Annotated in this window: 52 protein-coding genes and 3 pseudogenes (2 of these 55 only partly in view); 21 read left to right on the top strand and 34 right to left on the bottom strand. The window is 59.5% G+C overall.

All coding sequences use genetic code 11. From position 1 onward, the window contains the following. On the top strand, nucleotides 1-889 hold the 3' portion of the coding sequence (locus tag ABTV22_RS12195; protein WP_433740427.1) for an AraC family transcriptional regulator. The gene continues 152 nt to the left of window position 1, outside the view; only the last 889 of its 1041 coding nucleotides appear in the window; the start codon falls outside the window, past its left edge; it ends in the stop codon at nucleotides 887-889. A gap of 13 nt (nucleotides 890-902) precedes the next feature. Here ABTV22_RS12195 and ABTV22_RS12190 read toward each other — a convergent pair whose 3' ends face one another. The 6 genes from ABTV22_RS12190 to ABTV22_RS12165 all read right to left on the bottom strand — a co-directional run bounded on the left by ABTV22_RS12190 (nucleotide 903) and on the right by ABTV22_RS12165 (nucleotide 8028). Continuing rightward, complete coding sequence (locus ABTV22_RS12190) at nucleotides 903-1982, bottom strand: zinc-binding dehydrogenase (protein WP_433740425.1); 1080 nt, start codon at nucleotides 1980-1982, stop codon at nucleotides 903-905. A gap of 51 nt (nucleotides 1983-2033) precedes the next feature. Beyond that, nucleotides 2034-3056: an NAD-dependent epimerase/dehydratase family protein gene (locus tag ABTV22_RS12185; RefSeq protein WP_433740423.1), complete on the bottom strand. Its 1023-nt coding sequence runs from the start codon at nucleotides 3054-3056 to the stop codon at nucleotides 2034-2036. 58 nt (nucleotides 3057-3114) lie between these two features. Then, entirely contained in the window at nucleotides 3115-3633 is a 519-nt protein-coding gene (locus tag ABTV22_RS12180) for a 2,4'-dihydroxyacetophenone dioxygenase family protein (protein WP_433740421.1), read from the bottom strand. Nucleotides 3634-4409: 776 nt separating this feature from the next. After that, nucleotides 4410-4844, bottom strand: coding sequence for a glycine zipper domain-containing protein (locus ABTV22_RS12175; RefSeq protein ID WP_433740419.1), 435 nt, complete (start codon nucleotides 4842-4844; stop codon nucleotides 4410-4412). 158 nt (nucleotides 4845-5002) lie between these two features. Continuing rightward, complete coding sequence (locus ABTV22_RS12170; protein WP_433740417.1) at nucleotides 5003-6862, bottom strand: ABC transporter ATP-binding protein; 1860 nt, start codon at nucleotides 6860-6862, stop codon at nucleotides 5003-5005. 227 nt (nucleotides 6863-7089) lie between these two features. Beyond that, the gene (locus tag ABTV22_RS12165) at nucleotides 7090-8028 is read right to left on the bottom strand and encodes a LysR substrate-binding domain-containing protein (protein ID WP_433740415.1); all 939 of its coding nucleotides are present in this window, start codon (nucleotides 8026-8028) and stop codon (nucleotides 7090-7092) included. A 135-nt stretch (nucleotides 8029-8163) separates the two neighbouring features. Between ABTV22_RS12165 and ABTV22_RS12160 the strand changes: the two genes are divergently transcribed. The 3 genes and pseudogenes from ABTV22_RS12160 to ABTV22_RS12150 all read left to right on the top strand — a co-directional run. Then, nucleotides 8164-8646 carry a nuclear transport factor 2 family protein gene (locus ABTV22_RS12160; RefSeq protein WP_433740413.1) on the top strand — a complete coding sequence of 161 codons (483 nt, stop codon included), beginning with the start codon at nucleotides 8164-8166 and terminating at the stop codon, nucleotides 8644-8646. A gap of 34 nt (nucleotides 8647-8680) precedes the next feature. Continuing rightward, nucleotides 8681-9796 (top strand): alkene reductase, encoded by a 1116-nt coding sequence (locus ABTV22_RS12155; RefSeq protein ID WP_433741375.1) that lies wholly within the window; start codon nucleotides 8681-8683, stop codon nucleotides 9794-9796. A gap of 58 nt (nucleotides 9797-9854) precedes the next feature. Then, a pseudogene (locus ABTV22_RS12150) lies at nucleotides 9855-9941 on the top strand (DUF6124 family protein); the annotation flags it as partial. Nucleotides 9942-10138: 197 nt separating this feature from the next. Here ABTV22_RS12150 and ABTV22_RS12145 read toward each other — a convergent pair. Both ABTV22_RS12145 and ABTV22_RS12140 read right to left on the bottom strand, forming a co-directional pair. After that, the gene (locus ABTV22_RS12145; RefSeq protein WP_433740411.1) at nucleotides 10139-10714 is read right to left on the bottom strand and encodes a hypothetical protein; all 576 of its coding nucleotides are present in this window, start codon (nucleotides 10712-10714) and stop codon (nucleotides 10139-10141) included. After that, nucleotides 10711-10917 (bottom strand): hypothetical protein, encoded by a 207-nt coding sequence (locus ABTV22_RS12140; protein ID WP_433740410.1) that lies wholly within the window; start codon nucleotides 10915-10917, stop codon nucleotides 10711-10713. Before ABTV22_RS12140 ends, ABTV22_RS12145 begins: the two co-directional genes overlap by 4 nt. Before the next feature lie 92 nt (nucleotides 10918-11009). Here ABTV22_RS12140 and ABTV22_RS12135 point away from each other — a divergent pair, with 92 nt between their 5' ends. From ABTV22_RS12135 to ABTV22_RS12120, 4 genes are all read left to right on the top strand, one after another. Further along, entirely contained in the window at nucleotides 11010-11261 is a 252-nt protein-coding gene (locus tag ABTV22_RS12135; protein ID WP_433740408.1) for a hypothetical protein, read from the top strand. 273 nt (nucleotides 11262-11534) lie between these two features. Then, nucleotides 11535-12335, top strand: a complete 801-nt coding sequence (locus ABTV22_RS12130) for a lytic transglycosylase domain-containing protein (RefSeq protein ID WP_433740406.1) — start codon at nucleotides 11535-11537, stop codon at nucleotides 12333-12335. 369 nt (nucleotides 12336-12704) lie between these two features. Further along, nucleotides 12705-13385, top strand: a complete 681-nt coding sequence (locus ABTV22_RS12125; RefSeq protein ID WP_433740404.1) for a cytochrome b — start codon at nucleotides 12705-12707, stop codon at nucleotides 13383-13385. Between the two features lie 179 nt (nucleotides 13386-13564). Further along, the gene (locus tag ABTV22_RS12120) at nucleotides 13565-14548 is read left to right on the top strand and encodes a transporter (protein WP_433740402.1); all 984 of its coding nucleotides are present in this window, start codon (nucleotides 13565-13567) and stop codon (nucleotides 14546-14548) included. Between the two features lie 47 nt (nucleotides 14549-14595). Here ABTV22_RS12120 and ABTV22_RS12115 read toward each other — a convergent pair whose 3' ends face one another. From ABTV22_RS12115 to ABTV22_RS12085, 7 genes are all read right to left on the bottom strand, one after another. Next, nucleotides 14596-14775 (bottom strand): DUF1289 domain-containing protein, encoded by a 180-nt coding sequence (locus ABTV22_RS12115; protein WP_433740400.1) that lies wholly within the window; start codon nucleotides 14773-14775, stop codon nucleotides 14596-14598. A 2-nt stretch (nucleotides 14776-14777) separates the two neighbouring features. Further along, nucleotides 14778-15134, bottom strand: coding sequence for a hypothetical protein (locus ABTV22_RS12110; RefSeq protein WP_433740399.1), 357 nt, complete (start codon nucleotides 15132-15134; stop codon nucleotides 14778-14780). 38 nt (nucleotides 15135-15172) lie between these two features. Beyond that, nucleotides 15173-16087 carry a CDF family Co(II)/Ni(II) efflux transporter DmeF gene (gene dmeF, locus ABTV22_RS12105; RefSeq protein WP_433740397.1) on the bottom strand — a complete coding sequence of 305 codons (915 nt, stop codon included), beginning with the start codon at nucleotides 16085-16087 and terminating at the stop codon, nucleotides 15173-15175. Between the two features lie 20 nt (nucleotides 16088-16107). After that, a complete protein-coding gene (locus tag ABTV22_RS12100; protein ID WP_433740395.1) occupies nucleotides 16108-16383 on the bottom strand; it encodes a metal/formaldehyde-sensitive transcriptional repressor in 276 nt (91 codons plus the stop codon). A gap of 375 nt (nucleotides 16384-16758) precedes the next feature. Then, entirely contained in the window at nucleotides 16759-17523 is a 765-nt protein-coding gene (locus tag ABTV22_RS12095; RefSeq protein WP_433740393.1) for a tetratricopeptide repeat protein, read from the bottom strand. A 193-nt stretch (nucleotides 17524-17716) separates the two neighbouring features. Further along, complete coding sequence (locus ABTV22_RS12090) at nucleotides 17717-20614, bottom strand: sensor domain-containing phosphodiesterase (RefSeq protein ID WP_433740391.1); 2898 nt, start codon at nucleotides 20612-20614, stop codon at nucleotides 17717-17719. Between the two features lie 192 nt (nucleotides 20615-20806). After that, the gene (locus tag ABTV22_RS12085) at nucleotides 20807-21679 is read right to left on the bottom strand and encodes a DNA/RNA non-specific endonuclease (protein WP_433740389.1); all 873 of its coding nucleotides are present in this window, start codon (nucleotides 21677-21679) and stop codon (nucleotides 20807-20809) included. Between the two features lie 644 nt (nucleotides 21680-22323). On the opposite strand from ABTV22_RS12085, the gene ABTV22_RS12080 reads away from it, so the two are divergent. The 4 genes from ABTV22_RS12080 (at nucleotide 22324) to ABTV22_RS12065 (ending at nucleotide 25940) form a co-directional block, all read left to right on the top strand. Continuing rightward, nucleotides 22324-22884 (top strand): YSC84-related protein, encoded by a 561-nt coding sequence (locus tag ABTV22_RS12080; protein ID WP_433740388.1) that lies wholly within the window; start codon nucleotides 22324-22326, stop codon nucleotides 22882-22884. A gap of 216 nt (nucleotides 22885-23100) precedes the next feature. Continuing rightward, nucleotides 23101-23847 (top strand): DUF1254 domain-containing protein, encoded by a 747-nt coding sequence (locus tag ABTV22_RS12075; protein WP_433740386.1) that lies wholly within the window; start codon nucleotides 23101-23103, stop codon nucleotides 23845-23847. Between the two features lie 33 nt (nucleotides 23848-23880). Beyond that, nucleotides 23881-24594 (top strand): DUF1214 domain-containing protein, encoded by a 714-nt coding sequence (locus ABTV22_RS12070; protein WP_433740384.1) that lies wholly within the window; start codon nucleotides 23881-23883, stop codon nucleotides 24592-24594. Nucleotides 24595-24644: 50 nt separating this feature from the next. After that, nucleotides 24645-25940 carry a DUF1254 domain-containing protein gene (locus ABTV22_RS12065; RefSeq protein ID WP_433740382.1) on the top strand — a complete coding sequence of 432 codons (1296 nt, stop codon included), beginning with the start codon at nucleotides 24645-24647 and terminating at the stop codon, nucleotides 25938-25940. Nucleotides 25941-26132: 192 nt separating this feature from the next. Here ABTV22_RS12065 and ABTV22_RS12060 read toward each other — a convergent pair whose 3' ends face one another. Further along, nucleotides 26133-26942: a hypothetical protein gene (locus ABTV22_RS12060; RefSeq protein WP_433740380.1), complete on the bottom strand. Its 810-nt coding sequence runs from the start codon at nucleotides 26940-26942 to the stop codon at nucleotides 26133-26135. Between the two features lie 288 nt (nucleotides 26943-27230). Here ABTV22_RS12060 and ABTV22_RS12055 point away from each other — a divergent pair, with 288 nt between their 5' ends. Both ABTV22_RS12055 and ABTV22_RS12050 read left to right on the top strand, forming a co-directional pair. Then, nucleotides 27231-27449: a DUF4287 domain-containing protein gene (locus ABTV22_RS12055; protein WP_433740378.1), complete on the top strand. Its 219-nt coding sequence runs from the start codon at nucleotides 27231-27233 to the stop codon at nucleotides 27447-27449. 58 nt (nucleotides 27450-27507) lie between these two features. After that, complete coding sequence (locus ABTV22_RS12050; protein WP_433740376.1) at nucleotides 27508-28230, top strand: haloacid dehalogenase type II; 723 nt, start codon at nucleotides 27508-27510, stop codon at nucleotides 28228-28230. Nucleotides 28231-28498: 268 nt separating this feature from the next. Here ABTV22_RS12050 and ABTV22_RS12045 read toward each other — a convergent pair whose 3' ends face one another. The 6 genes from ABTV22_RS12045 to mexE all read right to left on the bottom strand — a co-directional run bounded on the left by ABTV22_RS12045 (nucleotide 28499) and on the right by mexE (nucleotide 36157). Further along, the gene (locus ABTV22_RS12045) at nucleotides 28499-28729 is read right to left on the bottom strand and encodes a hypothetical protein (protein ID WP_433740374.1); all 231 of its coding nucleotides are present in this window, start codon (nucleotides 28727-28729) and stop codon (nucleotides 28499-28501) included. Then, nucleotides 28714-28899: a PAAR domain-containing protein gene (locus tag ABTV22_RS12040; RefSeq protein WP_433740372.1), complete on the bottom strand. Its 186-nt coding sequence runs from the start codon at nucleotides 28897-28899 to the stop codon at nucleotides 28714-28716. The genes ABTV22_RS12045 and ABTV22_RS12040 overlap by 16 nt, the downstream gene beginning before the upstream one ends. Before the next feature lie 302 nt (nucleotides 28900-29201). Then, nucleotides 29202-29510 carry a DUF6124 family protein gene (locus tag ABTV22_RS12035; protein WP_433740370.1) on the bottom strand — a complete coding sequence of 103 codons (309 nt, stop codon included), beginning with the start codon at nucleotides 29508-29510 and terminating at the stop codon, nucleotides 29202-29204. Nucleotides 29511-30290: 780 nt separating this feature from the next. Continuing rightward, on the bottom strand, nucleotides 30291-31709 hold the full coding sequence (locus ABTV22_RS12030) for an efflux transporter outer membrane subunit (protein WP_433740368.1): 1419 nt from the start codon (nucleotides 31707-31709) through the stop codon (nucleotides 30291-30293). Then, nucleotides 31706-34885: an efflux RND transporter permease subunit gene (locus tag ABTV22_RS12025; RefSeq protein WP_433740366.1), complete on the bottom strand. Its 3180-nt coding sequence runs from the start codon at nucleotides 34883-34885 to the stop codon at nucleotides 31706-31708. The genes ABTV22_RS12030 and ABTV22_RS12025 overlap by 4 nt, the downstream gene beginning before the upstream one ends. Nucleotides 34886-34897: 12 nt before the next feature. Continuing rightward, a complete protein-coding gene (gene mexE / locus ABTV22_RS12020; RefSeq protein WP_433740364.1) occupies nucleotides 34898-36157 on the bottom strand; it encodes a multidrug efflux RND transporter periplasmic adaptor subunit MexE in 1260 nt (419 codons plus the stop codon). A 203-nt stretch (nucleotides 36158-36360) separates the two neighbouring features. Here mexE and ABTV22_RS12015 point away from each other — a divergent pair, with 203 nt between their 5' ends. Continuing rightward, the gene (locus ABTV22_RS12015) at nucleotides 36361-36912 is read left to right on the top strand and encodes a TetR/AcrR family transcriptional regulator (protein ID WP_433740362.1); all 552 of its coding nucleotides are present in this window, start codon (nucleotides 36361-36363) and stop codon (nucleotides 36910-36912) included. 198 nt (nucleotides 36913-37110) lie between these two features. Here ABTV22_RS12015 and ABTV22_RS12010 read toward each other — a convergent pair. The 4 genes and pseudogenes from ABTV22_RS12010 to ABTV22_RS11995 all read right to left on the bottom strand — a co-directional run. Next, nucleotides 37111-37647 (bottom strand): annotated as a pseudogene (locus ABTV22_RS12010) (methyl-accepting chemotaxis protein); the annotation flags it as partial. A gap of 372 nt (nucleotides 37648-38019) precedes the next feature. After that, nucleotides 38020-39030 (bottom strand): annotated as a pseudogene (locus ABTV22_RS12005) (PDC sensor domain-containing protein); the annotation flags it as partial. 423 nt (nucleotides 39031-39453) lie between these two features. After that, complete coding sequence (locus ABTV22_RS12000) at nucleotides 39454-39792, bottom strand: hypothetical protein (RefSeq protein ID WP_433740360.1); 339 nt, start codon at nucleotides 39790-39792, stop codon at nucleotides 39454-39456. Between the two features lie 190 nt (nucleotides 39793-39982). Continuing rightward, nucleotides 39983-40483: a winged helix-turn-helix transcriptional regulator gene (locus ABTV22_RS11995; RefSeq protein ID WP_433740358.1), complete on the bottom strand. Its 501-nt coding sequence runs from the start codon at nucleotides 40481-40483 to the stop codon at nucleotides 39983-39985. A gap of 99 nt (nucleotides 40484-40582) precedes the next feature. Here ABTV22_RS11995 and ABTV22_RS11990 point away from each other — a divergent pair, with 99 nt between their 5' ends. Together ABTV22_RS11990 and ABTV22_RS11985 are read left to right on the top strand one after the other, a co-directional pair. Then, nucleotides 40583-41218, top strand: a complete 636-nt coding sequence (locus tag ABTV22_RS11990) for an isochorismatase family cysteine hydrolase (RefSeq protein ID WP_433740356.1) — start codon at nucleotides 40583-40585, stop codon at nucleotides 41216-41218. Next, a complete protein-coding gene (locus tag ABTV22_RS11985) occupies nucleotides 41215-42801 on the top strand; it encodes an aldehyde dehydrogenase (NADP(+)) (protein ID WP_433740354.1) in 1587 nt (528 codons plus the stop codon). Before ABTV22_RS11990 ends, ABTV22_RS11985 begins: the two co-directional genes overlap by 4 nt. An 81-nt stretch (nucleotides 42802-42882) precedes the next feature. Here ABTV22_RS11985 and ABTV22_RS11980 read toward each other — a convergent pair whose 3' ends face one another. Beyond that, entirely contained in the window at nucleotides 42883-43950 is a 1068-nt protein-coding gene (locus ABTV22_RS11980) for a GGDEF domain-containing protein (protein ID WP_433740352.1), read from the bottom strand. 365 nt (nucleotides 43951-44315) lie between these two features. On the opposite strand from ABTV22_RS11980, the gene ABTV22_RS11975 reads away from it, so the two are divergent. Further along, the gene (locus tag ABTV22_RS11975) at nucleotides 44316-44489 is read left to right on the top strand and encodes a hypothetical protein (RefSeq protein ID WP_433740350.1); all 174 of its coding nucleotides are present in this window, start codon (nucleotides 44316-44318) and stop codon (nucleotides 44487-44489) included. Nucleotides 44490-44572: 83 nt separating this feature from the next. Here ABTV22_RS11975 and ABTV22_RS11970 read toward each other — a convergent pair whose 3' ends face one another. Both ABTV22_RS11970 and ABTV22_RS11965 read right to left on the bottom strand, forming a co-directional pair. Then, nucleotides 44573-44770: a YbdD/YjiX family protein gene (locus tag ABTV22_RS11970; protein ID WP_247254983.1), complete on the bottom strand. Its 198-nt coding sequence runs from the start codon at nucleotides 44768-44770 to the stop codon at nucleotides 44573-44575. 15 nt (nucleotides 44771-44785) lie between these two features. Next, entirely contained in the window at nucleotides 44786-46843 is a 2058-nt protein-coding gene (locus tag ABTV22_RS11965; RefSeq protein ID WP_433740349.1) for a carbon starvation CstA family protein, read from the bottom strand. Between the two features lie 471 nt (nucleotides 46844-47314). Here ABTV22_RS11965 and ABTV22_RS11960 point away from each other — a divergent pair, with 471 nt between their 5' ends. Then, nucleotides 47315-48688, top strand: coding sequence for a cache domain-containing protein (locus tag ABTV22_RS11960; protein ID WP_433740347.1), 1374 nt, complete (start codon nucleotides 47315-47317; stop codon nucleotides 48686-48688). Nucleotides 48689-48721: 33 nt separating this feature from the next. Then, complete coding sequence (locus ABTV22_RS11955) at nucleotides 48722-49354, top strand: response regulator (protein WP_433740345.1); 633 nt, start codon at nucleotides 48722-48724, stop codon at nucleotides 49352-49354. 425 nt (nucleotides 49355-49779) lie between these two features. On the opposite strand, the gene ABTV22_RS11950 is transcribed toward ABTV22_RS11955, so the two are convergent. From ABTV22_RS11950 to ABTV22_RS11930, 5 genes are all read right to left on the bottom strand, one after another. Continuing rightward, nucleotides 49780-50337, bottom strand: a complete 558-nt coding sequence (locus ABTV22_RS11950; RefSeq protein ID WP_433740343.1) for a hypothetical protein — start codon at nucleotides 50335-50337, stop codon at nucleotides 49780-49782. A 143-nt stretch (nucleotides 50338-50480) separates the two neighbouring features. Continuing rightward, a complete protein-coding gene (locus tag ABTV22_RS11945) occupies nucleotides 50481-50885 on the bottom strand; it encodes a hypothetical protein (RefSeq protein ID WP_433740341.1) in 405 nt (134 codons plus the stop codon). A gap of 608 nt (nucleotides 50886-51493) precedes the next feature. Then, nucleotides 51494-52840 (bottom strand): glutamine synthetase family protein, encoded by a 1347-nt coding sequence (locus ABTV22_RS11940; protein WP_433740339.1) that lies wholly within the window; start codon nucleotides 52838-52840, stop codon nucleotides 51494-51496. Nucleotides 52841-52861: 21 nt separating this feature from the next. Then, complete coding sequence (locus ABTV22_RS11935; protein ID WP_433740337.1) at nucleotides 52862-53416, bottom strand: helix-turn-helix domain-containing protein; 555 nt, start codon at nucleotides 53414-53416, stop codon at nucleotides 52862-52864. Nucleotides 53417-53441: 25 nt separating this feature from the next. Next, entirely contained in the window at nucleotides 53442-54731 is a 1290-nt protein-coding gene (locus ABTV22_RS11930) for an NAD(P)/FAD-dependent oxidoreductase (RefSeq protein ID WP_433740335.1), read from the bottom strand. Between the two features lie 335 nt (nucleotides 54732-55066). On the opposite strand from ABTV22_RS11930, the gene ABTV22_RS11925 reads away from it, so the two are divergent. Beyond that, nucleotides 55067-56204, top strand: partial view of a DUF3772 domain-containing protein gene (locus ABTV22_RS11925; RefSeq protein WP_433740334.1) — the 5' end (the start) only. The gene runs 1247 nt beyond the window's last position; only the first 1138 of its 2385 coding nucleotides appear in the window; it begins with the start codon at nucleotides 55067-55069; its stop codon lies off the right edge, out of view.

Below are 56204 nucleotides of genomic sequence, written 5' to 3'. Positions count from 1 at the left end.
CAACCTGCTGGAGTTGAGCGCCGAACAGCTGCAATGCATCGACTTCGGCCTGCGCCTGGCCGAGCGGCAAAGCATCATGATCCTCGGGCCGCTGGCAGTGGTGGCGCAAAGTGCGCGCAGCTTGGGTGAGGCGCTGGGCGAGATCGTCCGCTTCCTGCACATCTACAGCCCCGGCGTGCTGGTGCACCTGGATACCGACATCGACCCGGTGCACCCCTATCTGATTTACGAGTGCCGCCTGCGCCCGGCACCGCGCCAAAGGCAAATCATCGAGCTGTCCCTGGGGGTGATGTTCAAGACGCTGCAGATGCTCTACGGGCCGGGGTTCCGCCCGCACTCGGTGCTGTCGCGAACCGAATCCAGCCTGCCGCAGAGCCGCTATCAACGTTTTTTCGGTGCCCGTACCTATTTCGGTCAGGCCCACACCGCACTGGTGCTGATGCCCGATTGCCTGAGCAAACCCATCGATCAGCACAACCACCAGCTGCACGAAACGATGATGGATTACATCAGCAACATCGGTGCGGCGAACCCACTGGACATTGGCAGCCAGGTCGAGGATTCGATCCGCCGCCTGCTGCCGACCCAGCGCTGCGCCTTGCCGCTGATCGCCGAACGGCTGGGTATGCGTGAGCGCTCGCTGCAGCGACGTCTGGCGGAAAACGATCGGGTATTCGAGGACATGGTCGAAGAGGTGCGCCGGGAGCTGGCCGAGCTGTACTTGAGCGAAGCGACCATGCCCATGGCACAGATCGCCGGCCTGCTCGGCTACGCTGAACAAAGCTCATTCAACCGCGCTTGCAAGCGTTGGTACGGTGTGACACCGCGAACGCGGCGCACACAGCTGCGCGCCGACCAGCACAGTGTTGGCCGGCGCGCAGGCGGCTGAGGCAGGCGCTGTATCAGGGGTAGGTGATGATGATTTTCGCGTGCTGATCCGGCTGCGCCAGACTGTCGAACGCACCGGCCACCTCATCCAATGACACCTTGCCTGTGATCATCGGGGCACCGTCGAGTTTGCCGTCGGCCAGGGCATGCAACGTGTGCGCGAACTCTTCGCCGGTATAGCCGAAGGAGAAATGCACGTTCATTTCCTTGCCGATGCCGATCAGTGGCTCGATCCGATCACTCTCCATGCACACCCCCACCACGATCAGACGCGAGCGCGGCGCGGCATGCTGGATCACTTGCTGGATCAGCCCCGGAACGCCCACGCACTCAAACACCACGCAGGGCTTGGGTTGCGGGCCCAGCCCGAGCAGTGCCATCGGGCCATTGATGTCGTAACCCTCGGGCGCCGCCACCTGCAACCAGGACTGATACGGCGATTGTTCGGCGGGATTGACCACCACGTCCGCGCCCATTTTTTCCGCCAGCGCACGGCGACCAGCGGAGAAGTCCGACGCCACCACCGGGCCGATGCCACGGGATTTCAGTATCGCAATCACGGCCAGGCCGATCGGACCGCAACCGATCACCACCGGCACTTCGCTGCCGTCCAGGCGGGCGCGGTTCACCGCGTGGGCCGCCACGGTCAAAGGTTCGGTCAGGGCCGCGATGTCCGCCGGCAGATCCCCCGGCACCGGCATCAACATCTGCTCGGCCAGGACCATCTGCTCACCGTAACCACCGGGATAGCGGTTGGAAAAACCGATGTGGTGGAAATGCTGCGGGGTGATCACGAACGGCAGCGAACACACCCGCGTACCGACCTTGAGTTTTTTATCGCTGCCCGGCCCATGGTCGAGGATCTCGGCGCAGTATTCGTGGCCGAACACCACGTCCTGCTTATCGTCGAAGGCAATCGGGATGTGACCACGCTTGAAGTTGGCCAGCACATGCTCGCAGTGATGGAACATGTGCAGATCCGAACCGCAGATCCCGCAGGCCAGTGTCTTGACCAGCACCTCGCCCTGCCCCGGCTCCGGCGAGGCGATCGAATCGACCCGCAATTGCTTGTCGCGCATGACAACCGCTTTCATGGCATTTCTCCGTATCAGGTTGAGCCGCCGGCAGCCGGCGGCTTGCAGGGTTCAGCTCAATTGGCCGACTTCGCGAAGCCAGGCTTCGGAGCGGCGCAGACCTTCGTCGAGGCTGACCTTGGGCGCGTAACCCAACAGGCGCCGGGCCTTGTCGATGGAAATGCCACCGGTGCGCGAGAACATGTACATGGTGTCGGGCGTCACCTCATCGGCGCGCTTGATCAGGCGATTGAAGTTCCAGATCCCCCGCGTCAGCAGCACGGCCAGCCCCAGTGGCAAGCTGCGCGGCGCACCACTGCGTCCGGCCCAGCGCCAATGGTTGCTGAAGAACTCCCGGCAACTGACCGACTCGCTGGCACTGATGTGAAAGATCTGCCCGCTGGCCTGGGGCAAGCCGGCGGCCAGCATCACGCCATCGAGCAGGTCTTCGATGTACACCGGTGTCCAGCGTCCCTTTCCGGCATTGGGCAGGATCAGTGCGCCGGCTTTGGCCATCTTCAGCGGCTCGCTGAGCCAGGCGCGCGAGCCAGGGCCATAGACATCGCCTGGGCGGACGATGGTGCAGTCGATCTCGCCAGCGGCATGGGCCGCCAACACCACGTGCTCGCTCGCGCCCTTGGCCACGCCATAGCGATAGTGATCGCCGATCACCACGTCGCTGCGCTCATCCGCCTGCTCGGCGTACTCCCAGCCCAATGCAGCGATGGAGGAAAACTGCACGAAACGCCGAGCACCACCGGCGATGGCAACGTCCAGGCAATGGCGCACGCCACGCACCGAAACTTCCCGGTACTGCTTCCACGGCGCGGCCAGGGACACCACCGCCGCCGTATTGATAAACAACTCGCAGCCTTGGGCATGCTGCGCCCACGCTTGCGGACGGGTCAGGTCACCGGCAACGACGTTATTGGCCGGGTCGGCACGCAGATCCATGCCGCGCACCTCGACACCCAACGCGCGATAACGACGCGCCAGGGCCTGGCCGATGAAACCGCTGGCACCGGTAATGAACACCGAACGCGGCACGTCAGGCGTCTGCCCCTGAGCGCCGACCGGCATGAGGGAATGGCTCATCGAGCACTCTCCAAAAAATGAAGGATCTGACGGGCAGCACGGTGCCCGTCACGCGTACTCAACCGACGGTGTAGCCGGCGTGGCCCGGACGGATGTAACGGGCCGGTTCCAGGCCGCGTTCCTTCACCAGGCGCTCGATGATTTGCATGATGTCGGTGGCGTCCATGACGTTCACGAAGTTGCCGTCCTGGTCGAAGTTGATGTTGGCACCGTAGACCACCATGAAGGTGTCGGTCGGCTCGGTGTTATCTTCGGGAACCATGAAGGTGTGAATCGAACCGCCCGGCTCGTAGAGGTAGCTGCCCGCGGTCTGCGGCTGGTCCGGGTACTCGACGTAATGCCAGCGACCGGACATGGTGAACAGGTGCACGGGACCGGTGTGGTAGTGGCAAGGCAGACGCACGCCCGGCTGGAAAATAACCCGCAACGTCCAGATACCCAGGTTCGGGTCAAGGTACAAAGGCTGTACGTCAACGCCGGGAAAATAAGGCGCCAGCGCGTCCTCATAGATCGGCAGTTCGTTGGTGTTGATCGTCAGCAGTTCTTTGTGATCGAACATCGGCGTGGGCATCGGCATTGTTATTTTCCTCATTTAGGCAATGGTCGGGACGTGTACTCCGTCCTGCCGCCATATTGAGGTGCCGCCCGCCTGAAAAATTGTCATTTGCGGTCAGGCGTTTGGCATTTCCCGACACAGTCAAAGGCTACGATCCCTTGTAGGAGCTGCCGAGTGAAACGAGGCTGCGATCTTTAGATCTTGTTTTTCTGCAGAGCAAGATCTAAAGATCGCAGCCTTCGGCAGCTCCTACAGGAAATGGTGTGATGCTCGGGTGCAAAACCGGACCACGCAACCTGTAGGAGCTGTCGAGTGAAACGAGGCTGCGATCTTTTGATCTTGTTCTTCTGCAGAGCAAGATCAAGAGATCGCAGCCTTCGGCAGCGCCTACGGGGAATGGTGTGATGCTCGGGTGCAAAACCGGACCGCTGTAGGAGCTGTCGAGTGAAACGAGGCTGCGATCTTTTGATCTTGTTTTTCTGCAGAGCAAGATCAAAAGATCGCAGCCTTCGGCAGCTCCTACAGGGAATGGTGTGATGCTCGGGTGCAAAGCCGGACCACGCAACCTGTAGGAGCTGTCGAGTGAAACGAGGCTGCGATCTTTTGATCTTCAAGATCAAGAGATCGCAGCCTTCGGCAGCGCCTACAGGGAATGGTGTGATGCTCGGGGGCAAAGCCGGACCACGCAACCTGTAGGAGCTGTCGAGTGAAACGAGGCTGCGATCTTTTGATCTTGTTTTTCTGCAGAGCAAGATCAAAAGATCGCAGCCTTCGGCAGCGCCTACGGGGTTTGGGTGTCAGTCGTGATGCTTGTGTTTGTGGTTGTGGTGTTTGTTTTTATGCTTGTGGTCGGAATGATTGTCGTGATTATCGTCATTGTCAGCCAGGCTGTTGCCGACCGCACCGCCTGCCGCGCCTCCCAGACCTGCGCCGATCACGCCGCCTGTAGAACCACCCACGCTGTTGCCAATCACTTGACCACCCACGGCCCCCAGACCTCCGCCAATGGCGGATTCAGTCTTCTTGCCGCTCTTGGCCGTCATCGCTCCCCCGGCGGCACCGCCTACACCGGCTCCGATCGCCGCGCCGGTGCTACCCCCGACGGCCTGACCGACAACACTGCCCAGGGCACCACCGATACCGCCACCGACGGCGGTGTTCGTGGTTTCACCGGCGAAGGCGTAATGAGAAACAAGAACGCTAAGCGCAACGACAGACAATGATTTACGCATCTGACAAACCTCAAGCCATTCAAAAGAGCCGGAAATTTTGTCGGTCCGGCTGAGTCAGGTCAATGCGCATTTAGCCGCACATTAATCTGGATCAATCAATGGCCGGGCAGGATCACCGTTTATCGAGTAATCACTCTATTTTTTGCTGCATAGTGCGCTCACACCTGATCCATGGCCTCGACCACGCCCTCGTCCTCACCCAGGAACCCGCCGCTTTGATGCTGCCACAGCCGCGCATAGACGCCGTTCTTCGCAAGCAATTGGAGGTGGGTGCCTTGTTCGATGATGTGCCCTTGATCCATGACGATGAGCCGATCCATGGCCGCAATCGTGGACAGCCGATGGGCGATGGCGATCACGGTCTTGCCCTGCATCATTTCATCGAGGCTTTCCTGAATGGCCACTTCGACTTCCGAATCCAGCGCGCTGGTGGCTTCGTCAAGCAGCAGGATCGGGGCGTTCTTGAGCATCACCCGGGCAATCGCGACACGTTGGCGCTGGCCGCCCGACAGCTTGATGCCCCGCTCTCCCACCAGGGTGTCGTAGCCGGTATGACCTTGCCGGTCGCTCAGTTGGCTGATGAACTCATGGGCCTGGGCATTGGCCGCGGCACTGCGGATTTGTGCGTCGGTCGCATCGGGACGGCCATAGGCGATGTTGTCGCCAATGGAACGGTGCAGCAGGGAGGTATCCTGCGTGACCATGCCGATGGCACCGCGCAGGCTGTCTTGCGTCACGTGTGCGATGTTTTGGCCGTCGATGCGAATCTCCCCACTGTCGATGTCATAGAAGCGCAGCAGCAAGTTGATCAGCGTGGATTTGCCGGCGCCGGAGCGGCCAACCAGGCCGATTTTTTCGCCCGGGCGAATGTTCAGGCTCAGGCCGTCGAGCACCTGGCGTTCGCCGTTGTAGTTGAAGCTCACCTTGTCGAAGGTGACCGCGCCGCCGGAGGTCACCAGCTGGCCCGCACCGGGCGCATCCTTCACCTTGGGGGCACGGGTAAAGGTGGCCATGCCATCCTGCACGGTGCCGATGCTCTCGAACAGCGAGGTCATCTGCCACATGATCCAGTGCGACATGCCATTGATACGCAACGCCATGGCGGTGATGGCCGCCACGGCACCCGCCCCGACCTCCCCCTGGTGCCATAGCCACAGGGCATACCCCCCTGCTGACATGATCAATGCCACCACCAACGCCTGGTTGACGATCTCGAACTGGCTGACCAGGCGCATCTGGCGAAAGCCGGTTTGCTTGAAATCCTCCATCGCGGCACGGGCGAAGTGCGCCTCACGATTGGAGTGGGAGAACAGCTTCACCGTCGTGATGTTGGTGTAGGCGTCCGAGATACGCCCGGTCATCATCGACCGCGCATTGGCCTGTTCCTGCCCGACTTTCCCCAGGCGGGGCACGAAGTACCGCATGGCCAGCCCGAACAGCACGACCCAGGCAACGAAAGGCAGCATCAGTTTCAGGGCGAAGCCGCCAGCCAGTGCAATGATGGCGATGAAATACACGCCGATCCCGGGTGCGATCTCGATCAGGGTGAACAACATGTCGCGCACCGCGAGCGCCGTCTGCATCACCTTGGTCGTGACCCGGCCGGAAAACTCATCGGAAAAAAACGAAAGGCTTTGCCGCAGCATCAGGCGATGGAAGTCCCAGCGCAGCCGCAACGGCAAGTTAATCGCCAAGATCTGGTGCTGCACCATGGTGCGCAACGCCACCAGCCCGACACTGGTCACCATGACGATGCCCATGCCCCACAACACGCGGCTTTCCTGCGCAGCCGCTTCACCGCCTGCCTGCCAGGTCGAGAGCAAATCCACGACCTGGCCGAGGAAGGAAAACAGCCAGGCTTCGTAAATCGACACGGCGGCACTGAGCAACGCCAGCGCCAGAATGTAACCGCGGGCACCCCGCGTACAGGCCCACAGGAAGCGCGCCAAACCGTCGGGTGGCGGTGGCACCTCGTCAGGAGGAAAAGGGTCGAGCCTTCGTTCAAACGCACGAAGCATGGTGTTCTCCAAAACGATCAAATTGAGGCGATTCTGCCATTGAACGGTAGCCTTGAGGGTTTTGCTACATCAGACGACGCGGCGAGATTCACTGTAGGAGCTGCCGAAGGCTGCGATCTTTTGATCTTAAAAAACAAAATCAAAAGATCGCAGCCTCGTTGCACTCGACAGCTCCTACAGGTCGTACGGGTCGTACAGATCCATGCATGAAGACTGTGGGGGTGTAACTATGACTGGCGCAGGGGATTGGTGGCGTCGAACAGGTCTGCTTTCTCTTCGGCCATGTTGAGCAATGCGTCGACGACAATTCTCACTTTCGGCTGGATGTAACGCGTACGCGGCCAAATGACGTGTATGGGCATTGTTGCGCCTGCGTAGTTATCCAAGACAGTGACCAATGCCCCACTACTCAGGTGTTCGGCCACCAGCCAGGTCGGCAACTGACAAAGCCCACACCCCTCCAACGTCGCACGCAGCATCATTTCACCGTCGCCAAACTCATGTCGCACTCGGACCTCCTGTTCTTGTATCCCGCCTTTTGAGCTCTTCAGCAACCATGCCATGCGCAGCCCCTTGCGCCAGGCAATGATGCAGTCACGCTCCAGCAAATCGGACTTGTGCAAAATCGGTGGGCATTGACTCAGGTAATCGGGCGCCGCACAGATCACCAGATGCTGCTCACCGAGTCGGCGCGCCACCAACTCTGGATCATCCTTCAGGTCACCGATGCGAACCGCCAGATCAATACCATCGTTGATCATGTCGACCGTCCGCTCACCGAAGGTCAACGTCAGATCGAGCTGCGAATATTTGCGCGCCAGGGAAATCAGCATCGGGGCGATATGTCGTCGACCAAAAGCGGCAGGAAGATCGATTCGCAAGCGTCCCCTTGGCTCGCTACGCCCTGAAGAAAGACTGTTTTCAATGTCCGCCAGCTCCTCCATCACCCGCAGACAACTGGCCAGATACGCCTCCCCTTCACGGGTCAGGCTCAGCTTGCGCGTCGTGCGATGCAGCAGCTTGATGCCCAGGCGCTTTTCCAGTCGGGTCACACTCTTGCCCACTGCCGAACTGGTGACACCCAGTTGCAATGCCGCCGCCGTGAAACTCCCGTGTTGAGCCGCGAGCGTGAACTCCGGGATGCCATCAAATTGAAGGGAATCCATGACCGGCTCCGCTGAGATAGAACGCCCATTCTATCCCCAGAGGATTAACTGATTGAATTTTTCACCGGTTTTTAGAGTTATTCGACTTGATTAGAGTGGGCCTCACTCCCAAATGACCTTCCCCTTGAGGCCACCATGAACACCGACTTGAACCGATTGCTCACGCTTGAAGCAATCAGAAACCTGCGCTTGCGCTATTGCCACCACCTCGACGCCAACCGTATGGATGCGCTCGCCCTGTTGTTTACCGAAGATGCCATTTGCCAAGTCGATCGCGGTCGCTGGAAAGGTCGCGAAGCCATCCAAGAGGGATTGACCCAAGCCTTTTCGGTATTCGATGGGCAACAACGCGGGGTGTATCCGTTCATCCACGCCGTGTCGAATCACTGGATCGAGATCCTCGATGAGAACCGGGCCGAAGGTCGCTGCTACCTGATCGATTTCGCCACCCAAAGGGCTGCGGGCGAGAACCCGTTGCTGCTGCTCGGCCTATATGCCGACGAGTATCGGCGTGTGGACGGCCAATGGCTGATCAGCCGCACGCGCCTCGATGTCGTTTGGCCTGAACACGATGTCGGGGGCGGCGATCCTGGTAACGGCCTGGTTCTGCCCTGCTGATCGTTTTTCTTCTCCATCACCCACAGAGTTTCTGATGAATACATTATTCAAATCCTACGATCTGGCCGGCACCCCGTTGGCCAACCGCGTCGTCATGGCCCCCATGACTCGGGCAAGAGCCCTTAACGATATTGCGGATGAACACACTGTTCTTTACTACGCCCAACGAGCCTCGGCCGGCCTGATCATCAGTGAAGGCATACCCATTTCCCGCGAGGGGTGCGGCTACTTGTTCAACCCAGGTCTGTATACCGATGAACAAGCTCAAGCCTGGCGCCCTGTGACGGATGCCGTCCACGCCAAAGGCGGACGAATCTTCGCGCAGCTGTGGCATGTCGGGCGCGTGTCCCATGTATCACTTCAACCGGACAATGGCGCTCCAGTGTCATCGGTCGCGAGCGTAGCCGCACACTCAAACGCCTACGCGTGGGTTGCAAAAGGCAAGCCCGGCCCTGTGCAAGCCAGCATCCCCAGAGCATTGAGCACGGCCGAGGTACCTCGAATCATTGCTGACTTTGTAAGCGCCGCGCGCCGAGCAATAGACGCAGGTTTTGATGGCATCGAATTGCACGGCGCCAATGGCTATCTCTTCGAGCAATTCCTTAACGGTGCATTGAACATTCGCCAGGACGCCTACGGTGGCTCCATCGCCAATCGCCAACGCTTGCTGCTCGAGACACTGGATGCCTTGGCCGCGGAAATCGGCAGTGTCCGGGTAGGTGTGCGCCTGTCGCCATTTGGTCGCCTGTTCGACATGCACCCCTATGCCGAAGAAACCGACACCTGGCTGAGCCTGGCGTCGGCACTCAATGACCGGGACCTGGCGTACGTACATTTGAGTGACCAACTCACCCTTGGCGCAGAAGCTATTCCGCAAGGGTTCGCCATTCGATTTCGCCAAGCGTATCAAGGCACCCTGATCGCTGCGGGGGGCTTTAATCGGGAGCTGGCAGACGCTGCGCTGGAGGCCGGCGACCTGGATCTGATTGCGTTTGGTCGCCCATTCATTGCCAACCCCGACCTTGTCGAACGGATGCAAAACGGCTGGCCGATTGCTGAGGGGGATCGAACTACTTTTTACGGCATCGACGGTAGCCCAACCCAAGGCTATACCGACTATCGCGCCTACCGCGCGACGGTGGCGAACTAAGCAGTCCGGATGTCGGGGCGACTCGACTTCCCGGTCTGCTAGCCTGCGTGTAGCAGATCGTCATGCGCTGCTGGGGATTTCCAACAGCGTGATGCTGGCGCAGATCACGGCAAATCGGGTGCTGGATCAGATTGATCCGCCCTGAAATATCTGAACTGAGACCTGTAGGAGCGAGCATGCTCGCGAAGAACGTTTGAATAACACGGTCATTCAGACAGCCAGCGTTATCGTTGACGTCCATCGCGAGCATGCTCGCTCCTACAGGGTTGATATCGCGCGCCCTACTCCGAGAGCTCGAATCTCGCGACAGACGCAATGTGCCCATCCCGATTGAAAAGCCTTTTAGCGTGATGTCTCCACTTTCAACACTTCAGTGTGAATGGCGTCGACCGTCTGCCCCACCTGAAAGTCATTAATGTGCGCCTGAATTTTGGGATCGGTTATCGTCACGACGTAATCTTTGCCGTCCGGACTCAGCAGATTCACCTGGTGTTTTTTCGCGTCGATGCCAGTGATCTTCGAAGTGATCTTGACGGTGTGATACGCCTCACCACCTGGAAGGCTGTCGGGGGCGGCGCGGTTGACCCAGGCATCGTTGCTGACATTCGGCTCGCCACCGACCTTGTTGTCGAGGATGAAATCAATCGAGCGGGTGACGCGTATCTCGACCTTGTCGCCGACTTTCAGGTTGCGCAGGGCCTTGGCCTTGTCGGTGAGCTGGATGGTAACCGGGCGTTTATCAAGGCCTTCGATGGTGACCTGGTGGTTCGCCGGGTCGACGGCCAGCACCTGCGTTGCGAAGCGTTCGCTAGAGACCTCGCTACTCAACGGTAAGTCGTTCGCAGGGGCGGCAAAACTGGCAGTCGTCACCAGCGACATAAAGGCTAAAGCCGGAATAAGGGAGCGAATTGGTTTCATAGGCCAGTTGTCCAGGGTATGGATGACTGGGCTGCGCGCAGGAAACCTGCCCTGAGGAACACGCGGCCCGTGCGCCAAAGCATAGTCATCAATGACCGATTTGCCCGCGCAACGCGCCAATCGTCGCAGGTCAGGATGATCGCTCGTTCGATCGACCGCTTGGCATCGGCTTCATGCTGCGCCGCAATGCGATCTACAATCATGGGGCATTCCCTCACCTGTTCCGCTCCCATTCAAGCGAAAGGAAAATCAGCTACCGAACAATCTCGGTACCTTGTCCATAGGAGATCATTTGATGCCCACTCTTCGACTTTGCGCTTTGATCGCGGCGACCTTCCTGGTGTGCTCGGCGGGAACCACCTGGGCTACAGAACAAGGTCAACAGCGCCGTGCCGCACGAGATGTTCGCCAGGAAACGCGCCAGGATGCGCGCCAGACCAAACAGAACTGCCGCGCAGCCAACCAGCAAAGCAACTCCAAATGCCGGCAGGAAAAACGCCAGACAAAACAGCAAGGGCGGGAGAGAGCCCGGGATATCAAATACTGAGTCACGCGTTAATCCGCGAACAGCCTGTACCGGTAAACGCCCAGCGAATCAGGCGTTTATAGGACTTGCGCCCGCATTTGCCTGAAACAATGGCAACGGGTGATAAGCAGATGCGGCTCCTTAAAGCGCTCAAAGGCAATCGAAAGGTATAGATTGCCTATATCCGTCACTTAACCACCTCACCTGACCTTGCGCAGAAACCGCGCAATTGCAGCGCAATAGATCGCCTGCTTGGCGCAAGCCGGATCGGCGCCTGCGGCGCGGAGCGATGTGATGAGTTCCAGAGCTTGGCGATGGGCTCGCAAGAGCCTTGTTGGCTGCATCGAGCTGGCCTTGTTGGTCACTCCACTGTGCGCCAGCGCCATGTTCAAGTGCCAAGCCAGGGACGGAGCCATCAGCTACACCCGCCAGGTCATCGCCGGCGCCCACTGCACCCGCCTGAGTGGCATGGCCGACGCCAGTGTCAGCGCCAAGGCCCTGCCACGCCTTGTGCGGGACGACGACCCAGGCGTGATGCGGATTCGGGTGTGGACCTTCATCCACAAGGGAGTCCGTCAATATGTGAGCCGGCGCCCCGAAGGGATCTCTGCACGGGTCGATGTCCTTGAGCTCTATTACATCAAGGATTGCTACCTGTGCATGGCGCCGAAGGATTTCAAGGTCACCTCTCTGCGCCTGGACACCCATGCCTATCGGCGGGAGATCGAAGCCGCGTCGGGTCATTATGGTGTCGACAAGGCGCTGGTCCGCGCCGTGATCCATGCTGAGTCGGCGTTTCGCCCCAACGCCATTTCCGAAGCCGGCGCCCAGGGACTGATGCAGTTGATGCCCGCCACCGCCGAGCGCTTCGCCGTGGACGACCCGTTCGACGCACAACAGAACATTCGTGGCGGTGTGCGCTACCTGGCCTGGCTGCTCAAGCGCTTCAACGGCAACCAGGCGCTGGCATTGGCCGGTTACAACGCGGGCGAAGCGTCCGTGGACGAATACAACGGCGTGCCGCCCTACGCCGAGACGCAATCCTACGTCACCCTCGTGCAGTCCTTGACCGAACGCTATCGCAACCATCGCTAGGTTCAGTCCGGAATAGGTAATACGCCGGACGGGGCTCAAACAAACCTCCACGCTCACCGGTTGCTATCGCCCCAAGCGCACATTCAACAGCGGATCGGTCCACCCAAATTCGGCGTTAACCCGTCCCAACATTGGGGCCATCCCCACCCTGGCGCCCACCTCAACCACAAGCAGTTACAGCTAAAGCTCGTCATTACAAGGGCTGTGGGGCATCAAGTCTGCCCGCTCAAGAATTGGCGTACTAATTGCCAAGTTAGTTAGCGAGTCTAAAAAGTTCGGAAATAGGAAAGTTGGATATGCCCAACATGGACATTGATCACAGGAAGGTATGAATAACAATCTATCTCAATCGAGTTCGAGGAAACCGTCATGACTCACAGTAAATACACAACGGCACAAATAGCACTGCATTGGTTGTCGGCGTTCATTATCCTCTGGTCGTTATGTATGGGCTCTTACGTAGCGCTGTTCAACGCTTCGCCTGACATTAAGTCAATGATAACGGCTCTCAATATTTCGATGACAACCTTGTTCATCCCCTTCTTCCTGCTACGCACAATTTTGCGCATCAATCATCTACACAAACACCCCGCCGGACCGGGTGAGTTATTGGCAACTTTTGTCCATAACCTGATTTACCTGATAACAGCGATAGTGCTGCTGACGGGCGTATTGATGATGGATCGACCCATTACGGTGTTTGGGTTACTGAGCATGCCGCAACTGATCACCGACCCGCAGTTGCTGCACAGCTTCCATGCCGCGCATCAAGACAGTACCGGCATGCTGGGTGGACTGCTGCTGTTACATCTACTGGCGGTGGCCAAACATGAACTCAGTGGCAACCATATTCTTAGGAATATGAGCTTTCAGACATCGACCTATGAGCCGCCGCTACACGCCAGCGAAGAAACCAGCCGCCCACTCGCCAACAACCACAACCCAATGTGGACGCCTCCCGCCGCAGCGTCAGTACCGGCTGCCCTGCAACAGCCAATACCCATGTTCGGCGGTAGCCTTCACGATCGTCGCCGCTTTCCCAGGGACTAGTGGTTTACAGTCGCAACGATTGCCAGCAACTACACTAAAGCTCCTACAGAACAACACAGCATTTTGTAGGAGCTTGGTACCCCCTTTACACTTAGCCACTGATCGAAAGAACACCCGATCAAACAGTCAGTGCAGTCACATAATGTGTGTCGGCAATGGCTAGTGCCAAACGAATGCCGATGCGCTACTACACTACTTGGAACCTTGAGGTCCTGACAGGAAGCGAGCGAATGTGGATCAAACGCACCCCCTGCGTCGTCGGGCTGGCTCGGTTCGCATCCGCTTCACTCATCTTAATAACCCCCTGTGCAGTGGCAGAGGATCTGGAACCCAGGTCCTACGCCAATACACCGGTCGGTATCAATTTCCTGCTCTTGGGCTACAGCGATCTGCAGGGGAACGTGACCGCCAACCCGTCTGTCCCACTCCAGGATGCCAAGCTCGACATCAAGACTGTCGTGGCTGCCTATGCCAGGTCTCTGGACGTTTGGGGCCGCTCCGGGAAGTTCGATATCGTCGTGCCTGAAGCCAGGTTGTCGGGCTCGGCGCTGTTTGCCGGTGAGCCCAGGGAGCGCAATGTGACGGGGTTGATAGACCCCAGATTCCGATTCTCGGTCAACTTGTATGGCGCTCCGGCGATGTCCCTGGCGGAGTTTCCCAGCTATCAGCAGGATGTGATTATCGGCGCCAGCCTGGCTATTACGGCGCCACTTGGCCAATACGACTCCAGCAAACTGGTCAATCTCGGCAACAACCGCTGGTCATTCAAGCCCGAACTGGGGATTTCCAAGCGCCTGGGACAAGTGACCCTGGAATTATCCGGTGCGGCGACCTTCTACACCGACAACAACCAGTACCTGGGCGACCATACCTTTTCTCAGAACCCGACCTACCAAACACAGGTGCACTTTATCTATGCCTTCAGTAACGGTGTCTGGGCCTCGCTGGATGGCACCTACTTCGCTGGCGGGAGCACCTCGGTCGATGGGCTCGGCAACCACGACTTTCAGGAAAATACTCGCTATGGGGGCACACTCTCGCTGCCCTTGGACCGAACTAACTCGCTAAAGCTATTTGCGAGTGAGGGTGCGCATACCCGTACCGGCAGTGAATACGATGCTTTTGGTATCGTCTGGCAGTATCGCTTCGGCGGAGGGCTTTGAAACTCTGGATATAGAAAAGGGGACAACGATGAGTCTGTCCCCTTTTGTCATTGCGCCTTCTTCAACCCTTTCAAGCGCACTTTCGCCCGTTGCACAGCGGCCATTTTTTCTGGCCGCTTCATGCGTTTCCACTTTCTGATGTCTTCCTTGCTTCGTCCGCAACTCACACACAAGTCACCACTGAGCTGACAAACCGAGATGCAGGGGTTTTCGATTTCCTTGGCCATCGTCAGTAACCTGTGGCCAGGCGCTTGTGCCAATCGCCACCGTGAGAGCGCTGACACTCTTGCTCGGAGTCGAAACGGACAGTGCGGTCGGATGGATTGAAGTCGATGTCGGCTTCATTCAATGCGATGGCCGTCAGCTCAAAGATGCGTGCCTTTGCATTGGCCTGGGCGAGTTGTTTGTCGGCCAGGGTTTCGAACACCCAGATGACCTTTAGCGATTGAGTCAACGCGTTCAGGTCAGCGGTATGGGTGAGCCAGGTAAAGCCTTTGATTTCACCTTTTGCGGTTTCGCACGCGTCAGTGAGCGTGGCGATCAACCGGCGTTCGATCCGCGCCAGTTCACGTTTGCCTGGGGGCATTGCGAGTTCCTTTGATGATAAGGGTGGGAAGCGCCGAATCAGACCGGTCGAAACTCAACCGTCAGATGGCTGATTTCGTGCACGGGCTTGAGACGTTCTCGAATGCTGTCGGCACTCGCCGTGGACTCACCAAGGACGCTGACGATGGCCGCATGGGCTTGCGGTCCGACTCGCCAGACGTGCAAGTCGGTGATGGTGGCATCCCCCGGTTTCTCAACCAATTCACGGATTTCCTCGGCAACGTGCGCATCGGTCTGATCCAGCAGCACACCCGCGGTCACGCCCATCAAGGTCCATGCCCAGCGCGCGATCACCATGGCGCCGACGATGCCCATGACCGGGTCCAGCCACACCCAACCCAGATACCGCCCGGCGAGCAGTGCAGCAATGGCCAGGACCGAGGTCAATGCGTCTGCGAGGACGTGGACGTAGGCCGATTTCAGGTTGTTGTCGTGTCCGTGATGGACATGGTCATGATCGTGATCGTGTCCATGGCTGTGTCCATGGCCCAACAGCAGGGCACTGACAATGTTGACGATCAAACCGACAATCGCGATGAGTGTAGCGGTGCCGAATTGAACGTCCGTAGGCTGCAAGAGGCGCATGACAGACTCAACGCCAATGCCCAGGGAAACCATGCCGAGAATCAGCGCCGAGGCGAATCCACCCAAATCTCCAACTTTTCCGGTCCCGAAACTGTAGCGCTGGCTGCGAGCGTGGCGTTTAGCGTAGCCATAAGCGGCCGCCGCAATGCCCAGTGCGCCCGCATGGGTTGCCATGTGAAAGCCATCGGCCAGCAACGCCATCGAGCCAGTGATATACCCGGCCGCGATCTCACCAACCATCATCACAACGGTCAGTGCCACAACCCAAAGCGTGCGCTTGGCATTTTCGTCGTGCGCCGAGCCAAGGAATTGGTGGTCGTGTGTGTAATTGGGGTGGGTGCTGTTCATGAGCGTGTACCTCGATGTGCTCACTTGGAGTAACGGCGAATGGCTTCAAGAAGCTCTTCGACGCCCTGGTTACGCTCCTCTTCGCTAAGCGCCGGGTTGGCGACATGCTCGCGCGCGTGGTCCTCGATGATTTCTTCCATCAAGCCGTTAATGGCTCCGCGAGTGGCGGCGACAAGGTGCAGCGTTTTGGCGCAATCGAGATCCGACTCCAATGCCCGTTCAACGGCCTGGATTTGTCCGGCGATACGTTTAACGCGTTTAAGAAGATCGTCTTTGTTTGCTGCGATATGACCCATGGGATACCCCCCCTACCTATGCCTTGCGTATGATAGGCATACCCCCTATACCTATACAAGATTGGTAGGTGAAAAGAAAACGGGCGGCGATCCGACTTGCCCGCGAAGAACGATGACGCGGTTTGACAGATACACCACAGCGTCTGGTTCGCCCGTAGGAGCGAGGCTCGCCCGCGAAGAACGATGACGCGGTTTGACAGACACACCGCAGCGCCCCGGTTCGCCGGCAAGCCTGGCTCCTACAACGCGAAGAACGATAACGCAGTACAACAGACACACCACAGCGTCTGGAGGGACTGCTGCGCAGTCCAACGGGGATAATTCCCCTTGCCACGTTGCTGGGTAAAGGGACGGGACAAAGGAGACACACAAACCTCACCCTCGCACCAGATAAGCCCCCGCCGGCACCCGATCTCGCAGTTTCTTGCACTTCCCAGGTTTGGGTTGATGCCCAGGCGGGCGGTCGGGGAACCAGATTCGGCATTTTCCCGGCGGCGGCCAATGGCCGCGGGGAATGTTCACTTCATCGTAGGCGGGGCCTGGCTGGACGGCGACCGCTTGCAGGTACTGCTCAGGTGGCGGGTTGTCGCGGGTGGACAGGGCCGCGTCCTGCTGTGCGGGTTCGGGTGTGAGGGCGCCCGTCTCACGCACAGTGTTCGGGGTGGGCTGCTCGGCAGCCGCCACTTGAGCTTCGCGCCCCCTTCTAGCCTCTTCTTCCAACCCCTGCTGCACACCGACAAGACGTTCGTCAGCATTGGGAGGGGTATTCGATACCTGGGCTTTCTGCGCCGCCTCGATCAATTGAAGGTTGCGATTGCGCAACGCAACGTTTTGCCCGACCCGCATGTTGGAGCGCACGGCCAGGGTTTCAGCCTGTTGGTACTGCCCCTGTTGAAGACGCAGCACGCCGAGATAATGCAGGGTCGCGGGGTTGTTCGGCTGGATATGCAGGGCTCGCTCGAGCGTGGCGGCGGCTTGGTCCAACTGACCGTTGGCATACTGCTGCGAGGCCGATTCGATCAGGGCGGTCGATGCGTTGTTGCTGTGCGGGGTGGCTTTGCGTTCGGCGGCGAGCGCGGAAGTCGACGCGGCGGCGTAGCACGCCAGGAAGAAACCCAGCAGAAAACTCTTGGTTGGCATCGATGACGGACTCGGAAGGTCTCGGGACAGCACCTTCGTCACTCACGCGCCTGCGGCTGGAATGAGTTGAAGGGGCCACTATCGACCGGGCCTTTGCGTCGTAGTTCCCAAGTGATCTACCCTGCTCCACGGCATGCGACGAAATGCCTGGACCGACCGATTCATCGAATGGCCCCGGCCTTTCGATGCTCCCCTAGCGCGCCACCAGCGAACTCGCCAACAACGCCTCCAACCCCATCGGCCTGGCAAAGTAATAACCCTGGGCCTGCCCTGCCCCCATTTCCCGCAGCAGCTCCAGCGTCGCTTGGTCCTCGACCCCTTCGGCGACCACGCTCAGGTCCAGGGATTCGGCCATGCGCACAATCGCCCGCACGATGGCGCGGCTGCGGGGGCTGCTGGTCAGTTCGAGGATGAACGATTTGTCGATCTTCAAGCCGCTGAACCGGTATTGATGCACATAGCTTAAGGATGAGAAGCCTGCGCCGAAGTCGTCGAGCACCACGGACATGCCGTTGTCAGCCAGTTGCTGCATGGTCTGCCGAGCAATCGCCGGCTCAGCGACCAATGCGCCTTCGGTCAATTCCAGGCAGATGCGCGACGGCGCAACCCGGTGCCGCGCCAACAATGCCAGCACCTCACCGGCGAATTCCGGACGCGCCATGCTGTAGCTGGAGCAATTGACGTGCACCGGCGGCCAGTTGGCGTGCTCGGGTTGGGCGAGGATCAGTGCGATGCTGTTGAGCATGTACAGGTCGAGTCGACCGATCAGGCGCAAGCCTTCGACATCCGGCAGAAACTCGCCCGGCGTGATCACTCGGCCGCCCGGCTGGTGCCAGCGGATCAGCGCTTCAAGGGCCACCAGCTCACCGCTGTCGACGCTGACAATCGGCTGGAAGTACGGCAGCAGCTCGTCCGTACGCTTGAGTGCGTTGCGCAGGGCGCCTTCACGTTCAACCTGGTCCGAGACCTCGCGGCGCACTTCCTGATTGAACACCGCGTAGCTGTCGCGCCCGGCGCTCTTGACCCGGTACATCGCCGCGTCGGCATCACGCAGCAAATCGGCGGGCTCTTGGTGGAACTGGGTATCGGCGCTGACGATGCCGATGCTGCACGACGAAAACACCTCATGGCCGTTGATGAAAAACGGCAGGTCGAACGCCACCAGGATCCGCTCGGCGATTTCGACCAGCACCTCCAGCGGCGCCTCGGGGGCGAGCACCGAAAACTCATCGCCCCCCAGGCGTGCCAGCATGTCGGTTTCCCGCAGGCAGCCGCGCAGACGGTGGGCAGCCTGCATTAACAGCAGGTCGCCAAAATGGTGGCCAAGGCTATCGTTGACCATCTTGAAGCGGTCGAGGTCGATGAACATCACCGCCAGGTGCCCGCCTTCGCTGCCGAACAGCGTCCAGGCCTGGTTAAGGCGCTGTTGCAGGTAGGTGCGATTGGGCAGCCCGGTCAGGGCATCGTGGGCGTTTTCGTGCTGCAACTTGGCATTGGCGTGATCGAGCTCGCGGGTGCGGCTCTGCACACGGGCTTCGAGCTTGAGGTTGGCGGCGTGGATCGCTTCGGCTGCGGTGCGGCGCGACAAGGCGGTGTCGATGTGCCGCGACACGAACGTCAGCAGTTCCTGATCACGCTGGGTATAGCGTACCCGCGAGGTGTAGCTCTGCACCGCCAGCACGCCACGCACCACGTCGCCATCGAATAACGGAATGCCCAGCCAGGAGTAGGAGCGGAAATACTCCTCGGCGATTTCGATCTCACCCTGCGCCGACAATCGCTCAGCCTCGGCCACATCAATCAGGCATGGTCGACGCTGACGGATGACGTACTCGGTCAAACCTCGACGCCCACGTCGTGCCGCGGGACAGATGGTCTGGCGCTCATCGACGTAATACGGGAAGGTCACTTCACTGGTCGCGTCGTCGAACAGTGCGATGTAGAAGTTCTGCGCGAACAGCAAATCGCCGACGATGCCGTGCAAGGATTGAAACAACTCGGCCATGTCGCCGGGCTGACTCGACAGCTCGGCAATCTGGAACAGCGCGCTCTGCAGATGTTCGGCGCGCTCACGGTCTGCCACCTCCTGGCGCAACGCATCGTTGAGCGCCGACAGCTCAAGGGTGCGACGCATCACGGTTTCTTCCAGATCTGCCCGATGCAGAAGTCGGTCCAGTGCCATGGCCACATGGCGCGACACCACCAGAAACAGCGCGCGGTCTTCAGCGCTGTAGGTACGCGACACGTCGTAGACCTGCATCGCCAGCATGCCAAACACCTCATCCGAGGCGTTTTTCAGCGGCGCGCCCATCCAGAACTCGGGACGATCGCCTATGCAGTGGAAACGGCCCTGGGCCTGAGCCGCGAGAATGCCGGCGGCGTCGATCAACAGCGGCTGGCCACTGACCAGCACCTGGCCGGTCAACGACAGGTGCGAGGGGTCGAGGTATTCGTAGTGCGAGGATTCCACCGCCTCAACGTCGATAATGTCGACGTAATAGGGGTAATCGATCTTGCCCGTGCGCGGGTCATACAGCGCGAGGTAGAAGTTCTCGGCGTCGATCAGACTGGCCAGCAGCCGGTGAACCCCCACCAAAAACACTGACCGGTCGCGGGTGGAACTGGCCAGGTAGGTAATTTCATACAGCACACGCTGGGTGATCTGCGCACGGGCAAGGGTGTTGGTTTGCACCTCGATGCCCAGGCGCTGGGCAAATTCAGCGAGCACCGGCTGCGCGGCCTCGTCGATGGGCGCGAGCAGCCAGCCCAGCACACTTTCGCCTCGGCCGGTCGGCCAGCGGTGCAGATTGCGCTGTCGGCAAAAGGCGTCGAACTCTTCATTGGCCACGCTTGCGGGCCACTGCGCCTGGGGATCGCCCTGCCCGACCCAATGCATCTGTTCACCGGCACGGTAAACCGCCCACGCAGTGGTATGGGCCCAGTTGCGCGCCGAGTCCAGCAATTGCTCGATCGTGTCCTGATTGCCCGCGTAGGCCATACCAACGGTATCCCGATTCCCTTTGGGTTGAGATGCGACAACGTCGCAATCGTTCGATTGCCCTGGAAAGTCGGTCAATGGACGAACACTCATCAGCGCTCCCTGTGCCAAGAATGGCGATAGTCACTTAGCTTTTTTTGTTAATTGCCAGCATTGTGCCAGTGACCTTTCCGTTTAAAGCTTATAGCGTTTTTTTTCAATGGTTTTATGTCGGATGTGCGATTGCGATCGCATCCCGTGCAGTGCACCCCGCCATTGGGGTGCATCGCTTTCAAGCAAAAGCCATCAAGTGCGGCCCACAGAACCGGTCACCGGCAGGTTGCCCAGCAGCTTGAGCCCTGTGGTTTTCACGAACGTCTCATAGTCCATCGGGCGCTCGACACGGGTTTCTGCGTTGGGCAAGACGTAAGCCCAGGCGCGCTTGGAGGACGCGTCGTACACCAGCTTGAACAGGCGAGTCGGCACCCAGACCTTGTTGTCGCCGACGGTGGCGTGGCCCTGGTCAAAGAGCGGGCCGGTAAAGACAAACACGTTGCCGTTGGCGCGCTGGGCAAACTTTCGGACGTCGGACTCGACCTTGCTCCAGACCTTGCGGTTGTTGGTCGGGTCTTGCGGCACCATGTTCGACAGCGCAAAGGACTGGGCCATCGCATTGGGGTTGGGCGCATCGGCCGCCGGGGATTGATGACCACGGTCCACCGCCGGATGCTGGCTTCGGTAGTCACTCAACTCTGCCCGCCCACCCTTGGGAATGCGTGGGTCCGGATAGAACTGGTTGGTGCGTTCTTCCCCTTTGGCATCCTGAAGCTGCGCGGCGTTCAGGCGCTCGACCACCACCAGGGGCGTCTTGCTGGTTTGTGAGTACAGCACCGCAAAATTATCGGAGCACAGGGCCATGGGGTTCATGGTGGCCGGCACGGTGCCCAGGTTGATCGGCTTGGCTGCCGGGAACAGATCCGCGCAACCGTCGAACGATGCCTGCTTTTGCTTGTTTGAATAGAGATCCAGCGCCGCGCTCTGACTGATCGAGCCCGAGCGGGAGGTGTGTTCCTGATGCTGTGCTGGCGGCTTGATGAAGTCCAGCAGACTGCGGGCTTGCGCCCCGGTAGAGAGCAAAACAAGGGCCGAGAGCCCGACTGCAATTTTGCGTAGGTGCATGCTTTAAATCTTCGAATGGGATTGAGGGTATCTGTGGGGTGAAGCTTGATTCACGCAGCGGTGTTTGACGCAGCCATGCGGCGTGGCGCTACGTGTTGGTGGATGTAGATTATGTGGCGAGGAGCATGCTTTCACTGTCCTTGGTCAAACGTAGTGATGCGCAAAGGCTTGGTTTAGTGCGGGTGGTGCGGGATTCATTGACCGCCTTGCAGCCCATTAGTGCAGAGGCGTGTTTGAATAAAATCGTTAACGATGACGTGGGCAGTTTGAATGTCCGTGTCGCTCTCGGGTTTATCGCGAGCGAGCTCGCTCCTACAGGTCTTAAACGATAGCGAGATCCCAACCGGCAAATAAATCCGACCCATTTTTTCAGGCAAGCAATAAGGACATCCATGCCAACAAGCAGGATTGGTGACATCCATTAGACTGATTTGAGACCGAGCCATGGGCGTCCGTGTTTAAGTTGACGCTGACAGCGAACCCGGCTCACGCGCTATGGTCACAATCATTGATGGCATCGTGCTGTTCTCCAACGCGAAGCTTTCAATTCATACCTTTCAGGGTGCGCCGGATTGCCTTCAGTGGGTTCCGTCTGTCCAGGGAACCACTGCACTCATCCACTGCTCCCTTACCGGAGTACGCAAATGACTCAATCCATGCGGTTCTTCCTTTCGTTCCTCCTGGCGATCGCCACACTGGCCTCGGCGAGCCTTTTGAACACTGCCGGTGCGGCCACCGCCGAAGACCTCAATGCCGACTCTCGGCAAGCGTTGCAAGCGCTCTATAAGACCCATCCTTTAGCCGAAACCATCTCGCACAAAGCCAAGGCCGTGCTGGTCTTCCCGAATATCGTCAAGGCCGGCCTGGTGTTCGGTGGCAGCTATGGCGAAGGCGTACTGATGAAGGGCACGAAGGTTGAGGACTATTACAACTCCGTCAGCGGCTCGTGGGGGCTGCAGGCCGGCGCCCAATCCTATGGCTATGCGGTTTTTCTGATGACCGACAAGGCGCTCAAATACCTGGCTGAATCCAAAGGCTGGGAAATCGGTGTGGGACCAACGGTGGTGGTGGTTGATGAGGGGGCAGCGAAAAACCTGTCCAGCTCCACGCTGAAGGATGACGCCTACGCGTTCATTTTTGATCAGCAAGGGTTGATGGCGGGTATCAGCATCGAAGGGACGAAGATTTCCAAGATCAAGCGCTGAAGCCGGGCTGCTTTGCTGACCTTAAAGATCGCAGCCTTCGGCAGCTCCTACAGGTTCACGCCATCACCTGTAGGAGCTGCCGAAGGCTGCGATCTTTTAATGACCCGCACTGATACAGACGTCTGTCCATCTGAAATTTTCGACTACGCTTTGCAAGCAATCATTCTCATCCGTTGAAAACGGTTGCCCCACTGTTGTGTTTTGCAGGAGCCTCCCATGAGAGCCGTAAAAGGATCGATGACTCGCGTGCGCACGCGCCCCCTCTTGCCCCGCCTGCTGGTGGTCGCGCTCGCCGTTGCCAGCGGTGCCAGCGCCCAGGCCGCCACCGACCCGTTGGGAGGCCAGCCGCCGCCGGGGTCTAGCGCCTCGGTCAAGGACTTCGACTATCAGATCAAGTATCAGCGTGCGTTCGAAGCCGTGCTGTGGAACATGCCGGCGATTTCCATCTATTCCTTCCGCCGTGCCGCCTTCGAGAACCTTGGCTACAAGGACAACGACATCATTGCCTATTCGGCAACGGCCACCCCTCAACTTGAGGCCTTGACGGCCAACAGCACCACGCCTTACATCGCCGCCTACACCGACTTGCGCAAGGGCCCCGTGGTCCTGGAAATACCCCAGGCGGGTGCTGACGGCAGCCTTTACGGTCAGGTGGTGGATGCCTGGCAATTCACCATCGCCGACGTAGGGCCTGCCGGGCTCGACAAAGGCAAGGGTGGCAAATACCTGTTTACGGCCCCTGACTATAAGGGTGCGATCCCCAAAGGTTATTTCCACGTCACCTCGCCGAACTATCGCATTGCCTTGGCGTTCCGCTCGGTGCCACCGGCGGGGAAAACCGCCGCCGACGCCTACCAGTATGCCAAGCGGCTGCGCATGTATTACCTGTCAGAAGCCAAGAACCCGCCGCAACAGAAGTTCATCGATCCCAGCCATGAACGCTACCCAACGCTGCCGTTCTAGGATGAGCGGCATTTCCAGGACATGTACGAGATCATGAGCGTCGAGCCGGTCCACGAGCACGACAAAGTGATGATGGGCATGCTCAAGTCCCTGGGCATCGAAAAAGGCAAGCCTTTCGCGCCGGACGAAACCGCCAAGCGCGCTATGCATCAGGCGGCGATCGACGCCTGGTTTTACTTGCAGGAATGGTTCGACAGGGAAATGGTCAAGCGTGTGTACTGGCCGGATCGTCATTACGTCTCGCTGTTGCAGACCGATGCCAATCGCGAATTCAAATTCATCTATGACGACAAGATCGATCTGCTGGAGCGCGCCGCCGAGTACTACTGGTGCACCTACATGCCAAAAGCGTTGAGCGCTTCGCCCGCCACGTCCTATCAAATGGCGATGGCGGACAAGGATGGCAAACCGCTGGAAGCTGGCAAGCTCTACAAGATCGATGTGCCAGCCAACATGCCGGTCAAGCAGTTCTGGGCGCTGACAGTCTACGACCGCGCCACCTTCTCCTTCATTTACAGCGACAGCAATCGCACCACGCTCTCATCGTTCGACGTCGACAAGATGAAGAAAAACGCCGATGGCGGTGTCACGATTTATGTCGGCCCAACCGCGCCCCAAGGGCAGGAATCCAACTGGATTCCAACGTCGGGCAAGCGCCCCCTGCCGGCCATGCGCTTGTATGGGCCGACCGAGGCATTCAACAACAAGACCTTCAAATTACCTGACTTCGAACAAGTCAATCCTTGAGAACTGCCAGCTACCCGTTCGACGCTTTCCAATGGACTACCGGAGTGTTTATGAAACGACTGCTTCTTGCCGCGACACTGCTGTCCTGCACAGTACCGGCCTTCGCGCAAATACCGGACAAGCTCGCCGAGGATGCCTACATCTACGGTTATTCCATTGACGAAGCCTACAAATTCTTCTATGAAACGGCGGTCAAGACCCATACGCCGATGAACCGCTTCCAGAACATTCGCCACCTGGCTGACGACACCTACACCGACCACCCCACCATCAACAACGACACCCTGCACCTGCAAGGTTGGCTCGATGTGGCCGCAGAACCTGTGATCATCAGCGTCCCGGACATGGACAAGGGCCGTTACTGGATCCTGCACACCATGGACATGGGCCACTACACGACGTCCATGATCGGTTCGCGTACCCGCGGAACCAAGGGCGGCCACTTCATGTTTGCCTCGCAGGACTGGAAAGGCGAAGTGCCGGCCAGCGTCACCGAAGTGATTCGCCTCGACTCCAACCTGGTGAAGTTGATGGGCCGGATCATGGCCACCGACCCCGAAGACCAGAAGACCGCGCTCAAGTACATGGATGACTGGAACGTCCGGACCCTCTCCGCCTACCTGGGCGAGCCCGGCCCCAAGGCCAAGGAACGCACCTACCCGGACCCGGCGAAGACCAACTGGTTGCAACGGGTCGATTTCGTCCTGTGCGACGGCACGATGGGCAAGGCAGACAAGAAATGGCTGGATCAATACAAAGCGATCGGGCTGGAACCCTGCAAGAAAGATTTCACCAAGGAGCAACTGGCTGCCGCCAAGAAAGGTGAAGCACTGGGCAAGAAGCACATCGAGGAGCTGGCACCCAACCTGCTGACCTCCGCCAAGTCATTGGGCACCCGCGAGCAATTGGGTGACGGGCAGCGTGACCTGTTTGCCGTAGGCACCTATGTGGGGCAATGGGGTCTGCCGCCGGATGAAAGTGTCTACCTCAAGGAAGGCACCGCCAGTGATGGGAAAAACATCAACGGTGCCAACGGCAAGTCGTACCGCATCACCTTCAAGGCGCCGGATGTCAGTCAGTTCTGGTCCTTCACGGTGTACGCCTCGGACAACCGTTTCATGGCCCACAACGCAATCAATCGTCACAGCCGTGGTGACCGTACGCTCAAGCCCGATGCCAACGGCAACTACACCATCGAGTTGAGCGCCAAAGGTGAAGAGAGCAACCCCAACTACCTGCCCATTCCGGAAAAGGACGCGTACATCGTGATGCGCCTGTATGGCCCGAGCAAAGAAGTGCAAGAAGGCAGCTACAAGTTCCCGCCCATCGAAGTGGTCAAGCCCTGAGCCCTTCTGCTGCCCGGTCACTTGCGGTTTCATTGCGTGAGTGACTGGGCGCAGAGCCCGGAAAATCAATCCGTGTCCCAGACAACGCGGGCATCCAGAATGCCCGCGTTATCGTTCATCGCAGCCTGCAGCAGCTCCTACAGGGGTTGAGTCATCCTGAGCAGGCGCCATTACATTGCTGAACAGACAGACTTAGTTACGTGCCTCGACCGCGTCCCTATCGGCAGCGTCCACCGCATTTCTGGCGGCGTTCGCCTGAGCCTTGGCGGCATCTCGGGTCGCATCAGCCGCAGCTCTGGCCGCATCCCGGGTGGCATCGGCGTCTCTGCGGGCGGCGTCCCTGGCTGCATCGGCCGCGGCCCTGGCAGCCTCTCGATTGGCGTCTGCATTCGGATCGCCAGCCGCTCTTGCCGCTGCCCTGGCGGCGTCCGCATCGGCTCGGGCGGCCTCTCTGGCTGCATTTGCCGCTGCCTTGGCAGCATCGCGATTTGCGTCCGCATCAGCGCGGGCTGCGTCTCGGGCTGCATCAGCATCGTTTCTGGCGGCGCCTCTGTCGCGACCGTTGTCATCATTGGCATCGTTGTCACGGGCATTGCCCGGGCCTCTGTTGCCGGCCACGCCGCCATGGTCAGCATCACCGTGGCCCGGACCTGCATGATCGCCACCCTCTCCATGGCCACTATTGCCAGCGCCGGCGCCACCATTGCCGTTACCGCCATCACCACCGTGACCACTACCACTGCCGCCACCGTTACCGGAGCCGCCATCCCCGCCGTGACCACTACCGCCGCCACCGTTACCGGAGCCGCCATCACCGCCGTGACCGCTACCGCCGCCACCGTTACCGGAACCACCGCCATGACCACCACCGCCTCCCCCGCCGCTACCACCGTCTCTGGCGTACGCGCTGGAGAAACCGCTGATGTAATCCGGTACCAGCACTGTCGATGCTGACAACACGCCGCCAATGGCCAGCGCCAATAAACACTTGTTGATATGCATGATGCACCTCCGCTTGGCGCTGCGTAGTCATCTCCTTATGGACGCAACATCCAGTGAGTTTCCAGCCGCTCATCGTGCGACCAGCCAACCGGCACGGTCATTAATCCGCAGCACTGAAACGCCACTGCGATTTGCCCACGACCCTTCCAAGCCCGTTGACATCTTCATGCGGGAAATTTTCCCACATTTCCTTTAGAGCAGTGACTTTCAGTCGGAGTTCAATGGATGAATGGCATCGCTACACACCATTAATCTGCTTCACTGAACCGAAAAAATGGAGTTTGAATCATGACCGAAGACGCAAAAGTCAAAGGCCCCGCATCGTATTTCCCCTCGATTGAAAAGAAGTACGGACACCCTGTCAGTCACTGGCTGGACCTTCTCAAAACCCTGGATGGCAAGAAACACATGGAGTTAGTGGCCATTCTCAAAACCGAGCACGGCATGGGCCATGGACATGCCAACGCCCTGGTCGCGCACCATTTGGCGACCACAGCAAAAAAATGATGATGAGGATTCACGTTCACACCCGTGGCAGAAGCCGTTGCTGCGCAGGAGTCCGAACATGACCAGTATTGAAAAGGCTGGATTTCTTGGCTTCGATGTCTTTGGCACCGTGGTTGACTGGAGAACGAGCATTGCCCGGCAATCCGCGCCGTATTTGCAGCGACTGGCCGTGCAGATCGAACCATTAGCCTTTGCCGATCAATGGCGCTCGCTCTACCAACCCTCGATGCAACGTGTGCGCAGCGGCGAGCGTCCCTTTGTGACACTGGACGTTTTGAACCGGGAGAATCTTGAAGCCTTATTGATCAGGCACGGCGTCGAGGCCGGACGGCTCGAAGCGTCGGATATCGCCACCTGGAGCGCCGCCTGGGAAAAGCTCGACCCATGGCCGGACTCCGTCGAAGGCCTCACCCGCTTGAAACGACGCTTCGCCATTGGCCCGATCTCCAACGGCCACATCGCCGGGATGATGAACCTTGCTCGCTACGGCGGCTTGCCCTGGGACGTCATTACCGGTGCGGGCTTGGCCCGCGCTTACAAGCCGCAGCCAGAGGTGTATTTAAGGTCAGCCGAAGCCGTCGGTCTGCCACCCCATCGTATGGCCATGGTCGCGGCACACAATGACGACCTGGTCGCGGCAAGAGCTTGCGGCTTTCACACAGTGTTCATCCGCCGGCCTACGGAATATGGTCCTGAACAGACATCGGATCTGCGGCCAACTCAAGACTGGGACATGGTCGCGGACTCGCTGAGCGAGTTGGCCTCAATGCTCGACTGCTGACTGGATCGCACCGCAGCCCCAAAAGATCGCAGCCTGCGGCAGCTCCTACATTTAGAACGCGATCCCCTGTAGGAGCTGCCGCAGGCTGCGATCTTTTTTCAGGCCTCAGTTTACCGCCGCAATCTTGTTACCGCCTGAAACGGGACAGATTCGTTTATGGGAAAAAATGCGCGTTTGAAGAGAGCCCCATCAATGAAAAAAAAATCCATGCCATTTTCGGTCATGGCTATGTAGCTTCAAAAAAATATCTCACCCTTCACTCCAAGTATCACTCCAACTTCATCAACCCATATGCAATAAATCCCCAAACAGCAATGCCAACTAGCATCACTGCTTTGATTTTCAAAAGATGCTTTAGGTGAGGGGGGAAGTTTTTAATATCCTCAAGATCCAGTTCACCAATGCGGATTGAAGCCCTTGGCATCATTACCATCCCTGCTTTCGCAATCCACCCCCCCCAGATAAAGGTATATCGACTGTTCTTCAAGGCTTCCAGCATGGCGAAATCCCACCGACAATCCTGTAAGTCTTGCCATCCTTGCCACAGGTGACCCGATCACCTTCGCGGGCATGGAGGACGCCGAACATGTTGATTCCTTCATGACCATCCAGGACCGTGCCGCCACAGCTGGTCTTGTCATGCAGACCAATGAAATGTCCTTCGTTCATTGATGTTTCTCCTTGTCGGTATTGAGTTGCGTCCACCTTTCACGTGGGCAATAGCGTTGGCCCCGATGAATATCGGGGCGACAAGGAATAGAACGTCGGGGCGCTTTAAGGGGCAATGCCAATAGCGCGCCCCTCAAGAGCGATTAGGAAATTTCTGCAAGTGAACGAACCCAATTCCTACAGCAGTCTGGCCGGTCAGCTGAAATACCCAACAAACGCCGCTCTTTGTCTGCTGTTTTCAGGAATGCAAAGGGAACATCCCTTGGCAATCTCAAACCAAGCCAATGGATGTCCCCATTCTCCTACTCAGGCGGATCAATCTGATCCAGCACCCGGTTCGCCGTGATTTCCGCCAGCATCACGCTGTTGGAAATGCCCAGCAACGCATGGCGATCGCCGCCGTCCAGATGATCCGCCAACTGATGCACCATCACATCGACCGAGGCCAGCGTCTCGACCAGGTACACCATCAGATCTTCAGTTCTGGTTTCGGGGTTAACGGAGAACAACGTGTTGGGTGCGCGCGGAGTGGCTTTGATGTCGGCGGTTGAAGGGGATTCGAATGCGGAGCCGGGATCGGTATCCGGCGGATTCGGTGAAGGCTTTTTCATTGCTGAGTTTTTTCCTGATGATGCGCCAACCCACCTGCTGCTAAACAAAGTAGGGAGGCAGCTGCACGCGGGTTAGCAGACCGGAAAACTCAGCAATCCGGCGCGCCCGAGGGCGCCCCACGTACAGCTACCATCAAGTACAGGTAATGAAACACCTGCAAGATAGACGCACGCGCAGCTGAGTTATCGCAGGCTGCTAAACCCAATCACTGATGGGCAGTGACGCGAATCAAGTTACCGAGCGACCCCAGGGCGCACAAGCCGGCGGATTCTGGCGTAGCGGTAGGCAACCACGCAAGGTTTTGTAGCTTTCAGGAAGTGATCTTGAGGCTGCTTAAACATGCGCCGCAAAATGTGTTTAAAGTGCACGAAAGTCCTGCACATAAATCTGTAGGAGCGAGCAGGCTCGCGATGGACGTGAACGAAAACGCGTGAAACCAGATACCCCACGGCGCCCTCTGGTTTTTCGCGAGCAGGCTCGCTCCTACAGTTTTTGGGTTGGTTGCAAGATTTGTGAACACGCGAACCCTGCAGGAGCGAGCTTGCTCGCGATGGACATGAACGAAAACACGTGAAACCAGATACCCCACGGCGTCCTCTGGTTTTTCGCGAGCAGGCTCGCTCCTACAGTTTTTGGGTTGGTTGCAAAATATGTGAACACTCGAACCCTGTGGGAGCGGGCTTGCTCGCGAAGGCGGTATGTCAGTCAGCATAAAAGTTGAATGACAGATTGCATTCGCGGGCAAGCCCGCTCCCACCGTTTTAGGGTGCTGTCGGACCTCAGTTCCTGGCTACCACCTTGTTACCACCCGCATCCCACCCTCCCCCCAGCGCCTTGTAGATCGCGACAATCGCCCGGTACTGATCGGTTTCCCCCAGTGCCTGCGCATCTTCAGCGTTGAGCCGTTCACGCTGGGCATCGAGCAACACCAGATAATCCACGGCTCCTTCTTTGTATTGGGTTTGTGCCAGATCCGCCGCCGCCCTGCTCGACTCGCTTTGCTTGATCAACGACAGCAACCGCTGCTGGCGTTTGCCGTAATCACTGAAGGCGTTTTCCGATTCTTCCAATGCCAGCAGCACTTGCTGTTCGTAGGTGGCCAGGGCGCCTTCGGCGTCGGCGTCGGCGCCGCGAATCCGCGCGCGTACGCTGCCCAGGTCGAAGGCGGCCCAGGTGATGCTCGGGCCCAGGCTCCAGGCGCGGGCCGCGCTGGAGCCGATTTGCGAACCGCGTCCGGCGGTGAAACCGAGGAAGCCACTCAGGCTGACCCGAGGGAACAAATCGGCGGTGGCCACGCCCACGTCTGCCGTGGCGGCGGCGAGCCGGCGCTCGGCCGCAAGTACATCCGGGCGACGGCGCAGCAAGTCTGCCGGATCACCGATGGGCAGTGCCTTGGCGATGGCCGGCAGGTCTTTCGGGCTCAGCGATACGCTCAACTGGTCCGGACGTTCGCCGAGCAAGGTGGCGATGCGGTTTTTCTGCCGGACCTGTTCCGCTTGCAGTTGCGGCACGCTGGCTTCGACCGCGGCCAGGCGTGCGTCAGCGCGGACCACGTCCAGTTCGTTACCGACGCCGGCATCGCGCAGGCTGACGGTCACGGCCCGTGAATCGCTTTGATTCTTGAGGTTGGCCACGGCAATTTTTTCCCGCAGTTGCGCCCCGCGCAGTTGGCCGTAGGCGTCGACCAGCTCGGCGATCATCGTCACCCGCAGTTGGGACAGGTCGGCGGCAGCCGCGTCTTCCCGGGCATCGCTCGACTCCAACGCACGCTGGATACGCCCGAACAGATCGATTTCCCAGGCCATGTCCAGGCCCAGGTCGTAGCGCTCGGTGTTGACTCGGTGCTCGGTCAGGCCCGGTACCTGTGATTTACCCTGCACGCTACTGACGCGACTGGTGACCACCGGCAGGTTGTCGTTGCTGATGTCGTCGCGAATCGCCCGCGCCGCTTTCCAGCGGGCGAAAGCCACGCGCAGATCGCGGTTGCCCTCCAGGGATTTGTTCACCAATTGGTTCAGCGTCGGGTCATCGAATTGCTGCCACCACACCGTTTCGAATCGCGTCTGATCGTAGTTCGCGGCCTTGGCATACAGGCTGTTGGCCGGCGGCGTATCGGGGGTCTTGTAGTCCGGGCCCACGGTGCAGGCGGCCAACGCGGTCACCAGGAGGCTGGGTAGAAAGAGCTTCAGAGCATTCATGGTTGCACCTCCAGGGTCAGCGCGTGGGCTTGCTTTTTAGCGGTCTTGCGTTCGATGTAGCGGCGGATCAGGACGAAGAACACCGGGGTCAGCAGCAGGCCGAAGAAGGTCACGCCGAGCATGCCGGAGAACACCGCGACACCCATGGCCCGACGCATTTCCGAACCGGCGCCGGTGGAGGTCACCAGCGGTACCACGCCCATGATGAAAGCGAACGAGGTCATCAGGATCGGCCGCAGACGCATGCGGCACGCGTCGAGCACGGCGTCCAGCGGCGACAGGCCCTGGTCCTGTTTGTCCTTGGCGAACTCGACGATCAGGATCGCGTTCTTGCACGCCAGCCCCACCAGTACGATCAAGCCGATCTGGGTGAAGATGTTGTTGTCGCCCTTGGAAATGATCACCCCGGCAATCGCCGACAACAGGGTCATGGGCACGATCAGGATCACCGCCAGCGGCAGGCTCCAGCTTTCGTACAACGCCGCCAGCACCAGGAACGCCAGCAGCACGCAGAGCGGGAACACCAGCAGCGCGGTGTTGCCGGACAGGATCTGTTGGTAGGTCAGGTCGGTCCACTCGTAGGTCATGCCGTTGGGCAACTCTTCCCTGAGCAGTTTTTCAATGGCGGCTTGCGCCTGGCCGGAGCTGTAGCCGGGGGCTGCGCTGCCGTTGATTTCGGCGGTGAGGAAGCCGTTGTAGTGCGAGACCCGATCAGGCCCCGACGTCGGGCTGACTTTGACGAACGTCGCCAGCGGGATCATCTCGTCGCGATCGTTACGCACCTTCAGCTGGCCGATCTGCTCCGGCTCCTGACGGAACTGCTGCTCGGCCTGCACGTTGACCTGATAGGTCCGGCCGAATCGGTTGAAGTCGTTGGCGTACAGCGAGCCCAGGTACACCTGCAAGGTGTCGAAGATGTCGTTGATCTTCACGCCGTGGGTCTTGGCTTTTTCCCGGTCGATGGCGGCTTCAACCTGCGGCACGTTGACCGTGTAGCTGGTGAACAGGTTGGCCAGTTCCGGCACGCTGCGGCTCTTGGCGATGATGTTCATGGTTTCTTTGTACAGCTCGTCGTAGCCCAGGTTGCCGCGGTCTTCGATCTGCAGGCGAAAGCCACCGATGGTGCCCAGGCCTTGTACCGGTGGTGGCGGGAACACGGCGATGTAGGCGTCCTGGATGCCGCCGAACTTGCCGTTGAGCGAGGCGGAAATCGCCTTGGCCGAAAGGCTCGGGTCTTTGCGCTCATCGAACGGGCTCAGACCGATGAAGGCGATGCCGGCGTTCGGGCTGTTGGTGAAGCCATTGATCGACAGGCCGGGGAACGCCACGGCGCTGTCGAAACCCGGCTCGTTCATGGCGATGGTGCTCATGCGACGGATCACTGATTCGGTGCGATCAAGACTGGCGGCATCCGGCAGTTGCGCGAAGGTCACCAGGTACTTCTTGTCTTGGGTCGGCACGAAGCCGGTTGGCGTGGTGCTGAAGCCCATGTAGGTCATGGCGATCAGGCCGGCGTAGACCAGCAGCGCCACGCTGCTGCCCCGAATGACCTTGCCCACGGCGACCATGTAGCCGTGACTGGCCCTGTCGAAGAAGCGGTTGAACGGCTTGAACAACCAGCCGCCGAACACGCGATCCAGCACTTTGGAGAAACGGTCTTTCGGCGCGCCATGGGCCTTGAGCAGCACTGCTGCCAGTGCCGGCGACAAGGTCAGCGAGTTGAATGCCGAGATCACCGTGGAGATGGCAATGGTCAAGGCGAACTGTTTATAGAACTGCCCTGTCAGGCCGGAAATGAACGCCGCTGGCACGAACACCGCGCACAGCACCAGCGCCGTGGCGATGATGGGACCGGTCACTTCGCCCATGGCTTTTTTGGTCGCTTCGACCGGTTCCAGGCCGGATTCGATGTTGCGCTCGACGTTCTCCACCACCACGATCGCATCGTCGACCACGATGCCGATGGCCAGCACCAGGCCGAACAGCGACAGCGCATTGAGTGAGAAGCCGAGCAGATGCATCACGGCAAACGTACCGATCAGCGACACCGGTACCGCCACCAGCGGAATGATCGAAGCGCGCCAGGTTTGCAGGAACAGGATCACCACCAACACCACCAGGATCAGTGCTTCGAACAAGGTGTGCACCACCGCCTCGATCGAGCTGCGCACGAAGATGGTCGGGTCGTAGACGATCTCGTAGTCCATCCCTTGCGGGAAGTTCTTCTTCAGCTCGGCCATCTTCGCCCGCACCTGGTCGGAGACGTCGATGGCATTGGAGCCCGGCCGCTGGAAGATCGGCATGGCCACCGCTTCCTGGTTGTTGAGCAAGGCACGCAAGGCGTATTGGTTAGAACCCAGCTCGATGCGGGCAATGTCCTTGAGGCGGGTGATTTCGCCATCCGGTCCACTGCGGATGATCACGTTTTCAAACTCTTCTTCAGTGACCAGCCGCCCCTGGGAGTTGATCGACATCTGGAAGCTGGTGGCATTGGGTGCCGGCGGCGAACCCAATTGCCCCGCGGCCACCTGACGGTTCTGTTCGCGTACGGCGTTGACCACATCGGTGGCGGTGAGATTGCGCGAAGCCGTTTTGTCCGGGTCGAGCCAGATACGCAACGAGTAGTCGCCGATGCCGAACATTTTCACATCGCCGATGCCATTGAGGCGCGCCAGCTCATCCTTGACGTTGAGGATCGCGTAGTTGGACAGGTAGAGCATGTCGTAGCGTTTGTCCGGCGAGGTCAAGTGCACGACCATGGTCAGGTCGGGCGACGCCTTGTCCACGGTGATACCGATGCGCGTCACTTCCTCGGGAAGCTTGGGCTCGGTGCGAGTCACGCGGTTCTGCACCTGCACCTGAGCGTTGTCCAGGTCGGTGCCCAGGGCAAAAGTCACGGTGAGGGTCAGGCGACCGTCCGCCGTGGACTGGGACGACATGTACAGCATGTTTTCGACGCCGGTGATCGCCTGCTCCAGCGGCGCGGCCACGGTTTCGCCGATCACCTTGGGGTTGGCCCCCGGATAGTTGGCGTGGACCACCACGGTGGGCGGCACCACTTCCGGGTATTCGCTGATCGGCAGCTGGAACAGCGAGATGGCCCCGGCGATCAGGATCAACAGCGACAGCACCGCCGCGAAGATCGGCCGCGTGATAAAGAACTGAGAGAATTTCATGTCGGTGTTCCTTTATCCGCGAGGAGTGAGCGCGGCATCCGTCTTCACCAGCGCAGGTGATTTGACGGAGGCCGGGGCCGAAATGGACGGTTGATTGCCAGCTTCGATGGCCTGCCGTTGACGGGTCAGGGTGACGACGGTGTCCGGGTCGGCCATGGGTGCATCCTGCGGGGCGACCACGGCACCGGGGCGAACCCGTTGCAGGCCGTTGATGACGATGCGGTCCTCTTTCTGCAATCCGCTGCGCACGATGCGCAGGCCTTCGAGCTTCGGCCCCAGCTCGATGCTGCGGTACACGGCCTTGTTGTCCTGATCGACCACCAGCACGAACTTCTTGCCAAGGTCGGTGCCCACCGCTTCGTCCTTGATCAGCAAGCCGGCATAGGCGGCGCTGCCCACCAATTTCAAGCGGGCGTACAGGCCTGGGGTGTATTGGCCATCGGCGTTGTCGAACACCGCGCGACCACGAATGGTGCCGGTCTTCGGGTTGACCTGGTTATCGACGAAGTTCATCTGCCCCAGGTGCGTGTTGCCCTCCTCGTTCGACAGGCCCATGTACACAGGCGTCGTCTGGCTGCGCTGGCCTTGGCGGGAAAGTTCGGTGTACTTGAGGAACAGGCGCTCGTCGGCATCGAAATAGGCGTAGACCTTGTCGGTGGAGACCACGCTGGTCAGCGCCGTGGTGTCGGCGGTGACGATGTTGCCGGCGGTGATTTCGGCGCGGCTGACGCGGCCACTGATCGGTGCGGTGACCCGGGTGAAGCTCAAGTTCAGGCGCGCCAGATCGAGCTGCGCCTGGATGGCATCGACGCCGGCCTTGGCCTCTTGTGCGGTGGTGGTGCGGGTGTCTGCCAACTCGGCGGAAATCGCGTTGCTGCCCAGCAGCCGTTGACCGCGCTGCGCTTCGTTGGCAGTGCGCACCAGCGTGGCCCTGGCTTGTTGCAGCTGGGCTTCGAAGCGATGCACTTCGTGTTCGAACGGTCGAGGGTCGATCTGGAACAGCAAGTCGCCCTTCTTCACCAGCGCGCCGTCGGTAAAGGCGACCTGTTCGATCTGCCCCGACACCCTTGGACGGACCTCGACAGTCTCCGGCGCTTCCAGCCGGGCAGTGACTTCATCCCACTCGGTGATGGGCTGCTCGATCACCTTGGCGACGGTGACATGAGGCGCCCCCGGTGTGTTGGCGGCAACAGGCGCGCGGTCGCACGCGGTGAGCATCGCAAGGGCCAATGCGGCAACGGGAAAACGCAACGCTTTGAGTGACTGTTCCATGGGGTGTATCCGCCAGAGGTTAGGAATGTGGGCAGTCTCGGCCTCATGCGAAGCGTCGACGAATTGATTGCAATGAACATGGAAATCGCTATTGATGATTACCATCATGTATTTGCGCTGACGATATATTACGACCATAATCATTACAAGGTGTTTGGCGACGACGTGCACACAGCAGGCCTGCCTGGCCTCAGGAGCAGCTCATGAAAGTGACAAAAGACCAAGCCGCGGCGAACAAAGAGGCGATCCTCACCGCCGCCTCCCGGCTGTATCGGGAAAAAGGCATCGACGGCATCGGGATTGGTGAGCTTTCACGCTCGGTGGGGCTGACCCATGGCGGGTTCTACGGGCAGTTTCCCGGCGGTAAGGAACAGTTGGCGTCGGAGGCCGTGGCGCGGACATTCGAGACCAATATTCGCAATTGGCAAAACGCCAAATCGATTCCCGAACTGGTGAAGCGCTATCTGACCCAGAAGCACCTGGACAACTGGACCGAAGGCTGCGCGATTCCGGCGCTGGCGGCTGATGTGGGCCGCACCGGCGGCAGCGTCAGCCAGTCTTTCACCCAGGGCATCGAACACTTCATTGAAATTCTGATGCCATTGGTCGAAGGCGACAATCAGGAAGAAAAGCTGCGGCAGGCGCAGCAGGTCATTGCATCGATTGCCGGTGCCATGCTGATTGCCCGTGCGGTGGACAAGCCTGAGTTGGCGACGCAGTTTTTGGCGTCGGTGGTTGATGCCTGGCAATCGTGAGGGCGCCAGGGTCTTCACATTCCAACACCTCTTTGTGGCGAGGGGATTCATCCCCGTCCGGCTGCGAAGCAGTCGTAAATCCTGCCAACTCGATTTATTTGATCGGGCGCATGGGGACGCTGCGCGACCCAACGGGGATAAATCCCCTCGCCACAGGGTGTACCTGAGCCGTTTTCGGCTCAGGCATTGGCCCATGTATTAATCCCTGAATTGCGTCAACTGCTGGCTCAGCGAGCCGGCCTGATCGCGCAGTTGCAGCGATTGATCGAGCAGGCTGCGGATCGCCTGGTCGTTCTGTTCGGAGATGCGGCTAACGCCCTGAATGGCCACCGACAGTTGCTCGCCCGTTGCCGCCTGGCTTTGGGTCTGGCGCGCCACTTCGCTGATGCGCATCAGGATGTCCTGGGCATGCTGGCGGATCTGATCCACGCCCTGGGCCGACGTGGTCAGCTGCACCACCCCCAGACGCACCGCTTCGCCAACTTGCTGCACATTGGCCACGGTGTTGCGCACATCCGAACCGATGGCCCCGATCATCTCGCCGATTTCGCCGGTCGAACGGCTGGTGCGTTCGGCCAGTTGCCGCACTTCATCGGCCACCACGGCAAAACCACGGCCCTGCTCCCCTGCCCGCGCCGCTTCGATCGCCGCGTTGAGGGCCAACAGGTTGGTCTGGTCGGCGATGCTGCGAATCACCGCGATGATCCCGGCGATCTGCTGCGAGCGTTTTTCCAGATCGCCCACGGCGCCAGCAACCACGTCCATGGTCTGGTCGATATGGGTAATGCCGGCCAGTGTGTGGCTCATGTCGGTGGAGATGTTGGTGGTCAGCACTTCGGTGTTGCGCGCCAGTTGCTCGACGTCCTCGGCTTGCTGGGACATCTCGGTCACCGAATGCGCCAGTGCCGTGACGCCGCTGGCCATTTCCTCGGTGGCGGTGTGTTGTGACGTCGCCCGTTCGGCAACGGCCTGGGTGGTATCACCCAGGTGGTTGGAGATCTGCATCAGCGTCGTGCTGCTGTGGCGAATCGAACCCACCAGATCGCCCAGGCGCTGGATGAACTGGTTGAACGCCCCGGCCAGCTTGCCGGTTTCATCGCCGCTGCGCTGCTCGAATCGCAGGCCCAACTCGCCTTCCCAGGCCTGGATGCCAACCGTCAGACCGGAGAGCGGGCGAATCTGCCAGGCCAGCAAATGCCACAGCACAATGGCCAACACCAACAAGGCAACCAGGCCAATGATCACTGCGGTGTAGAGGAAATGATTGATGCCGGCCATGGCTTCGGCCAGCGGATAAGCAACCATCAAGGCCCAGTTGTTCGGTGCCTTACCGATACGCACTGGCTGCAACACGTAGCCCCAGCCATCGCGTTCGAAACTGTAGGGTTGGCCAGCCTTGATTGCGTCCTTGGCGGCGCTGGGCAACTCGTCGGCCGGCTTGCTCAGACGCTTGGCATCGGGATGGCTGGCATACAGACCGTCGCTGGACACCAGCGCGCCATAGCCTTTGTAGGCATCGATTTTCGCAAGTTGGCGGTTGATGCTTTCCAGCGGAATATCCACGCCCGCCACGCCCACCGCTTTGCCACCCTCCAGCAGTGGCACCATGATCGACACCAACATCACCTGCTGGCCCGCGCCGGCGCTGTAGGCATAGGGTTCAGATGCCCATGGCTGGCGGGTATGCAGCGGACGGTAGTAATACTGGTTGTCGGCGTTTTCCGGGGAATAACCGCTCAAGGCTTCGGATTTCACCGTGCCGCTGGAACGGTTCCACCAAGTCAGGTAGCGACCCGTCGCGTCATGATTGGGCTGGTTGACGTATTCACTGTCCTTGCCGTCGAAGGCGTTCGGTTCCCAATACTGCCCAAGCCCCAACAGCTTGGGATTGGCTTCGAACAACTGACGGGTCAAGGCGTCGGCGGTTTTGCGGTCGACCTGCTGCTGTTGCAGCGCGGTGGCGACGCTGGCCAGGGATTCGGCCACGGTGAAACCGGTGCCGAGTTCGACCTCCACTTCCTTGGCATTGGCCTTGACGATGGTGTCGACCAGGGCAAAGGTTTCTTTGACGGAGGAGCCATAGGCGATGTAGGCGATGGAACCGAGCAACAGTGCCATGACCACGACGGTTCCAATCAGCGCCGTCCAGAACAGCTTGAAGTGCAGTGAGCGATTAGGCATAGGCATTCTCGAATGAGCGATACGTCAGCCAGCACAGCCCGCGCGAAGATGTGAATGCAGCAGCCCTGCTGGCCAGTGATTTATAATTGATATTATATGGCCACTATATCGAGACCCACAGACCTGACGCAACCAAAATGAACAGTCGTTCAATCAGGGGGAATGTTTGGAGAGAATGCGCTGTCAAACAACGCGCAGACAGGCATGACAGTGCCTCTGTGGCGAGGGGATTCATCCCCGTCCGGCTGCGAAGCAGTCGTAAAACTTGCCGACTCGATCTATTTGATCCGGACGCAGGGGCCCGCTGCGCGACCCAACGGGGATAAATCCCCTCGCCACAGGGTTAGTCGTCGCTTGTGGTCAGAGGCACGCCTGCGCAGCGCGTTCGAGGCTGGACGGCCCGAACGTCGAGGCCAGCAGCGCGCGTTCGTACACAAACACCTTGCCGCCCTCCGATGTCTTGTAGGCCTCAAGCACATCATTGGCCGTGACTTTGCTCGCCACCACGATTCGGTAACTGCGCTGGTTTTCCGAGACCGTCGCGTTCAGCGAGTTTTCCTTGAGTTTGGGCAAGATGCACTGCGCATAGTCCGCAGGGGCTTTATGGGTCTGCAACGTCAGTGTCGGGGCGTTAGGCGTGGAAGCACAGCCCGACAGCAGCAGGGAGGCGGCAATTGCCAGTCGAGTAAAAATCTTCATCGCGCCAGATCCTGGGGAGTGTTTGGGATGGGCGCGATTTTCCTTGTTTGCGGCGGGCAACAGAACTTGCGATGAATGATTGTGACTATTACGTGAAGCGATAGTAGGAGCTGCCGCAGGCTGCGATCTTTTGATCTTGCTTACTAAAAATCAAAAGATCGCAGCCTGCGGCAGCTCCTACAGAGTGCGTTCAGGGTTTGGCTTTGAACGCTTCGAGCCTGGCGGCCCGCTCCTCGACATAAGCCGCCGTAGGCTCACTGACCAACTCTTCGCGGCGCAACACTTCCCCGCAATGCCCGCACAGCGGCCCAAGCCCGGCGTCGTGCCCGCACGACTTGTGGGTGTAACGCACGGCCAGTTCCTCGTCCTCTGATTTGCACCAGGTTTCCCCCCACGCCCGCAGTGCCAGCACCACCGAATAAAACGCCTCGCCCTTGGCCGTCAGGTGGTACTCGTAGCGCAGTGGCCGCTGGTTATAGGCGCGGCGCTCGACCATCCCGTCCGCTTCCAGGCTTTTCAAGCGCCCCGCGACCATTTGCGGCGTGCCGCCGGTCTGCGCCTGGATCTCGTCGTATCGGTGGTTACGCATGAACAATTCGCGCAGTACCAGCACCGTCCATCGATCTCCGACGGTGTCTTCGGCCCGTGCAATCGGGCACAGGGTATCGGGACTACTCTTTTTTACGGCCATGCAGGCTTGCCTCTTTACCAGTAACTATGATTATCATATCTTCAACCTGCCGAGGCAAGACCACGGCACAGGTCAACCCCCACCCGTGGAGAATTCGTCATGTCGAATACTGCCTACCCGCTCGATCGCACCGCCTACCTGCTGGTCGATCCCTACAACGATTTCCTGTCCGAAGGCGGCAAGGTATTCCCCTTGCTCAAGCCGATCGCCGAGCAAAACGGTTTGCTCGACAACCTGCGCAGCCTCGACGCCGCTGTGCGCGCCCTCGACATTCAGGTGGTCATCGTACCGCACCGTCGCTGGGAGAAAGGCGACTATGACAACTGGGATCACCCAAGCCCTTCCCAGTGCAAGATCCAGCACATGCACCACTTCGCCCGTGGCGAATGGGGCGGCGAATGGCATCCGGATTTCGCGCCAAAGGCAGGTGACATCATCGCTTCGGAGCATTGGGGTTCAAGCGGGTTTGCCAACACCGACCTGGATTTTCGCCTCAAGCAAAAAGGCATCACCCACGTGATCATCGTTGGCCTTCTTGCCAACACCTGCATCGAAGCCACCGCCCGTTATGCGCAGGAACTGGGCTACCACGTGACGTTGGTGCGCGACGCCACCGCGGCGTTCAAACCGGAAATGATGCACGCAGCCCATGAATTAAACGGCCCTACATTTGCCCATTCGATCGTGACGACGGAGCAACTCATCGCCACCCTCAAGCAGCGAGACAACGCATGAAACTGACCGGAAACCTGTTGATCGGCGCCCATGAAATCCCTGCCAGCGAAGGCACGATGAAAGCCCTCAACCCTGCAACCAGCCAGCTTATCGAACCGGACTTCGCCCTCGGTGGCGTCGCCGATGTCGACCTGGCTGCAACGCTTGCCGACGAGGCCTTTGACCACTACAGCCACACCCCGCTGGCCGAGCGCTCGGCATTCCTTGAGCGCATCGCCGATAACCTCGACGCCGTGACCCAGGAACTGGCGGCACGTGCCGCGCTGGAAACCGGCTTGCCCGAAGCCCAGCTCCAGGGCGAAGCGGTCAAGGCGGCCACTCAGTTCCGCCAGTTCGCCGATGTGGTACGCAAAGGACGCTTTCTGCACTTGGCCATAGACCCGGCACAACCTGATCGCCAGCCACGGCCACGTATGGATCACCGTCTGCAGAAAATTGCCATCGGCCCGGTGGCTGTTTTCGGCGCGAGCAATTTTCCCATCAGCTACTCGGTTGCCGGTGGCGACACCGCCTCGGCGTTGGCGGCGGGCGCGACGGTCATCGTCAAGGCTCACAACGCTCATCCGGGGGCCTCGGAAATCCAGGCCCGCGCCATCCGCCAGGCCGTGCACGACAGCGGCTTGCCCGAAGGTGTGTTCTCGATGGTGCGCGGCGGCGGCAACGCCATCGGCGAGGCCCTGGTCGATCACCCGCTGGTCAAGGCCGTGACCTTCACCGGCTCCGAACAAGGCGGCATGGCGCTGTATTGCCGCGCGCAGTTGCGCCCTGACCCAATCCCGGTGTTTACCGAGATGACCAGCGTCAACCCTACCTTCATCCTGCCCCAGGCGCTGGCCACCCGTGGCGCGCAGATCGGTGACGGGTTCGTCGAGCGCATGTTGGTCAATGTCGGCCAAGCCTGCCTCAAGCCGGCGATTTTGATCGCGGTTGAAGGTGCCGGCTTCGAGGCATTGCGTGCGGCCATGGTCAAGCGTGTGACTGACGCGCCGGCACGGCCGATGCTGACACCGGGGATTCACGGGGCGTACATAAGTGGGCTCGATCAATTGCAAAGCGCGGGCGCACACCTGGTGACCGTGGGTTCGCTGGCCCATGGCGACCTTGATGGCCGATCCGGGTTGCTTGAAGTGGACGGTCAGGGTTTCCTGGCCGAGAAGGCACTGGCCCACGAAGTGTTCGGCCCGGCGGCGTTGCTGGTGAAGGTCAAGGATGAGGCTCAAATGCTCGCGGTCGCCCGTGCCCTGCGCGGTCAGCTCAGTGCGACGATGCACCTTGAACAGGACGATATGGAACTGGCCCGGCGCTTGTTGCCGGTACTGGAGCGGCGCACCGGGCGGATTGTGGTCAATGCTTTCGCCCATCCGCAGGAAGTGTCCTTCGCCACCATTCACGGCGGACCGTTCCCGGCCTCATCGGACAGTCGCTTCACCTCGGTGGGCATGACCTCGATCGAGCGTTTCCTGCGCCCGGTGACGTATCAGGGGTTTCCGGATGCGTTGTTGCCTGAGGCATTGCGTGAGCTCAATCCCTTGGGGCTGCCGCGCAGCGTGGACGGTCAGGTCGCAAAAAGCGCGTTCCTGTAGGAGCAGAGCTTGCTCGCGATGGCGGTGGGTCAGTCACCACTCAGGTATCTGACACACCGCCATCGCGAGCAAGCTTCGCTCCTACAGGGGATTGTGTTGATTCGAGGTCAGGGCAAACACCCGGTTTCGCCCATTGCGCTTGGCCTGATACAACCCGTCATCAGCTCGGGTCAGCAGGCTTTCCATGTCATCGCCGGCCTCCACGTAGGCCACGCCGAACGACGCCGTGACGGTATCGAGCACCGTGTCGGTGCCCCGCGCCTTGATCCGCAACGACTGAACCTTCAAACGCAATTGCTCGGCAAAGGCACAGGCACTGTCGAGGTCGGTGCAGTCTTCAAGCACCACGCAAAACTCCTCACCGCCGTAACGCCCGGCAAAGGCATTGGGCGTCAGCGCGCCGCGCAACACCTGGCCGACATGCTGCAGCACCCGGTCGCCCATCAGGTGACCGTATTGATCATTGAATTGTTTGAAGTGGTCGATATCCAGCATCACCAGCGCAACACGTCCAGTGCCCTTGGCCAATGACTTTTCCAGCAAGCGGGTGAAGGCCGTGCGATTGAGCAGCTCAGTCAGGCCGTCCAGGGTCGCAGCTTGTTGCGCGCGTTCCAGTTTGTCGCGCAGGGTCTTGATCTCGCTTTGCGCCGCCTGCAACTGCGCGAGAAAGTGCTCCTGCTGACTTTGCATCAGCCGGGTGCTCTGCTGCAGCTCGCTCAGGATGCCCGGCAAGCGATCGCTGACCGGCGTTTCAAGCATCTCCAGGCACTGCCCGAGACGGTTCTGGAAATTGACACTGCCCTTCACGCTGCGCGAGACATCGCGCTCCATGCCATCGACCAGATTGATGACCTGTTGCTGCTCGGCGCGGGCATCCTCGAGCTCGTCACGAATGATGAACTCGCGAAACAACCGGGTCGCAGACTCTGGCGGGCAACCGTCGAAGTCCCTGACCACGCGATCCAGACGGCGATTGAGTTCCGGCTCCTGGCCTTTGCTGTAGGTGTACCACAGCGCGTAATGCACTGGATTGGGCGGGATGTTGTGGCGAACCATCAGGGGTACGGCTTGCTTGAGCAGCGCCACCGCCTCGCGGGAGTCTTCCGGATAAAGCGCTAAAACATTCGCACGCGAGTCTGATGGGCTCATGGATTCACTATGGTTGTTAATCATTGGCATTTGTGAACGCGATGAGCATACCGATACACATGGCAAAGGGCTATCCCGGCGGGCTGTAATTAGGCGTACTTCAATAACGATTTTTGCGGGTGGTGCTGATGCAGCTCAAGGGGCACAGTGAAAATGAGTCGCTCAGAAAAGCGCCGACGATGGTCAAGATATCGGCAAGCCCGCCGATAAAGCAGACGCAAGGCTTGGTCCATGGATCCGCCCGCCGAAGCGGCTGGCCGATTCAACACTCGGCATTGTCATGAAAGAGTACGATGATCAAAATAATTGATCTGCTGGAGGGATGCCGGCGTTCATGAAGACAGTTTGCCGCGTGAGGAAACGCCATGCTCCTGAAAGTCCTGATCTGCTGGCTGCTGTTGGCAATTGCCATCGCCGCGATCCTGTGTCGTTTGATTCACAAGGCCAAGGTGGCTGATCGAGCGTTGCGGATACAACGCACGGAGCTATCGCCCGACAGACAAAAAATCGATGCCCGGCGCTCGCCTGGTGATTATTAAAGTTACCGAGCGGTGCGAGCGCGTTGCGGCACTACCGTTATCGATAAAAAAACCCGGCCTTTGAGCCGGGTTTTTCTATTCACTCAACAACACTTGGGCCCTGCCTTGCTGCCGTAACGGGCTTCCTGGCGTTCGCGGAAGAACGCCTCGTAGTCCATCACCGGCTGGTCCGGGTGTTTGTTTTGCATGTGCTCGACGTAGTTGTCGTAGTCGGGCATCCCCACCATCAGGCGCGCGGCCTGACCGAGGTATTTGCCCAGGCGACTGAGGTCATTGAACATGCGCAAGATCCTCGATCACGCTTGTGGCACTGGCTGGAATGGCGCTTCTTTATCCGTACGCTCCTTTTTGCCCCAGGCGGCTACACCGACCTTGAGCGCAAAGAACAGGATGCTGAACACCACGAACAGGAACAGCGCCGTCAGCGTTGCGTTGGTGTAGGCGTTGAAGATCACGTGCTGCATCTGGTCGATGCTCTTGGCCGGGGCCAGCACCTGACCGTTGGCCAGGGCATCGCTGTATTTTTTCGCCAGGGCCAGGAAGCCGATGGCAGGGTTGGCGTCGAACAGCTTGATGAAGCCGGCGGTGGTGGTGCAAATCAGCAGCCAGACGGCTGGCAGCAAGGTCACCCACACGTAACGCTGGCGCTTCATTTTGATCAGCACCACGGTGCCGAGCATCAGCGCGATACCGGCCAGCATCTGGTTGGAGATGCCGAACAGCGGCCACAAGGTGTTAATGCCGCCCAATGGATCGATCACGCCCTGATACAGCAGGTAGCCCCACATGGCCACACAACCGGCGGTGGCGAGCAGGTTGGCGGTCCAGGATTCGGTGCGCTTGAGCGCCGGCACGAAGGAACCGAGCAAGTCCTGCAGCATGAAACGTCCGGCGCGGGTCCCGGCGTCCACGGCCGTCAAAATGAACAGGGCTTCGAACAGGATCGCGAAGTGGTACCAGAACGCCATGGTGTTCTCACCCGGCAGCACGTGGTGCAGGATCTGCGCGATACCCACCGCCAGGGTCGGCGCACCGCCGGCACGGGCCAGGATGGTGGTTTCACCGATGTCGTGGGCCACTGCTTGCAGCGCCTCAGGGGTGATTGCAAAGCCCCAGCTGCTGACGGTTTGCGCGACGGCAACGGCATCGGCACCGACCACGGCGGCCGGGCTGTTCATGGCGAAGTACACACCCGGATCGATCACCGAAGCGGCAACCATGGCCATGATTGCCACGAAAGACTCCATCAGCATGCCGCCGTAACCGATGTAACGAGCATGGCCTTCGCTGGCCAGCAGCTTGGGCGTCGTACCGGAAGCGATCAGCGCGTGGAAACCGGACACCGCACCACAGGCGATGGTGATGAACAGGAACGGGAACAGACCGCCCTTCCATACCGGGCCGGTGCCGTCGATGAACTGGGTCAGGGCCGGCATTTTCAGCTCGGGCATGGTCACCAGAATGCCGATGGCCAAGGCGACGATGGTGCCGATCTTGAGGAAAGTCGACAGGTAGTCACGCGGTGCCAGGATCAGCCAAACCGGCAGTACCGCGGCGACGAAACCGTAGCCGATCAGCATCCAGGTGATCTGCACGCCGGTGAAGGTGAAGGCCTTGGCCCATACCGGATCGGCAGCAATCTGCCCGCCCAGCCAGATCGAACCCAGCAGCAGGAACACGCCGATCACCGAAATCTCACCGATGCGACCCGGGCGGATGTAGCGCATGTAAATGCCCATGAACATCGCGATCGGGATGGTCGCCATCACGGTAAACATGCCCCACGGGCTATCGGCCAGGGCCTTGACCACGATCAGCGCCAGCACCGCGAGGATGATGATCATGATCAGGAAGCAGCCGAACAGCGCGATGGTGCCGGGAATGCGGCCCATTTCTTCACGCACCATGTCGCCCAGGGAGCGACCGTTGCGGCGGGTGGACATGAACAGGACCATGAAGTCCTGCACGGCACCGGCCAGCACCACCCCGGCGATCAGCCACAGCGTGCCGGGCAGGTAGCCCATCTGTGCCGCCAAGACCGGGCCGACCAAAGGCCCCGCGCCGGCGATGGCCGCGAAGTGGTGACCGAACAGGACGTGTTTGTTGGTCGGCACGTAGTCCAGACCGTCGTTGTTGAGCACAGCCGGGGTCGCTCGATTGGGGTCGAGCTGCATCACTTTATTGGCGATGAACAGGCTGTAATAACGGTACGCAACGAGGTAGATAGCGACAGCTGCGACGACGATCCAGAGGGCGTTGATCGCTTCACCGCGGCGCAGGGCCACGACACTCAGCGCAATCGCTCCCAGAACAGCCACGGCAAACCAGGCGAGGTGTTTAGCCAGACGGGGCATAGGGGTCTCCTGCCGACAGCCAGTGAACTGCGGCGGTAATTTTTATAATTGTGTCCGCTGTGCGGAGCTGGCCCAATATCCGCGCATGCCGTCCACAAATAAATCCGCGTTACTACGTACGTGGTGTCTACGTAGTACTACGTAGACACCCTTACCCCTTGTAGGAGCAGAGCTTGCTCGCGATGAGGCCGGTGTATTCAAAATTGATGTGGACTGATACGACGCCATCGCGAGCAAGCTTTGCTCCTACAAGGATTTGCATTTCAACCACCGGTCATTCCGTCCAGCAGCGCTACAAGCCTGGCGTATGTTTGGCCTATGATGCCGGCCCACTGCCATTCCCCAAACTGTAGGAGCAAGCTTGCTCGCGATGCATCCGAGAGCGCCGCGGGGTGCCAGGCACCCACCGTTTTCGTTGACGTCCATCGCGAGCAAGCCCGCTCCTACAGTAGACCGAGGCAAAGAGTAGACATGCAGCTCAAACACAAGATCGTCGCGCTCGGAATCCTGCCGCTGGTGCTGGCCATTGCCGTCATCTGCGCGCTGGTGATTTCCCTGAACCGGCAACTGGGCGATCAACAGGCGCAGTTGATCGAAGACAGCATCCTGGCGAGCAAGCGCGCGGAACTGAAAAACTACGTGGAAATGGCGCAAAGCCTGATCGAGCCGCTGTACGACGACGGCCACGGTGATGAGCACGCCCAGCAACAAGTGCTGGAGGAGCTGCGCAAACTCAGCTTTGGCATCAACGGTTATTTCTTCGTCTACGACCATGAAGGCCGCAGCCTGATGCACGCGCGGCAGTCGGAGCTGGTGGGCCAATACCTGTGGGACATGAAAGACCCCCATGGCCTGCCGGTGATTCAGGCGCTGCTCAAAAGTGCGCAATCGGGCGAAGGCTTTCAACGCTACGCCTGGAACAAACCCTCCTCCGGCCAGGTGACCGACAAGCTCGCCTATGTGGTGATGCTGGATCGCTGGGGCTGGATGCTCGGCACCGGCATCTATCTTGAGGACGTGGAACGCGCCACCCAGCAGGCCCGTGCCGAAGTGGCCACCGGTATTCGCAAGACCATGATGGCGATTGCCGTGGTCGCCCTTGTCGCCGTGCTGTTTGTCTTTGCCACCGGCATGACCCTGAATGTCAGCGAGCATCGCCTGGCGGACAAGAAACTGCAGCGCCTGACCCAACGTATCGTCAGCCTGCAGGAAGAAGAGCGATCACGGGTGTCCCGCGAACTGCATGACGGCATCAGCCAGGTGCTGGTGTCGATCAAGTTTCAGTTCGAACTGGCCAGCCACGTACTGGAGAACGGCCAGGACAAGGGCCAAGAGAAGGGATTGGCCATTTTACGCGACGCCACCGCGCGCCTGGGCGAGGCGATTGGCGAAGTTCGCAGCCTGTCCCACGACCTGCGCTCGTCGCTGCTCGACACCCTCGGACTGCCGGCGGCCATCGGTCAACTGGCCGAGGAATTCGAGCAACGCAGCGGCCTGCGGGTGACTTACAACGACAACGAATTCGACTGCCATTTGGTCGATGGCGCCGCGGTCTCCCTGTTCCGCATCGTGCAGGAAGGCCTGACCAACATTGAACGCCATGCCCAGGCCAAAAACGTTTCCATTACCCTGCACGGTTGCGAAGACAAGGTGCGCCTGACGGTGGTCGATGATGGCATCGGTTTCAACGTCGCCCAGGTCGAACGTCGCCAAGCGGGCATCGGCTTGCGTAACATCCGTGAGCGCGTCGACCATTTTGGCGGCCGCTTTGAGCTGATATCGATGCCGGGGCACAGTGAGCTGGACGTTCTGCTGCCGATGAAAGGGCCTGGCGAAAAACGCTGACGCTGCCCACAACAACAAGAGTGAATGCCTGTGATGAACTTGCCCTCCCCGATCCGTGTCGCCTTGGTCGACGATCACTCCCTGGTCCGCGACGGCATCAAGGCCTTATTGGCCGTGATGGCGCCCCTGGAAGTGGTGGGCGAAGCCGAAAACGGTGCCGAGGCGATCGAGATGGTCGGGCGCTGCCAGCCGGACCTGTTGCTGGTCGACATCAGCCTGCGCGACATGAACGGCCTGGAACTGACTCGGGTGCTGCGCAGCCGCTATCCGTCGCTCAAGGTGTTGGTATTGAGCATGTACGATAACTACGAGTACGTGAGTGAGTCGGTGCGCGCAGGCGCCAGCGGCTATGTGCTGAAGAATGCCCCGTCACGGGAAATCATTGCGGCCATCGAAGCCATCACCAGCGGCGGCACCTTCTATAGCGCCGAAATCGCCCAGCGACTGATCGCCGACAAAAGCACGGACAACGAACTGACGCCTCGGGAAAGCCAGGTGCTGTACAAAATGGCCCAGGGTTTGAACAACAAGGAAATGGCCCGGGAACTGGACATCAGTGTGCGCACGGTGGAAACCCATCGCCTGAGCATCCGCCGCAAGCTCAACATCGACAAGCCGGCGGCGCTGGTCAAGTACGCCATCGATCACGGAATCATTACCTTGTAGGAGCGAGCGACGCGGCGACCCGACTTGCCCGCGATGGCGGCGCTACATTCAAAATTGATGTCGGCTGATCCGACGCCATCGCGAGCAAGCTGAGAAAAAGGCTCACCTGTAGGAGCAAGGCTTGCCCGCGATGACGGCGTTACATTCAAAATTGTTGTCGGCTGATACGACGCCATCGCGAGCAAGCTCGGCTCCTACGAAGAGCAAAGCGCAGGTTGGCCTGTAGGAGCGAGCGATGCGGCGACCCGACTTGCCCGCGATGGCGGCGCTACATTCAAAATTGATGTCGGCTGATCCAACGCCATCGCGAGCAAGCTGAGAAAAAGGCTCACCTGTAGGAGCAAGGCTTGCCCGCGATGACGGCGTTACATTCAAAATTGATGTCGGCTGATCCGACGCCATCGCGAGCAAGCTGAGAAAAAGGCTCACCTGTAGGAGCAAGGCTTGCCCGCGATGACGGCGTTACATTCAAAATTGTTGTCGGCTGATACGACGCCATCGCGAGCAAGCTCAGCTCCTACGAAGAGCAAAGCGCAGGTTGGCCTGTAGGAGCGAGCGATGCGGCGACCCGACTTGCCCGCGATGACGGCGTTACATTCAAAATTGATGTCGGCTGATCCGACGACGCCATCGCGAGCAAGCTGAGAAAAAGGCTCACCTGTAGGAGCAAGGCTTGCCCGCGATGACGGCGTTACATTCAAAATTGTTGTCGGCTGATGATACGACGCCATCGCTGATACGACGCCATCGCGAGCAAGCTCAGCTCCTACGAAGAGCAAAGCGCAGGTTGGCCTGTAGGAGCGAGCGATGCGGCGACCCGACTTGCCCGCGATGACGGCGTTACATTCAAAATTGATGTCGGCTGATCCGACGCCATCGCGAGCAAGCTGAGAAAAAGGCTCACCTGTAGGAGCAAGGCTTGCCCGCGATGGCGGCGTTACATTCAAAATTGTTGTCGGCTGATACGACGCCATCGCGGGCAAGCTCAGCTCCTACGAAGAGCAAAGCGCAGGTTGGCCTGTAGGAGCGAGCGATGCGGCGACCCGACTTGCCCGCGATGGCGGCGCTACATTCAAAATTGATGTCGGCTGATCCGACGCCATCGCGAGCAAGCTGAGAAAAAGGCTCACCTGTAGGAGCAAGGCTTGCCCGCGATGGCGGCGTTACATTCAAAATTGTTGTCGGCTGATACGACGCCATCGCGAGCAAGCTCAGCTCCTACGAAGAGCAAAGCGCAGGTTGGCCTGTAGGAGCGAGCGATGCGGCGACCCGACTTGCCCGCGATGACGGCGTTACATTCAAAATTGTTGTCGGCTGATACGACGCCATCGCGAGCAAGCTGAGAAAAAGGCTCACCTGTAGGAGCAAGGCTTGCCCGCGATGACGGCGTTACATTCAAAATTGTTGTCGGCTGATACGACGCCATCGCGAGCAAGCTGAGAAAAGGTTTGCCTGTAGGAGCGAGGCTTGCCCGCGATGGCGGCGTTACATTCAAAATTGTTGTCGGCTGATACGACGCCATCGCGAGCAAGCTCAGCTCCTACGAAGAGCAAAGCGCAGGTTGGCCTGTAGAAGCGAGCGATGCGGCGAGCCGACTTGCCCGCGATGGCGGCGTTACATTCAAAATTGTTGTCGGCTGATACGACGCCATCGCGAGCAAGCTCAGCTCCTACGAAGAGCAAAGCGCAGGTTGGCCTGTAGGAGCGAGCGATGCGGCGACCCGACTTGCCCGCGATGGCGGCGCTACATTCAAAATTGATGTCGGCTGATCCGACGCCATCGCGAGCAAGCTCGGCTCCTACGAAGAGCAAAGCGCAACGTGCTGAGAACAAGGTTGGCCTGTACATCCACCGGGATGTGCTGGCCTTCAAGGCGCACCGCCATGAATAACATTAAAAGGAATATATAATTATCTACTTACATCCTTTAGGAATATTAAATCTCAGGCAAAAAAAATCCCGGGCAGCTGATGGAAGCCCGGGACTTAAAAATGCATAAACCGTGGTGGTGAACGCGGCGCGAATATTACGGGATATTTCTCGCTGTAACAAGATGTTTTGATTAACCACTCAGTTACAAAAATTCATAACCCATTAAATATCCAGATATTTTTAAAGGTTAACCTCGAATCAACATTAACTAGAGGTACCAGCGGTATTCCCGTGCACTGATGTCGTGCAGGAAGGCCAGATGGTCCTGGCGCTTGTTCTCGCAATACACATCGACAAACTCCGCCCCCAAGCCTGCGCGCAATGGCGCATGGCTTTGCATCGAGCGCACGGCTTCGAGCATTTCCAGTGGGAAGTCGATACCGCTGCTGCGGTCTTCATTGAGCGGGACAATCGGCTCACGAGCATTTTCCAGGCCTTGCTCCAACCCCACCAGGATCGCCGCGAGCACCAAATACGGGTTGGCATCGGCACCTGACAGACGATGTTCGATGCGCAGGTTTTTGCTGTCCGATTCCGGCACCCGCAGACAGGCGTCACGGTCTTCAAAGCCCCAACTGGCGCGCGAGGCCACGTTCACCGTGCCACTCAAGCGGCGCATGGCGTTGTGGTTCGGGGCAAAGATCGGCATGCAGTGGGGCAATACGTCCAGGCTACCGGCCACGGCGTGACGCAGCGCTTGTTGTCCGTTCGCTGCCAGCAGGTTGTTGCCCGCCTTGTCGTACAGGCTCACATGCACGTGCATGCCGCTACCGGGGTGCTGCAAGTAGGGCTTGGACATGAAACTGGCGCGATAGCCGTGTTTGAGCGCCACGCCACGGGTGCTGCGGCAGAACAACGCCGCCCAGTCCGCCGCACGCAATCCATCATCGCAGTGGCCGAAATTGATTTCGAACTGACCAGGGCCCAACTCGGCGGTGATCACCGTGGCCTCGATGCCTTGGGTGCGCGCGGTCTCGACCATGTCATCGAGCACCGGGGCAAAACGCGAGAGCCGTTCGATGTGCATGTTCGGCTGATCATCGGCATCGCCGGTCAGCGGATCACGGGCAAACTGCGGCAAGCCATCGCGCAAATGGCTATCGAACAGATAGAACTCCAGCTCGAACGCCACGACCGGGAAAATCCCTTTGCGGCTCAACCGCTCGAGCACTTGCGCCAACACTTCGCGCGGCTCGAACTCAATCGGTTTTTGCGTGCCGTCGGAAGTGATCAGCATCTGCCCCAGCGGTTGTTGTTCCCAACTCACCAACTTGAGCGTGCCGGGCACCAGGCGCCGTGGCGCATCCGGATCGCCGTCGTTGAAGCAATAATCGCCGATCTTGAACAGACCGCCCTGAGTGCCGAGTAATACGCAGTTCTGCGGCAACTTGAGCGCACTGCCGGCCGCGACTTTTTCCAGCATCTCGATCGGGTAGCGCTTGCCGTAGAAATGGCCTGGGATGTCCAGGGAGATCAGGTCGACGAAGCGCACATCGGGGTGGCGCTGACGAAAGGTACGCACTTCGGCCAGCAGATCAGAGCACACAGCATCCATCGTTTTGTTCCTTGTTGTTGTTCAGGTGTAAACCCAAAGCACACGGGTAAGTTGATTTGAGAGGTTGCCGTAGCGGCAATGGGCATGGCTGGCCAACTGGAAACTGTCGCCGGCGCGCAGGGTGACCGGCTCGTCGCTGTCCAGCCAGAGCGTCAGCTCGCCTTCGAGGACATAGCCGCCCTGCTCCGAACTGTCGTTCATGTGCCGGTCGCCACTGCTGGCACCGGGTTCCAATTGGCTTTCGAGCATGGAAAAGGACGCGCGCATTTTCGGTGACACCAGGATGTCGGTGATCCCGTCGGCGTAATACAAGGTGCGGCGTTCGTCCGGCCGGGTCACCCAAGGCAAGGCCATGGGTTTGGGCAGGCTGTAGAAGTAAGTGGTCGGCACGCCCAGGGTTTCGCTGATGGCGGTCAGGTCCGCCACCGTCGGCCGGGATATCCCGCGTTCGACCTGCGATAAAAAACCCACGGAGCGACCGATTTTGTCCGCCAGATCCTTCAGGGTGTATTTCTTGTGCTTGCGCAGGTCCTGGATCAGGATCGCCAGCGCTGAAATCTCTTCTTGCATGTCCATCTAAAGGCTTCCAGAAAGTGTCGCTTCAAATGCTGTCGCGCAGCCGGTACCAGGCCTTGCCGATGGCTTCCAGCGGCGCTGCCATGTACTTGCCGCCGGGGAAGCTGCCGTTGGTCAATCCTTGATACAGCGCCAATTCGTCCGGCCGACCGAGGATCGCATCCGACACCGCCCGCGCCCCGGCCAGGGTCGGCAGAACACCGTGTCCCGAATACCCCTGCAACCAGTAAAGGTCTCCACGCCGGCCGATGTCCGGCGTGCGCTTGAGGGTCAGGTCGATGTGCCCGCCCCAGGCGAATTCCAGCTCAACGCCCTTGAGTTGCGGGAACACACGCTCCAGACACGGCCGGGTTGCGCCGGCGATGTCCTTCGGCATCCCACCCAGGTAGGTGCAGCCTCCGCCGAACAGCAAGCGGTTGTCGGGCGTACGACGGAAGTAATCGAGCACGAATTGGTTGTCGGTGACGCACACGTTGCTCGGCAACAAGGCGACGGCCTGCGCTTCGGACAAGGCCGCGGTGGCCACCTGATAAGTACCGACAGGCAATACACAGCTCGAGAGCTGCGGATCGAGTCGATCCAGATAAGCATTGCAGGCCAATACCAGCACCTTGGCACGAATGCGACCGCGCTCAGTGGTCACCACGTACCCGTCGCCATCCTCGCGATAATCCAGCGCCTTGCTTTGTTCATGAATCACCCCACCGGCCCGCTCGATTGCGGCGGTCAGGCCCAAAGCCAGTTTCAACGGATTCAAATGCCCGCCTTCGGGATCGAACAGGCCGGCCTGGTAGCGATTGCTGGCGACCCACTCGGGCAGCTGTGTGCGTTCAATGAACTGCAAACCATCGTGGCCCCACTTGTGACTGGCCTCGTGTTGCCATTCGGTCAGCAGGTTGACCCGTCGTGGCATCACTGAGGTCCAGAGATGGCCAGCCCGATAATCACAATCGAAACCATGTCGCGCCGGCAATGCCCGCAACTCCCGCGCCGCCCAGCGCATGCCGTCCCACAACCGTCGTGCACGCTCGTAACCCAATGCAGCTTCCAGCGGCGGCATGTCACAGGACCAACCCAGAATGGCCTGCCCACCGTTACGCCCCGAAGCCGCCCACGCTACCCGACTGGCTTCCAGCACGGTCACACGCTTACCGGCCAGGGCCAGGCGCAACGCGGTGTGCAGCCCACTGAAACCGGCGCCGATGATCAGCACTTCAGTGTCGTGCTCCCCCACCAAAGGCACGCGGTTTTTGACCTGTTTAGCGCAGGTGTGGGCGTAGTAGCTGGCGACATGTTGGGTGGATTGCTGAAACATTACCGGCTCCGTGAAATTTTATAGTTGTATTTTCATGAAAAAATACACGACGAATTTCATGCTGGCAATGATTTGATGATCCAGAGCAGGCATGTGCCCACCCACGGACCTGTAGGATCTGTCGAGTGAAACGAGGCTGCGATCTTTTGATGGTTAGAAGCAAGATCAAAAGATCGCAGCCTGCGGCAGCTCCTACTGGGGGCGGCCTTGTTGCGGTATTCATTCGGGATCGAAGGCCCCGCCTTCCAGAACACATCCGACCAATAAACCCTCAACAACGCGGCTCATGACCTAACCTCATAGGCTGGGTGACTAACAACCTGCCGGATACGCCTATGCGCAATGCAATGAAGTGGATGATTGTCATGTTTATCTCGCTCTACGGGGCCAATGGCGCATTGCTGTTGGCGGCAACCATGCCAACAGCCCCTGCCGCCATTGCAACGGCCGCCTCGGTCAGCCTCTCCGACGGTGAACTGCAAGAACTGCAACTTCGGCTCAACAGCCTCAAACAACAGGTGTCCCAAGCCAGCAACTACAGCCAGCTGGAGGCCCCGCAGGACCTGGTCCAGGCGTTGATCCAGGAAATCACCCGGCTGTCGGCCCTGCTGCTGCCCGCACAGACTCAACTGCAATCACAACTGAGTGTGTTGGGACCGGCACCGGTTGGTGAGGCGGTGTTGGAGAAGTCCGACATCACCTTGCAAAGGGTCACCCTCACCGAGCAGAAATACCAGATCGATAACAAGCTCAATGCGCTGGCAACGCTCAAAGCCAGCGCAACGGAACTGCTGACCCAGATTGCCGTCATCCGTCGTGGCTTGCTGGAAACCGAAGTGACCCAGCAGTCCCAAAGCATCCTCAACCCCTGGTTCTGGGCACCGCTGCTCGATCCACCCGAGGAAGACCGCCAACGCCTCAGTGAATTTATCCAACAAATACGCGCTACCCTCGACGCCGCCTGGCAACCGGGCCAGCGCCTCTACACGTGCATACTGCTCACGCTGGCCCTCGCCTTGTGGTTTTTCGGTCACAGGCTTACCGACCGAGGCCTGACCTGGTTGTGCATCCATCGCATGCCAGAAGGCCGACTGCGGCGCAGTGCGTTGGCGCTGTCTTCGGTATTCGCCACGGTATTGGCGGCATGGATTGCCTTGCGGTTGCTGTTTTATGCCCTGACACGCCAACTGCCGCTGACGCCGCAGCTGACGGGGTTTTCCCAGGATTTCGAAAAAATTGTCTATACCTGCGTGCTGATCACCGGTCTGAGCCGCGCCTTGCTGTCCACCAAACACCCATCGTGGCGCCTGCCGGCCCTTGCCGATTCAGTGGCACTGGCGATGAAACCCTACCCCATCCGCCTGGCCTGGGTCGTGCTGATCATGGTCGCTACGGCGCAAATGACCAATGCCACCAGCATGAGCTACCCGGTCGTGATCTCGGTCAGAGGGCTTGCCGCATTGGTCATTTCGG

Source organism: Pseudomonas putida (assembly GCF_050990305.1).
In the GTDB taxonomy this organism is placed as follows: domain Bacteria; phylum Pseudomonadota; class Gammaproteobacteria; order Pseudomonadales; family Pseudomonadaceae; genus Aquipseudomonas; species Aquipseudomonas putida_AH.
The sequence above is the reverse complement of the archived record's forward strand: the minus strand, read 5'-3'. Positions and strand labels throughout refer to the sequence as shown.

What these genes read in the sequence shown, in the direction of transcription:
- ABTV22_RS12190 (WP_433740425.1), bottom strand. Translation starts at nt 1,982, where the DNA reads ATGAAAGCGGTTGTCATGCGCGACAAGCAATTGCGGGTCGATTCGATC.
- ABTV22_RS12185 (WP_433740423.1), bottom strand. Translation starts at nt 3,056, where the DNA reads ATGAGCCATTCCCTCATGCCGGTCGGCGCTCAGGGGCAGACGCCTGAC.
- ABTV22_RS12180 (WP_433740421.1), bottom strand. Translation starts at nt 3,633, where the DNA reads ATGCCGATGCCCACGCCGATGTTCGATCACAAAGAACTGCTGACGATC.
- ABTV22_RS12175 (WP_433740419.1), bottom strand. Translation starts at nt 4,844, where the DNA reads ATGCGTAAATCATTGTCTGTCGTTGCGCTTAGCGTTCTTGTTTCTCAT.
- ABTV22_RS12170 (WP_433740417.1), bottom strand. Translation starts at nt 6,862, where the DNA reads ATGCTTCGTGCGTTTGAACGAAGGCTCGACCCTTTTCCTCCTGACGAG.
- ABTV22_RS12165 (WP_433740415.1), bottom strand. Translation starts at nt 8,028, where the DNA reads ATGGATTCCCTTCAATTTGATGGCATCCCGGAGTTCACGCTCGCGGCT.
- ABTV22_RS12160 (WP_433740413.1), top strand. Translation starts at nt 8,164, where the DNA reads ATGAACACCGACTTGAACCGATTGCTCACGCTTGAAGCAATCAGAAAC.
- ABTV22_RS12155 (WP_433741375.1), top strand. Translation starts at nt 8,681, where the DNA reads ATGAATACATTATTCAAATCCTACGATCTGGCCGGCACCCCGTTGGCC.
- ABTV22_RS12145 (WP_433740411.1), bottom strand. Translation starts at nt 10,714, where the DNA reads ATGAAACCAATTCGCTCCCTTATTCCGGCTTTAGCCTTTATGTCGCTG.
- ABTV22_RS12140 (WP_433740410.1), bottom strand. Translation starts at nt 10,917, where the DNA reads ATGATTGTAGATCGCATTGCGGCGCAGCATGAAGCCGATGCCAAGCGG.
- ABTV22_RS12135 (WP_433740408.1), top strand. Translation starts at nt 11,010, where the DNA reads ATGCCCACTCTTCGACTTTGCGCTTTGATCGCGGCGACCTTCCTGGTG.
- ABTV22_RS12130 (WP_433740406.1), top strand. Translation starts at nt 11,535, where the DNA reads ATGAGTTCCAGAGCTTGGCGATGGGCTCGCAAGAGCCTTGTTGGCTGC.
- ABTV22_RS12125 (WP_433740404.1), top strand. Translation starts at nt 12,705, where the DNA reads ATGACTCACAGTAAATACACAACGGCACAAATAGCACTGCATTGGTTG.
- ABTV22_RS12120 (WP_433740402.1), top strand. Translation starts at nt 13,565, where the DNA reads ATGCGCTACTACACTACTTGGAACCTTGAGGTCCTGACAGGAAGCGAG.
- ABTV22_RS12115 (WP_433740400.1), bottom strand. Translation starts at nt 14,775, where the DNA reads ATGGCCAAGGAAATCGAAAACCCCTGCATCTCGGTTTGTCAGCTCAGT.
- ABTV22_RS12110 (WP_433740399.1), bottom strand. Translation starts at nt 15,134, where the DNA reads ATGCCCCCAGGCAAACGTGAACTGGCGCGGATCGAACGCCGGTTGATC.
- dmeF (WP_433740397.1), bottom strand. Translation starts at nt 16,087, where the DNA reads ATGAACAGCACCCACCCCAATTACACACACGACCACCAATTCCTTGGC.
- ABTV22_RS12100 (WP_433740395.1), bottom strand. Translation starts at nt 16,383, where the DNA reads ATGGGTCATATCGCAGCAAACAAAGACGATCTTCTTAAACGCGTTAAA.
- ABTV22_RS12095 (WP_433740393.1), bottom strand. Translation starts at nt 17,523, where the DNA reads ATGCCAACCAAGAGTTTTCTGCTGGGTTTCTTCCTGGCGTGCTACGCC.
- ABTV22_RS12090 (WP_433740391.1), bottom strand. Translation starts at nt 20,614, where the DNA reads ATGAGTGTTCGTCCATTGACCGACTTTCCAGGGCAATCGAACGATTGC.
- ABTV22_RS12085 (WP_433740389.1), bottom strand. Translation starts at nt 21,679, where the DNA reads ATGCACCTACGCAAAATTGCAGTCGGGCTCTCGGCCCTTGTTTTGCTC.
- ABTV22_RS12080 (WP_433740388.1), top strand. Translation starts at nt 22,324, where the DNA reads ATGACTCAATCCATGCGGTTCTTCCTTTCGTTCCTCCTGGCGATCGCC.
- ABTV22_RS12075 (WP_433740386.1), top strand. Translation starts at nt 23,101, where the DNA reads ATGAGAGCCGTAAAAGGATCGATGACTCGCGTGCGCACGCGCCCCCTC.
- ABTV22_RS12070 (WP_433740384.1), top strand. Translation starts at nt 23,881, where the DNA reads ATGAGCGTCGAGCCGGTCCACGAGCACGACAAAGTGATGATGGGCATG.
- ABTV22_RS12065 (WP_433740382.1), top strand. Translation starts at nt 24,645, where the DNA reads ATGAAACGACTGCTTCTTGCCGCGACACTGCTGTCCTGCACAGTACCG.
- ABTV22_RS12060 (WP_433740380.1), bottom strand. Translation starts at nt 26,942, where the DNA reads ATGCATATCAACAAGTGTTTATTGGCGCTGGCCATTGGCGGCGTGTTG.
- ABTV22_RS12055 (WP_433740378.1), top strand. Translation starts at nt 27,231, where the DNA reads ATGACCGAAGACGCAAAAGTCAAAGGCCCCGCATCGTATTTCCCCTCG.
- ABTV22_RS12050 (WP_433740376.1), top strand. Translation starts at nt 27,508, where the DNA reads ATGACCAGTATTGAAAAGGCTGGATTTCTTGGCTTCGATGTCTTTGGC.
- ABTV22_RS12045 (WP_433740374.1), bottom strand. Translation starts at nt 28,729, where the DNA reads ATGCTGGAAGCCTTGAAGAACAGTCGATATACCTTTATCTGGGGGGGG.
- ABTV22_RS12040 (WP_433740372.1), bottom strand. Translation starts at nt 28,899, where the DNA reads ATGAACGAAGGACATTTCATTGGTCTGCATGACAAGACCAGCTGTGGC.
- ABTV22_RS12035 (WP_433740370.1), bottom strand. Translation starts at nt 29,510, where the DNA reads ATGAAAAAGCCTTCACCGAATCCGCCGGATACCGATCCCGGCTCCGCA.
- ABTV22_RS12030 (WP_433740368.1), bottom strand. Translation starts at nt 31,709, where the DNA reads ATGAATGCTCTGAAGCTCTTTCTACCCAGCCTCCTGGTGACCGCGTTG.
- ABTV22_RS12025 (WP_433740366.1), bottom strand. Translation starts at nt 34,885, where the DNA reads ATGAAATTCTCTCAGTTCTTTATCACGCGGCCGATCTTCGCGGCGGTG.
- mexE (WP_433740364.1), bottom strand. Translation starts at nt 36,157, where the DNA reads ATGGAACAGTCACTCAAAGCGTTGCGTTTTCCCGTTGCCGCATTGGCC.
- ABTV22_RS12015 (WP_433740362.1), top strand. Translation starts at nt 36,361, where the DNA reads ATGAAAGTGACAAAAGACCAAGCCGCGGCGAACAAAGAGGCGATCCTC.
- ABTV22_RS12000 (WP_433740360.1), bottom strand. Translation starts at nt 39,792, where the DNA reads ATGAAGATTTTTACTCGACTGGCAATTGCCGCCTCCCTGCTGCTGTCG.
- ABTV22_RS11995 (WP_433740358.1), bottom strand. Translation starts at nt 40,483, where the DNA reads ATGGCCGTAAAAAAGAGTAGTCCCGATACCCTGTGCCCGATTGCACGG.
- ABTV22_RS11990 (WP_433740356.1), top strand. Translation starts at nt 40,583, where the DNA reads ATGTCGAATACTGCCTACCCGCTCGATCGCACCGCCTACCTGCTGGTC.
- ABTV22_RS11985 (WP_433740354.1), top strand. Translation starts at nt 41,215, where the DNA reads ATGAAACTGACCGGAAACCTGTTGATCGGCGCCCATGAAATCCCTGCC.
- ABTV22_RS11980 (WP_433740352.1), bottom strand. Translation starts at nt 43,950, where the DNA reads ATGAGCCCATCAGACTCGCGTGCGAATGTTTTAGCGCTTTATCCGGAA.
- ABTV22_RS11975 (WP_433740350.1), top strand. Translation starts at nt 44,316, where the DNA reads ATGCTCCTGAAAGTCCTGATCTGCTGGCTGCTGTTGGCAATTGCCATC.
- ABTV22_RS11970 (WP_247254983.1), bottom strand. Translation starts at nt 44,770, where the DNA reads ATGTTCAATGACCTCAGTCGCCTGGGCAAATACCTCGGTCAGGCCGCG.
- ABTV22_RS11965 (WP_433740349.1), bottom strand. Translation starts at nt 46,843, where the DNA reads ATGCCCCGTCTGGCTAAACACCTCGCCTGGTTTGCCGTGGCTGTTCTG.
- ABTV22_RS11960 (WP_433740347.1), top strand. Translation starts at nt 47,315, where the DNA reads ATGCAGCTCAAACACAAGATCGTCGCGCTCGGAATCCTGCCGCTGGTG.
- ABTV22_RS11955 (WP_433740345.1), top strand. Translation starts at nt 48,722, where the DNA reads ATGAACTTGCCCTCCCCGATCCGTGTCGCCTTGGTCGACGATCACTCC.
- ABTV22_RS11940 (WP_433740339.1), bottom strand. Translation starts at nt 52,840, where the DNA reads ATGGATGCTGTGTGCTCTGATCTGCTGGCCGAAGTGCGTACCTTTCGT.
- ABTV22_RS11935 (WP_433740337.1), bottom strand. Translation starts at nt 53,416, where the DNA reads ATGGACATGCAAGAAGAGATTTCAGCGCTGGCGATCCTGATCCAGGAC.
- ABTV22_RS11930 (WP_433740335.1), bottom strand. Translation starts at nt 54,731, where the DNA reads ATGTTTCAGCAATCCACCCAACATGTCGCCAGCTACTACGCCCACACC.